This is a genomic window from uncultured Rothia sp., from assembly GCF_916715725.1.
Taxonomy (GTDB): Bacteria; Actinomycetota; Actinomycetes; order Actinomycetales; family Micrococcaceae; genus Rothia.
The window spans coordinates 1-57,671 of sequence record NZ_CAKAPD010000014.1; the positions used below are offsets into that span (position 1 = coordinate 1).

Annotated in this window: 48 protein-coding genes; 32 read left to right on the top strand and 16 right to left on the bottom strand. The window is 60.7% G+C overall.

The annotated features are described in order from the left end of the window. Positions 1 to 124: 124 nt before the first annotated feature. From QZ822_RS07760 to QZ822_RS07770, 3 genes are all read right to left on the bottom strand, one after another. On the bottom strand, positions 125 to 1,606 hold the full coding sequence (locus QZ822_RS07760) for a sugar transferase (protein ID WP_294643769.1): 1,482 nt from the start codon (positions 1,604 to 1,606) through the stop codon (positions 125 to 127). A 506-nt stretch (positions 1,607 to 2,112) separates the two neighbouring features. Next, a complete protein-coding gene (locus tag QZ822_RS07765; protein ID WP_294643770.1) occupies positions 2,113 to 2,895 on the bottom strand; it encodes a phosphatase in 783 nt (260 codons plus the stop codon). Positions 2,896 to 2,923: 28 nt separating this feature from the next. After that, positions 2,924 to 4,186 carry a glycosyltransferase gene (locus QZ822_RS07770; protein ID WP_294643772.1) on the bottom strand — a complete coding sequence of 421 codons (1,263 nt, stop codon included), beginning with the start codon at positions 4,184 to 4,186 and terminating at the stop codon, positions 2,924 to 2,926. A gap of 138 nt (positions 4,187 to 4,324) precedes the next feature. Here QZ822_RS07770 and alr point away from each other — a divergent pair, with 138 nt between their 5' ends. The 5 genes from alr to tsaD all read left to right on the top strand — a co-directional run bounded on the left by alr (position 4,325) and on the right by tsaD (position 8,830). Beyond that, complete coding sequence (gene alr / locus QZ822_RS07775; protein ID WP_294643774.1) at positions 4,325 to 5,638, top strand: alanine racemase; 1,314 nt, start codon at positions 4,325 to 4,327, stop codon at positions 5,636 to 5,638. Continuing rightward, complete coding sequence (tsaE, locus tag QZ822_RS07780) at positions 5,638 to 6,243, top strand: tRNA (adenosine(37)-N6)-threonylcarbamoyltransferase complex ATPase subunit type 1 TsaE (RefSeq protein ID WP_294643776.1); 606 nt, start codon at positions 5,638 to 5,640, stop codon at positions 6,241 to 6,243. The genes alr and tsaE overlap by 1 nt, the downstream gene beginning before the upstream one ends. A gap of 23 nt (positions 6,244 to 6,266) precedes the next feature. Continuing rightward, the gene (tsaB, locus tag QZ822_RS07785; RefSeq protein WP_294643779.1) at positions 6,267 to 7,097 is read left to right on the top strand and encodes a tRNA (adenosine(37)-N6)-threonylcarbamoyltransferase complex dimerization subunit type 1 TsaB; all 831 of its coding nucleotides are present in this window, start codon (positions 6,267 to 6,269) and stop codon (positions 7,095 to 7,097) included. Beyond that, positions 7,098 to 7,607 (top strand): ribosomal protein S18-alanine N-acetyltransferase, encoded by a 510-nt coding sequence (gene rimI, locus QZ822_RS07790; protein WP_294643781.1) that lies wholly within the window; start codon positions 7,098 to 7,100, stop codon positions 7,605 to 7,607. Between the two features lie 122 nt (positions 7,608 to 7,729). Next, entirely contained in the window at positions 7,730 to 8,830 is a 1,101-nt protein-coding gene (gene tsaD / locus QZ822_RS07795) for a tRNA (adenosine(37)-N6)-threonylcarbamoyltransferase complex transferase subunit TsaD (RefSeq protein WP_294643783.1), read from the top strand. Between the two features lie 100 nt (positions 8,831 to 8,930). Here tsaD and QZ822_RS07800 read toward each other — a convergent pair whose 3' ends face one another. Both QZ822_RS07800 and QZ822_RS07805 read right to left on the bottom strand, forming a co-directional pair. Continuing rightward, a complete protein-coding gene (locus tag QZ822_RS07800) occupies positions 8,931 to 10,079 on the bottom strand; it encodes a glutamate--cysteine ligase (protein WP_294643785.1) in 1,149 nt (382 codons plus the stop codon). A gap of 293 nt (positions 10,080 to 10,372) precedes the next feature. Further along, on the bottom strand, positions 10,373 to 11,827 hold the full coding sequence (locus QZ822_RS07805) for a class I SAM-dependent methyltransferase (RefSeq protein WP_294643787.1): 1,455 nt from the start codon (positions 11,825 to 11,827) through the stop codon (positions 10,373 to 10,375). 256 nt (positions 11,828 to 12,083) lie between these two features. Here QZ822_RS07805 and groES point away from each other — a divergent pair, with 256 nt between their 5' ends. The 5 genes from groES (at position 12,084) to guaA (ending at position 18,975) form a co-directional block, all read left to right on the top strand. After that, on the top strand, positions 12,084 to 12,371 hold the full coding sequence (gene groES, locus QZ822_RS07810) for a co-chaperone GroES (RefSeq protein WP_005505066.1): 288 nt from the start codon (positions 12,084 to 12,086) through the stop codon (positions 12,369 to 12,371). Between the two features lie 103 nt (positions 12,372 to 12,474). Next, positions 12,475 to 14,061, top strand: a complete 1,587-nt coding sequence (gene groL / locus QZ822_RS07815; RefSeq protein WP_294643788.1) for a chaperonin GroEL — start codon at positions 12,475 to 12,477, stop codon at positions 14,059 to 14,061. Between the two features lie 308 nt (positions 14,062 to 14,369). Next, the gene (gene guaB / locus QZ822_RS07820) at positions 14,370 to 15,887 is read left to right on the top strand and encodes an IMP dehydrogenase (protein WP_070690998.1); all 1,518 of its coding nucleotides are present in this window, start codon (positions 14,370 to 14,372) and stop codon (positions 15,885 to 15,887) included. Positions 15,888 to 16,033: 146 nt separating this feature from the next. Continuing rightward, positions 16,034 to 17,164 (top strand): GuaB3 family IMP dehydrogenase-related protein, encoded by a 1,131-nt coding sequence (locus QZ822_RS07825; protein ID WP_005505070.1) that lies wholly within the window; start codon positions 16,034 to 16,036, stop codon positions 17,162 to 17,164. A gap of 218 nt (positions 17,165 to 17,382) precedes the next feature. Further along, a complete protein-coding gene (gene guaA, locus QZ822_RS07830; protein ID WP_294643791.1) occupies positions 17,383 to 18,975 on the top strand; it encodes a glutamine-hydrolyzing GMP synthase in 1,593 nt (530 codons plus the stop codon). A 245-nt stretch (positions 18,976 to 19,220) separates the two neighbouring features. Here the strand turns inward: guaA and QZ822_RS07835 are convergent, their stop codons facing one another. Continuing rightward, complete coding sequence (locus QZ822_RS07835; protein ID WP_294643794.1) at positions 19,221 to 19,706, bottom strand: hypothetical protein; 486 nt, start codon at positions 19,704 to 19,706, stop codon at positions 19,221 to 19,223. 302 nt (positions 19,707 to 20,008) lie between these two features. Here QZ822_RS07835 and QZ822_RS07840 point away from each other — a divergent pair, with 302 nt between their 5' ends. Continuing rightward, a complete protein-coding gene (locus QZ822_RS07840) occupies positions 20,009 to 20,983 on the top strand; it encodes an AEC family transporter (protein ID WP_294643795.1) in 975 nt (324 codons plus the stop codon). Between the two features lie 139 nt (positions 20,984 to 21,122). On the opposite strand, the gene QZ822_RS07845 is transcribed toward QZ822_RS07840, so the two are convergent. From QZ822_RS07845 to QZ822_RS07855, 3 genes are all read right to left on the bottom strand, one after another. After that, positions 21,123 to 22,928 (bottom strand): alpha-glucosidase, encoded by a 1,806-nt coding sequence (locus tag QZ822_RS07845; RefSeq protein WP_294643796.1) that lies wholly within the window; start codon positions 22,926 to 22,928, stop codon positions 21,123 to 21,125. Positions 22,929 to 23,054: 126 nt separating this feature from the next. Next, positions 23,055 to 24,869 (bottom strand): alpha-glucosidase, encoded by a 1,815-nt coding sequence (locus QZ822_RS07850; protein ID WP_294643798.1) that lies wholly within the window; start codon positions 24,867 to 24,869, stop codon positions 23,055 to 23,057. A gap of 78 nt (positions 24,870 to 24,947) precedes the next feature. Continuing rightward, positions 24,948 to 25,826 carry an endonuclease/exonuclease/phosphatase family protein gene (locus tag QZ822_RS07855; RefSeq protein ID WP_294643801.1) on the bottom strand — a complete coding sequence of 293 codons (879 nt, stop codon included), beginning with the start codon at positions 25,824 to 25,826 and terminating at the stop codon, positions 24,948 to 24,950. Positions 25,827 to 26,246: 420 nt separating this feature from the next. Here QZ822_RS07855 and QZ822_RS07860 point away from each other — a divergent pair, with 420 nt between their 5' ends. From QZ822_RS07860 to QZ822_RS07880, 5 genes are all read left to right on the top strand, one after another. Further along, entirely contained in the window at positions 26,247 to 27,881 is a 1,635-nt protein-coding gene (locus tag QZ822_RS07860; protein ID WP_294643843.1) for an alpha-glucoside-specific PTS transporter subunit IIBC, read from the top strand. Positions 27,882 to 28,134: 253 nt separating this feature from the next. Next, positions 28,135 to 28,935 (top strand): MurR/RpiR family transcriptional regulator, encoded by an 801-nt coding sequence (locus QZ822_RS07865; RefSeq protein WP_231840311.1) that lies wholly within the window; start codon positions 28,135 to 28,137, stop codon positions 28,933 to 28,935. Positions 28,936 to 29,022: 87 nt separating this feature from the next. After that, positions 29,023 to 29,481, top strand: coding sequence for a cell shape determination protein CcmA (locus QZ822_RS07870; protein ID WP_070642894.1), 459 nt, complete (start codon positions 29,023 to 29,025; stop codon positions 29,479 to 29,481). Positions 29,482 to 29,605: 124 nt separating this feature from the next. Next, entirely contained in the window at positions 29,606 to 33,604 is a 3,999-nt protein-coding gene (locus QZ822_RS07875) for an ATP-binding protein (RefSeq protein WP_294643803.1), read from the top strand. Continuing rightward, positions 33,597 to 33,914, top strand: coding sequence for a hypothetical protein (locus QZ822_RS07880; RefSeq protein WP_294643805.1), 318 nt, complete (start codon positions 33,597 to 33,599; stop codon positions 33,912 to 33,914). Before QZ822_RS07875 ends, QZ822_RS07880 begins: the two co-directional genes overlap by 8 nt. Positions 33,915 to 34,006: 92 nt before the next feature. Here the strand turns inward: QZ822_RS07880 and QZ822_RS07885 are convergent, their stop codons facing one another. Both QZ822_RS07885 and QZ822_RS07890 read right to left on the bottom strand, forming a co-directional pair. After that, the gene (locus QZ822_RS07885) at positions 34,007 to 34,192 is read right to left on the bottom strand and encodes an FmdB family zinc ribbon protein (protein ID WP_005505091.1); all 186 of its coding nucleotides are present in this window, start codon (positions 34,190 to 34,192) and stop codon (positions 34,007 to 34,009) included. Positions 34,193 to 34,432: 240 nt separating this feature from the next. After that, positions 34,433 to 35,092: a 5-formyltetrahydrofolate cyclo-ligase gene (locus QZ822_RS07890; protein ID WP_246823179.1), complete on the bottom strand. Its 660-nt coding sequence runs from the start codon at positions 35,090 to 35,092 to the stop codon at positions 34,433 to 34,435. A gap of 333 nt (positions 35,093 to 35,425) precedes the next feature. Between QZ822_RS07890 and galU the strand changes: the two genes are divergently transcribed. The 7 genes from galU to QZ822_RS07925 all read left to right on the top strand — a co-directional run bounded on the left by galU (position 35,426) and on the right by QZ822_RS07925 (position 43,594). Continuing rightward, positions 35,426 to 36,334 carry a UTP--glucose-1-phosphate uridylyltransferase GalU gene (galU, locus tag QZ822_RS07895; protein WP_070642885.1) on the top strand — a complete coding sequence of 303 codons (909 nt, stop codon included), beginning with the start codon at positions 35,426 to 35,428 and terminating at the stop codon, positions 36,332 to 36,334. 321 nt (positions 36,335 to 36,655) lie between these two features. Beyond that, a complete protein-coding gene (locus QZ822_RS07900) occupies positions 36,656 to 38,380 on the top strand; it encodes a hypothetical protein (RefSeq protein ID WP_294643809.1) in 1,725 nt (574 codons plus the stop codon). Positions 38,381 to 38,797: 417 nt separating this feature from the next. Then, on the top strand, positions 38,798 to 39,286 hold the full coding sequence (locus QZ822_RS07905; RefSeq protein ID WP_294643810.1) for a DedA family protein: 489 nt from the start codon (positions 38,798 to 38,800) through the stop codon (positions 39,284 to 39,286). A gap of 182 nt (positions 39,287 to 39,468) precedes the next feature. Then, positions 39,469 to 40,647 carry a LysR substrate-binding domain-containing protein gene (locus QZ822_RS07910; protein WP_294643812.1) on the top strand — a complete coding sequence of 393 codons (1,179 nt, stop codon included), beginning with the start codon at positions 39,469 to 39,471 and terminating at the stop codon, positions 40,645 to 40,647. Positions 40,648 to 40,673: 26 nt separating this feature from the next. After that, positions 40,674 to 41,183 carry an NUDIX domain-containing protein gene (locus QZ822_RS07915; RefSeq protein WP_080974854.1) on the top strand — a complete coding sequence of 170 codons (510 nt, stop codon included), beginning with the start codon at positions 40,674 to 40,676 and terminating at the stop codon, positions 41,181 to 41,183. Then, positions 41,180 to 42,364: a glycine betaine ABC transporter substrate-binding protein gene (locus tag QZ822_RS07920; RefSeq protein WP_294643815.1), complete on the top strand. Its 1,185-nt coding sequence runs from the start codon at positions 41,180 to 41,182 to the stop codon at positions 42,362 to 42,364. The genes QZ822_RS07915 and QZ822_RS07920 overlap by 4 nt, the downstream gene beginning before the upstream one ends. A 6-nt stretch (positions 42,365 to 42,370) precedes the next feature. Continuing rightward, positions 42,371 to 43,594 carry a pyridoxal phosphate-dependent aminotransferase gene (locus tag QZ822_RS07925; RefSeq protein WP_294643817.1) on the top strand — a complete coding sequence of 408 codons (1,224 nt, stop codon included), beginning with the start codon at positions 42,371 to 42,373 and terminating at the stop codon, positions 43,592 to 43,594. A gap of 154 nt (positions 43,595 to 43,748) precedes the next feature. Here QZ822_RS07925 and QZ822_RS07930 read toward each other — a convergent pair whose 3' ends face one another. Continuing rightward, positions 43,749 to 44,006 carry an exodeoxyribonuclease VII small subunit gene (locus QZ822_RS07930; RefSeq protein WP_294643818.1) on the bottom strand — a complete coding sequence of 86 codons (258 nt, stop codon included), beginning with the start codon at positions 44,004 to 44,006 and terminating at the stop codon, positions 43,749 to 43,751. A 48-nt stretch (positions 44,007 to 44,054) separates the two neighbouring features. Further along, positions 44,055 to 45,356, bottom strand: a complete 1,302-nt coding sequence (xseA, locus tag QZ822_RS07935) for an exodeoxyribonuclease VII large subunit (RefSeq protein ID WP_294643820.1) — start codon at positions 45,354 to 45,356, stop codon at positions 44,055 to 44,057. Positions 45,357 to 45,511: 155 nt separating this feature from the next. Here xseA and QZ822_RS07940 point away from each other — a divergent pair, with 155 nt between their 5' ends. From QZ822_RS07940 to QZ822_RS07975, 8 genes are all read left to right on the top strand, one after another. Then, on the top strand, positions 45,512 to 46,720 hold the full coding sequence (locus QZ822_RS07940; RefSeq protein ID WP_294643822.1) for a dehydrogenase: 1,209 nt from the start codon (positions 45,512 to 45,514) through the stop codon (positions 46,718 to 46,720). A 27-nt stretch (positions 46,721 to 46,747) separates the two neighbouring features. After that, positions 46,748 to 47,833 (top strand): 4-hydroxy-3-methylbut-2-enyl diphosphate reductase, encoded by a 1,086-nt coding sequence (locus QZ822_RS07945; protein ID WP_294643823.1) that lies wholly within the window; start codon positions 46,748 to 46,750, stop codon positions 47,831 to 47,833. A gap of 451 nt (positions 47,834 to 48,284) precedes the next feature. Further along, positions 48,285 to 49,238 carry an ABC transporter ATP-binding protein gene (locus QZ822_RS07950; protein WP_294643824.1) on the top strand — a complete coding sequence of 318 codons (954 nt, stop codon included), beginning with the start codon at positions 48,285 to 48,287 and terminating at the stop codon, positions 49,236 to 49,238. Between the two features lie 71 nt (positions 49,239 to 49,309). After that, a complete protein-coding gene (locus tag QZ822_RS07955) occupies positions 49,310 to 50,068 on the top strand; it encodes an ABC transporter permease (protein ID WP_294643825.1) in 759 nt (252 codons plus the stop codon). A gap of 140 nt (positions 50,069 to 50,208) precedes the next feature. Further along, complete coding sequence (locus QZ822_RS07960) at positions 50,209 to 51,492, top strand: histidine kinase (RefSeq protein WP_294643827.1); 1,284 nt, start codon at positions 50,209 to 50,211, stop codon at positions 51,490 to 51,492. 125 nt (positions 51,493 to 51,617) lie between these two features. Beyond that, the gene (locus QZ822_RS07965) at positions 51,618 to 52,250 is read left to right on the top strand and encodes a response regulator (protein WP_294643828.1); all 633 of its coding nucleotides are present in this window, start codon (positions 51,618 to 51,620) and stop codon (positions 52,248 to 52,250) included. A gap of 216 nt (positions 52,251 to 52,466) precedes the next feature. Beyond that, complete coding sequence (ychF, locus tag QZ822_RS07970; protein WP_049354184.1) at positions 52,467 to 53,552, top strand: redox-regulated ATPase YchF; 1,086 nt, start codon at positions 52,467 to 52,469, stop codon at positions 53,550 to 53,552. 148 nt (positions 53,553 to 53,700) lie between these two features. Continuing rightward, the gene (locus tag QZ822_RS07975; RefSeq protein WP_294643830.1) at positions 53,701 to 55,509 is read left to right on the top strand and encodes an ATP-dependent endonuclease; all 1,809 of its coding nucleotides are present in this window, start codon (positions 53,701 to 53,703) and stop codon (positions 55,507 to 55,509) included. A gap of 178 nt (positions 55,510 to 55,687) precedes the next feature. On the opposite strand, the gene QZ822_RS07980 is transcribed toward QZ822_RS07975, so the two are convergent. Further along, entirely contained in the window at positions 55,688 to 55,900 is a 213-nt protein-coding gene (locus QZ822_RS07980) for a molybdopterin-binding protein (RefSeq protein ID WP_005505155.1), read from the bottom strand. 328 nt (positions 55,901 to 56,228) lie between these two features. Here QZ822_RS07980 and QZ822_RS07985 point away from each other — a divergent pair, with 328 nt between their 5' ends. Continuing rightward, complete coding sequence (locus QZ822_RS07985; protein ID WP_294643832.1) at positions 56,229 to 56,597, top strand: zinc ribbon domain-containing protein YjdM; 369 nt, start codon at positions 56,229 to 56,231, stop codon at positions 56,595 to 56,597. A 161-nt stretch (positions 56,598 to 56,758) separates the two neighbouring features. Here QZ822_RS07985 and QZ822_RS07990 read toward each other — a convergent pair whose 3' ends face one another. Continuing rightward, the gene (locus QZ822_RS07990; protein ID WP_294630554.1) at positions 56,759 to 57,016 is read right to left on the bottom strand and encodes a GlsB/YeaQ/YmgE family stress response membrane protein; all 258 of its coding nucleotides are present in this window, start codon (positions 57,014 to 57,016) and stop codon (positions 56,759 to 56,761) included. 166 nt (positions 57,017 to 57,182) lie between these two features. Next, positions 57,183 to 57,575 (bottom strand): membrane protein, encoded by a 393-nt coding sequence (locus QZ822_RS07995; protein ID WP_049358632.1) that lies wholly within the window; start codon positions 57,573 to 57,575, stop codon positions 57,183 to 57,185. Positions 57,576 to 57,671 lie beyond the last annotated feature (96 nt).

Sequence of the window (57,671 nt, forward strand, 5' to 3'; positions counted from 1 at the left end):
TCGGAAATGGATTCACGCCCCTTCAACGCGTTTACATCAATGCACGATACCGAGCTGCCTGTGCCGGGACAGCATCACTAAAAACCGGCATACGCATCGGCGGGAGAAACTCCCACCATCCTTCTTAGTACGCGCCTTCCTTAGCGAAAACCGCACGGACAGTACGCAGAAGAATAATGAAGTCACCGGTAAGCGACCAGTTCTCAACATAGTAGAGATCCAGACGAACCGACTCCTCCCAAGAGAGGTCACTACGACCCGAAACCTGCCACAGGCCGGTAATACCCGGCTTCACCAGAAGGCGGCGGTACGCAATATCTTCGTACTGCTCAACTTCCTCAACCAGCGGAGGACGCGGACCCACCAGCGACATATCGCCAATGAACACGTTCCACAGCTGAGGCAGCTCATCAATCGAGTACTTACGGATGAACTTACCGATGGGGGTAATACGCGGGTCGTCCTTCATCTTGAAGAGCACGCCGTTACCCTCGTTCTGCTCCATGAGGCGCTTCTTAACCTCTTCAGCATCAGTACGCATCGAACGGAACTTCACCATCTTGAAAAGCTCACCGTTCAGACCCACACGGTTCTGAAGGAAGAAGACCGGGCCGCCATCACGCTTAACCAGCAGAGCAACCACCAGGAACAGCGGAGAGAGCAGAATCAAACCCAGACCCGAGGACACAACGTCCACGGCGCGCTTGAAGAACGCCGACAGACCGGTAATACGCGGAGTCGACACGTGCACCAGCGGCAGACCGTTCAGCGGCTGCATGTGCATACGCGGACCAGCAATATCGGTCGTAGCCGGAGCCATAATCAGCGAAATATGCGCATCCGCCAGCTTCCAACCCAGCAGACGAACCTGGTCCGGGCTCAAATGGTGGCCATTCGTAACAGCGACCATGTGAATATCGTTCTCGCGGATAGCTTCCATAATGTCAGCCGGAGAAGTGCTGTAACCAAGCACCGGAATCGGCGCACCAGCAACAGTAGTACCGGGAGTGAAACCGGGCAGGTAGAACGCAGCGGGGGACAGACCGGATGCAACCACATCCTTCAAGTTCTTATACAGGTGCTGACCGGTCGTCACATCAGAAATAATCATGACGCGAGTCAGCGCGCGACCGCGAGTACGCGAACGCACCAGACCCTGACGAATAACCCAACGCTCCATCAGCAGGAAGAACAGACCCAGCGGGTAAGCAATTAGCAGGTACATGCGAGTGACGTCAACCTTGAGGAAGAACGCCACAATAATCAGCAGACAGAAGAAATAAGTACTGCCGCGAGTAATGAGGCGGTACTCCTCAGTACCGAAACCCATAATGCGCAGGCTACGGGAGCCATTCACCTGGAGAATAAACCACCAGCCAATGGTCAGGCCAATACCCAAGAAGATATAGTCCATCGCGGGTACGCGGCCATCGAGAACATTAATAGGCCAAACGTTCACATAGGGCAGGTCAGCATTTTCCCACCCGAAACGAATCAGATGCGCAGCGACAACCGCAACAGCAATGGCGAAAAAATCGCCAAAGTAAAGGGCGCGCTGAACCTTGGGATGCCAGCTTCGCCTGATAACGAAGTCTGAACCCCACATTTTTTTAAGACGATCTTGTACTTTCAACGGTGTAATCTTCCCCGGAAATTTGTCCTGTATTGCGGACTGAGAGCGGCGAATAGGCACATTTACCCCTAATTATCGGTGTAAGGGAGACGTGTCCTAGTCTTTGTCCTGATGAATGAGTGAACCCTTAATCTTGCTGAGTGAATAATGGCAGAGACTACGGCAAAGGCGCTGGTAAGACGCCTAGTGGAGCGTTATATGAGCCCGCTGAGCGCATAAACGTGTTCCGTAAACTATTCTACGGGGTCGGGGGTCTTCCGTCTCGAAGAATGAAGAGGCAAAGTCGCTCCGGTGTGATGAAATCAATCACAGAAAAAGAAGAGAATAAGAGCCTCCGGGAAGAATGCCTAGTGGAGCTAAGAAACTCCCAAAACTACCGGTATGTTTCACGCATCTGCAGAAAAACAATAACCGGCATATAAAAAGACAAACCCCGGAGGCTCAATAACAAGCCCTACGCACACGGCGTAAAAGGGACATTAAGGGCGCTCAAGCCCCGCACGATCCAAAATGAAATCAATCATCGGTTCATAGCGACGCGGCGGAACGTTATCATCCATCGGCACACACACCGGCAAATCTCCCTGCTCAGCCGCAACAAACAGACCCGGATCATTACAATCCGCAATGCCAATCGTCAGCAGCTTACGAGTAGACGCCGCATAACCACCCATACCGTGATCCGAAACCACCAGATCCGGGGTCACGCCGCGCGCCTCCAGCTGATCCAAAGCGATGCGCATCGGGCCGGGGAAATGCGTATGCTGCAGGTTGCCGTACTGCTCAAACATCACGACATCCATAATCTGGCGGACGTCACCGTCGAGGAAACGCTCGCCCTCCTCAATCTGAAGAACCTCGGCACCCGCAGCCTTCGCTGCCGCAGCCATCACCGCGTAAATGGGGAACAGGCCCGCCGGGTGACCGGTCGCAAACAGAATGCGGGAACCGGCGCGTACCGTCTCACCAAAGATACGGGCGTACTCCTCCAGGGCGCTGATGCACTGCTTGGCACCAATAGTGTCCTGACCGTGAGTATGCGAACGATCCGGGTTCAGACCCGCGCGGCGAACCATCACCTCAAACACCGAATCGTAATCCCACTCGCGGGTCCACTGCACACCAAACTCAAGGTGCTCATTACCATCCAGGAAACCCTGAATATGGTCCAGGTTATTCTCTCGGGCGGTCGCCACCTCGCCGGTAATACGCACAGAATCCAGGTACGCGGCGAACTCATCGCGGCTCATGGAGAAAGACATTAAAACTCCTCATGACGTGAAAAATACATTACTGCGAGATACCTTCACGTACCTCGGCATAAGCTTCTAGGGTCTTACGCGCCGTCTGGTCCCAACCCATCGTGCGGGCACGCGCCGCGGCGTTTGCGCCCAACGAATGGCGCAGATACGGCGCGCGGACCAGGCGTTCAATAGCCGCCGCCCAACGCTCCGGAGTACGAGGCGCTACCAGCAGGCCCGTACGGTGGTTCTCCACCGCATAGCGCAGACCGTCAGCATCCGTAGCGAGTACTGCTGTGCCGCACGCCTGCGCCTCCAACGCCACCAGGCCGAAGGTCTCAGACGACGATGGGGACGCCACAATATCGGCGGCACGGAAAATATTCGCCAGCTCAGACGCAGGAACCGGGGCCTTCAAATGCACCCGATCTGCCACACCCAGTTCAGCGGCGCGCTCCAGGAGGCGGCGCTCATAATCCGAATCGGAACGACCAATAATATCCACGTCCACCTGCAGATCGGAGGGGAGTAGCGCGAGCGCCTCCACCAGCAGATGTGGGCCCTTCAACGGCTGAGGCCTACCGGCAAACACAATGCGGCAACGAGTCTCCGAGGTGTCATTGAGCGGATGCACGCCAGGAATCGTATGGAAAATCGAGGTGTCAACACCCGGGGGGATAATGGCAAGCTTCTGCGCGTCCGTACCGTAGTACTCGCCCATCTGCTGCGCCTCCAGGGGAGTATTCACAATCACCCGGCTCGCGGAGCTACTCATGAGGCGCTCGGCGCGGTATCGTTCCTCAGGCTCGGGTGCTTCACCTTCGCCGCGGCGCGCATCCTTAGCGGCAGCCGTCGTATGCGGAGTGAAAAGAACGGGGACCGGGAAGCCAACGCCCTGAGCCGACCACAGTTGGGACGCGCGAGCCGCAGCCTGGCCAGACAGCCAATAGTGGGCGTGGATAATATCCGGGGTGTACAGTGCCTGCTCCACGCACGCCCGCGCAAAATCATCGGTGACCGCAGCCAGCTCATTCTTAGAAAGACCACGGGCGGAAGGAAGATCAAGGCTGTGGCGCACAAGGCGCTCGCCGGGCTGAGGTGGCTGACGGAACGGCGAGTCAGCCGGAAGCGCCTCACCGCGGTCCAGGGTGAAAACCTCAACCCGTAGCTCGGGATCCAGCTCCAGCATGGCATGCACCGACCGGGCAATATAGACGTTCATGCCGCCTGCATCTCCGCTACCGGGCTGCGCAAAAGGGTCGGTGTGCATGGAATACACGTGAACCGTCCGAACCGGCGGCAGAGTGCTCATCGATGCTTTCCTCTCTAAAGGGGTACCTGACCTAGTGTAGCGCGACAGGACTTTCGCACAGCGGGAGGTCTAGAATTTAGTAGAAGAGAGGCTGCTCAAGTACAGCCTGTAGTACCCGCCCGTCAGAAACGAAGGACCATGACTCACCCTCAGCAGCCTGCCGAACCGCTCTACTGCCCGCCCTGCACTCCCGGCCAGGTGGAACGTAGCGCCACGATTGATCTTGACGCGCTGGAACATAACGTGCGCCGCCTCAAGGAGCTCATTGGTGACCGCATGCTCATTGCCGTGATTAAGGCGGATGCGTACGGTCACGGCGCATACCCGGTGGCACGTTCGGCTATTGCCGCCGGTGCCGACCTGCTGGGCGTGGTGCACGTGAACGAGGCGCTGGAACTGCGCGCTGACGGTATTGATGCGCCGCTCATGGCGTGGCTGCACACCCCCTCCACCGACTTTGATGCGGCACTGCAGGAGAAGATTCGTCTGGGCGTTTCCGGCTGGGACCTGGAGGCGGTAGCCGCCGCCGCTGAACGCACCGGCGAGCGCGCTATCGTGCATCTGAAGGCTGATACCGGTCTGGGTCGTAACGGCGCCACCGCGGCGGATTGGCCCGCGCTGGTGGCTCGCGCCGCCTCCCTGGAGGATGCCGGTCTGATTACGGTTGAGGGTATTTTCAGCCACCTGGCGGTTGCTGATGAGCCGACCCGCGCCGAGACTGCACAGCAGCTCAATACCCTGGATACGTTTGTGGCCCAGGCACGCGAGGCTGGCCTGGACCCGAAGATTGTGCACCTGGCGAACTCGCCGGCGACCCTGACCGCCTCCCTGGAAGGTTGGGATACGGAGGAGCGTCTGCTCGGTGACGGTGTGCGTTGCGGCCTCGCTCTGTACGGTCTCTCTCCGCTGCCGGGTGTTACGTCTGAAGACTTGGGTTTGAAGCCCGTCATGACGGTGAGTAGCTACATTGCCGCCGTGAAGGAAGTTCCCGCAGGTCAGGGTGTTTCCTACGGTCTGCGCTACCACACCGAAAAGCCGACCACCCTGGCTCTGGTGCCTCTCGGCTACGCTGACGGCGTGCCGCGCATCGCGGAGAACGCGCCGGTGCGCATCTACCCCGGTGCGCAGAATGCGGAGAGCGGCGCCGTACCCAATAACGCGGAGGGTACGACCTACCGTGTGGTTGGCCGCGTCGCCATGGACCAGATGGTCGTTGACCTGGGCGAACCCGGCCTGAGCGACCCCGCCCTGGGCTACCTGGGCGCCCCCGCCATCCTTTTTGGTGCCGGCGAAAACCCGCCCGTAGAGGAGTGGGCGGAAGCCGCGCAGACCATTAACTATGAAATCGTGACCCGCATTTCTCCTCGCGTGGAGCGCCTCTACACCGGCGGCTCCTGGGTTGAAGCTGAACTGAACGAGCTGTGGGGCACCGGCGAGGAACAGGAGGGCTAATGAGCGCTGAGTACATTTCTGCCGCCCTCGACCTGGACGTGACCGGCCCCGACCATACCCGCCGCCTGGCGCTCGCCCTGGCACAGCACCTGAACGCCGGGGATGTACTGCTCCTCTCGGGTGAGCTCGGCGCGGGTAAGACCACGTTCACCCGCTCCCTGGGTGAAGGCCTGGGCGTGCGTGAGGGCGTTATCTCACCGACCTTCGTGCTCTCACGCGTGCACCCGAACCTGCCGGACGGTCCCCGACCCGGCGGCCCCGACCTGGTGCACGTGGACGCCTACCGCCTCTCCAGCGCCGAAGAGCTCGACGATTTGGACCTGGAGTTCTCCCTGTCGCGCTCGGTGACCGTCATCGAGTGGGGCCGCGATAAGGCTGAGCACCTGAGCGATTCCCGTCTGGAACTGGACTTCACCCGACTGACCGGCGCGGATGCACGCTTCGCCTACTCTGGTGCCGAAGAATTCAGCTGGGACGACGACGAAGATGACGAAAGCGACGAGGATGCGGACACCCCCGAGCCTCGCCTGCTGCGGGTGCGAGCCTTCGGCCCCCGCTGGGAGCACGCTTTCGACGCCCTGAAAGAGGCCCTGCAGAGCGCCTAGAGCCCGCGCGTTAGAATGATAGGGTGCTAGTACTTGCCCTTGATTCATCCGCCACCGCATCTGTGGCGCTCGCCCGTGTGCACGGCTCCGAAGCCGGCGCGTCCTTCGAAATCCTCGCCCGCTACGAGAGTGAAGATACCCGCTCCCACGCCGAGGTGATGGGCCCCTACGCGCAGGCTGCCCTGCAGGACGCCGGCGTGCGCGGCGAAGATTTGGATGCGATTCTGACCGGTACCGGCCCGGGACCTTTTACGGGTCTTCGCGCCGGTATCGTTACTGCGCGCGCCCTGGGTTTTGCCTGGTCGGTGCCGGTGTACGGCATGATGAGCCTGACCGCACTGGCTGAGCATGCTGTGGCTGGTGCGGCTGCCGTTGAAAGTGCCGAGGGCACTGCAGTGGAAGAGAACGCAGAACGAGCATTCGCTTCTGCTGACCTTGCCGAAGGCGCCGAGCTGCTCGTACTCTCCGACGCGCGCCGCCGCGAAGTCTACTCCGCACGCTACCGCGTGGAGGCTGCAGGCTACACCCTGGTGGACGGCCCGAACGTATGCCCCGCCTCCGAAATTCTGCCCGGTAGGAGCCCCTCCTACGCCTACGGTTACGGTGCCGGCCTGTACGCCGAAACTCTCGAAGAGCATGGCTGGACCATCGTCGACTCCGCCCGCGAGGTTCACCCACACGCCGAGTACCTGGTCGCCGCCGCGGCACGCCTGGGCGTAGAGAACCTGAGCGAGGACACCTCCGCCCAGTACCTGCGTGACTCGGACGCAAAGGTCCCCGCCGCAATGCTCGCCCGCCAGCAGAAGCAGGCTGCACAGGCAGCTACACAGGCTACCGCGCAGAAGGAGAGCTAAATGAGCGCTACCGACAATATCGTGCGAGACGACCTGAATCTGGGCGCCCGCCTGCGCGTTGCCGAACTCGCGGACGTGCAGGCAATGCACCGCATGGAGACCACCCTGTTCCCCGCCGACGCCTGGCACATCGACATGTTCCTTGAGGAGCTGACCCACCCGACCCGCACCTACTACATGCTTGAGGTGCCGGGGGAGAACCCGGAAAGCGACGAGGGTAGCTGGCGCGCCATCGGCTACTGCGGAACCATGGTCGTAGCCGACACCGCCGATGTTCAGACCATCGGCGTGCTTCCCGAGTACGAGGGCCACGGCTTCGGCCGAGCCATGCTCGAGCAGATGCACGAGCGTGCCCGCGAGCTGGGTGCCGAGCGCATCCTGCTGGAGGTGCGTGCCGACAACCCGCGCGCCCAGCGCCTCTACGAACGCAACGGCTACCGTGCGATTCACGTACGCCGCGGCTACTACGATGACGGAACCGACGCCATCATTATGGAATGCACGTTCTAAATAGCCTGTTGAGCTAAACGGTGCATCACTCCCAGTAATACTTGGCACCTTTCCGCCACATCACCTTTACACCACAGCATCAAGAAGCACTACGCGCAGACAGCGCAACAGAAAGACGAACTATGAGCACTCGCGAACCCCTCGTTCTGGGCATCGAATCCTCCTGCGATGAGACCGGTATCGGCATTGTGCGCGGTGCACAGCTGCTCAGCAACACCATCTCCTCCTCCATGGAAGAGCACGTACGCTTTGGCGGCGTGATCCCCGAAATCGCCTCCCGCGCCCACCTGGACGCCATGATTCCCGCCCTCAAGGCGGCACTCGCCGAAGCGGATATCACCCTCGACGAGGTAGACGCTATCGCCGTCACCGCCGGCCCCGGCCTGGCTGGTGCGCTCATGGTGGGCGTCTCCGCGGCGAAGGCGCTCGCTATTGCCACCGGCAAGCCCCTCTACGGCATTAACCACTTGGTCGCCCACGTTGGCGTTGGCCTGCTCGAGGACAACGGCACCGAGGACGGCTCCGACCTGCTGGCGAACGCTGGCTCCGGCGGCCTGGGTGCGCTGCTGGTTTCTGGTGGTCACACCGAAATCCTGCAGGTGCGCGACATTACCTCCGATGTGCGCCTGCTCGGCGCGACCCTCGACGACGCCGCAGGTGAGGCCTACGACAAGGTCGCCCGACTGCTCGGCTTGGATTACCCGGGCGGACCCGCCATCGACCGCGCCGCCGCGCAAGGTAACCGCAACGCCTTCGTGTTCCCGCGCGGCCTGTCGAACCGCAAGTTCATGGGCACCGCCGAGAACCCCGGAGAGCATCGCTACGACTTCTCCTTCTCGGGCCTGAAGACCGCAGTGGCGCGCGTGATTGAGAGCTTCGAAGCCGCCGGTGAAGAGATCCCTGTTGCTGATATTGCCGCCTCCTTCCAAGAAGCGGTCGTGGACGTCATCACCAAGAAGGCGATGCTCGCCTGCCGCGAGCAGGGCATGAAGACCCTGCTACTCGGCGGTGGCGTGGCGGCAAACTCGCGTCTGCGCGAGCTGCTGGCCGCCCGATGTGCCTCCGAGGGTGTGCGCCTAATCATTCCGAAGTTCACCCTGTGCACCGACAACGGCGCGATGGTTGCCGCCCTGGGCGCCCGCCTGGCCGCCGCGGGCCGCGAGCCCTCGGGCGTGGACTTCACGACGGACTCCTCGCTGCCGGTGACCACCGTCTGCTTCTAAACTGCCTGCTTCTAAAAAAGCTCGTAGAAATGCCTCGGCACAGTCTCATGATGACTGCGCCGAGGCATTTTACGTACCTAAGTTTTCTTCCCGCGAGGGGTTATCGCAGCGCTCGCGCACGAGACTGCGCGGCAACGTCTAGTGCCACCTCACGCATCGAGCCGGTGCGCTCGAACACTGCACGCTGGCGGTCGGCTCCCGTACCTTCCGCAAGGATGCGGCGCACCTGTGCCAGCTCCACCTCGCAGTCCAGATCGCGGGCCACCGGCTCCAGCTCGGGCAGCAGCAGTTCAAAGTCCTCGCGCAAGGTGCGCTGCTCCGGCGCGTTGGAAACCACGATCTTTGCGTCCAGGCCGTAGCGGGCAACGCGCCACTTATTCTCCTGCGCGTGCCAGGGGGCCAGCACCTCGGGCTTGTCGCCGGCCTCAATGCGGCGGGAGAAGTACTCCACCAGGCACTGGGTGAACGCCACAACCGCGGCAACATCCGGCAGGGAGGCCAGGCCGTCGCAATAGCGCATCTCGATGGTGCCGTAGCGCGGAACCGGGCGCACATCCCAGCGGTCCTCACTCGGGTCGTTAATCACGTCGGTCGCCACCAGTGAATCCAGGTACTCGCTGTACTGCTCCCAGGTGTCGAAGTGGAAGGGCAGGCCGTTGGTCGGCAGCTGCTGGTAGAGCTGGGTGCGGTGCGAGGCGTAACCGGTGTCGATGCCCTCCCAGTATGGGGAGGAGCAGGAGAGCGCCAGCAGGTGCGGCCCGTAGTTGGTGAGCGCGTCAACGAGCGGCAGAACCTTATCGCGAGAATCCACACCCACGTGCACGTGCACGCCGTAGATAACCATGTGGCGGCCCCAATACTGGGCGCGCTCCACGACGCGCCGATAGCGTTCTTTGGCCACGACGGGCTGCTCGGACCAGCGGGAGAACGGGTGCGTGCCCGCCGGGTAGAACTCGATACCCAGCCCGTCGGTAATCTCGCGAATGGTGTCGGTCAACTCCTGCAGCTGGCGGCACGCCTCAGCGACGGTGCGGCAGATGCCGGTCACCACCTCGACGGTGTTCTCCAGGAATTCCCCGGTCACGTGTGCCCGGTCGGAGGCGGGCTCCAGCAGTTCGGGGCGGCGCTCGCGCAGGATGCCGAGCACCTCGGCGGCGCGCTGGGTCAGTTCGCCGCTTTCACGGTCGATGAGTGCAATCTCCCATTCCACGCCGAGGGTGGACTGAGGGGAGGAAGCAAAGTCGATCATAGGACCTTTCCTGCGTCTGGAAATAGTGTCGTGCACAGTGCCGACTACGGAAGTTTGCTATCGGTGAGATCTGCCGGGCAGGGGACTAGCTGGTGAGAGCCTACTCCGCGGGGGAGTACCTCTACTGGGCAGCATGTCTTTATCAGGCCCCGTATCTTTATTAGGCACCGTATCTAGTGTACGGTCTGCCGGTGCTCAACGCCCTGTCGAGCGCAGAATCCGGAACCGGTACCGTAACGAATCGTCACGAACGGTAACCGAGTACGGTACTGGGCAGTCGGGGTTGGACGAGGCTAGAGCGGACGCACGTGCCAGCCGACGCGGCGGGAATCTCTGCCCGCGCCGATGCGCGTGAAGACCAGCGTTGCCGGGCGGTACGAGGACTCCTGCGCGCCACCAGAAGAATTAGCGTTCTTTTTCTGTTTCTTCTTGGCAGGCTTAGAGCCCGCCGAACCCAGTAGACGCGCACGCAGCTGCTCGGGAACAATATCCACGCCGCGCTTCTTAACCGTCAGCGCGGTAAAACCCTGCTCGCGCACCCATCGCTTCAACTGCTTCTCCTGCAGGGGAATCTCCTCCAGCACCTCGTAGCAGGTGACCAGCGGATGCTCCACCGGCTCGGTTGAGCATAGATAGGCCAGGTGCTCGTCCAGTAGCTGCGCGCCAATACTCTGCGCAAACTCCGCGACCAGGTGCGAGCGCACAATCGCGGGGGCGGGCTCCAGCAGGTACTCACCCGGCTGCGGCAGGGATACCGGAACCTCCACGCTCCGCTCGGCCTCGGCCGCCGTGAGGGCGCTGCGGAAGCTCACCGCCTCGTAGGGCGGCAATAGGTCGGCAACCTTGCCGGTCGCCTCGGTCGCGGGCGATGCCGTATCGGCCGACAGCTCGCGCACCGAGGTTGCGGTGCGGGCCACGCCCTCCTGGGCCAGCGTATTAAACCAGAGGACGAGCTCGGCGAGGGAACCCTCCGACTGGATCCACTCCGCTTCAACGCGCGGGGCGGGGTTCGCCTCCGAGGCGATGTCCTCGGGGGAGGGGATACCCTCGTGCGGAAAACCGGGCCCCAGCTTCACACCCATCGGCATGCCGGTGCGCGCCAGATTCAGCACGAACGAGAATGGGGGCGAAAACGCCTCCGGGTCGAAGAGGCGCTCCGTCTGCGCCTTCCTGGCCCCTCGCAGCTCACGGCGGGCCGGGTCCAACCACAGAATGGCGGGGGAGGCGCCCGCGCCATCGGTGAGGGGAGCCTCCGAGCCCGCACCGCTGGCGGGGTCGTAGGCGGTGACATCGCCCGAGTACACACGTGCCCGCGGGCAGAACGCCAGGTTTGCCGCGGCGAACGAGGCGGTCAGCGGATCGAGCTCCACCGCCACGACGGAACCGCGAGCCGCGGCGTAGACGGCAGAATCCGACGCGATACCGCACCCTAGGTCGGCCACGAGACCCGGAACCCGCGCGAGGCGGTCGGTGCGGTAGTGTGCAATCACCGGGCGGGTTGCCTGCTCCGCCGCCTCCTGAGTGAGCATGAGGGATCGGGCGCGCTCGCCGAACTTGGCACGCGCACGGGTGCGAGCCTGCGCCAGGGAGATGATGGCAGAGGAGTCCTCGGGGCTGAACCCGCGTGAACGCAGGGAGGTGACGGCGCCGAGGGTGTCGGAGCCCAGCGGGTAGAGCTCATCGGCTGCCGCGAGCGCTTCGGAGCTGAACGGTAGCTCAGTGGCGGGAGTAAAAGGGGAGGTAGGCATGCTCCTCATTTTACGGGGTGGCATGCCACAGGCGTGTCCCGGGTATGCCTGTCGGAACCCCGCAGAAGCCCCCGCGTCGCCCCGCTTTTTGCTCAGCGTTCGCCTTGCGGTGAAACGCCCCGGCAGAGCGCCGCTTTTCTTGACCGAAAGCGCAGGTGAAATTAGAGTTGAGGTAGCACTCGAGACAGTACCTTGGGCGCGCCACTGCGCCGCTGTCTCGCATCAAACGTCAATCCACAATCCGGAGGAACCGATTATGGCCATCAAGCCGCTGGAAGACCGCGTCGTTATCAAGATCGAACAGGCTGAGCAGACCACCGCATCCGGTCTGGTCATCCCCGAAACTGCGAAGGAAAAGCCGCAGGAAGCACGCGTTGTCGCCGTTGGTCCGGGCCGCGTGGATGAGAAGGGCAACCGCATCCCCGTAGACATCAAGGAAGGCGACGTTGTCGTGTTCTCCCGCTACGGTGGCACCGAGGTCAAGTACCAGGGCGAAGAGTACCTGATTCTCTCCGCACGCGACGTTCTGGCAATCGTCGACTAATTACTTCGAATACTCATGCGCCGTACCGTTCATCCGGTGCGGCGCATGAGCTATCATCTGCCCCTCATTTTTCTTTCTGTGACGCACTAGGAGTAGCGAACACATGGCTAAGCAGCTTGAATTCAACGATGCCGCCCGCAAGTCCCTGCAGGCTGGCGTCGATAAGCTGGCAAACGCGGTCAAGGTAACCCTCGGACCGCGCGGGCGCAACGTTGTGCTCGACAAGCAGTGGGGTGCACCCGTCATCACCAACGACGGCGTGTCCATCGCCCGCGAAATTGAACTGGACGACCCGTACGAGAACCTGGGCGCCCAGCTGGCGAAGGAAGTCGCCACCAAGACCAACGACGTAGCCGGTGACGGTACCACCACCGCAACCGTGCTCGCACAGGCACTGGTCAACGAGGGCCTGCGCAACGTCACCAGCGGCGCAGCACCCGCCGACGTCAAGCGCGGCATTGAGGCTGCTGTGGAGGCTGTCTCCGCACGCCTGCTCGAGAACGCACGCCCCGTGCAGGGCCCCGAGGTGGCGCACGTTGCCGCTATCTCCGCGCAGTCCGAGCAGATTGGTGAGCTGCTGGCTCGCGCTTTCGAGAAGGTCGGCCAGGACGGCGTCATCACCATCGAAGACGGCTCCTCCACCGAGATTGAGCTGGACATCACCGAAGGTATGCAGTTCGACAAGGGCTACCTCTCGCCCTCCTTCGTGACCGACGCTGAGCGTGGCGAAGCAGTGCTGGAGAACACCCTGGTGCTGCTCTACCAGGGCAAGATTTCCACCATCGCAGAGATCATGCCCGTGCTCGAGAAGATCGTTCAGGCGAAGAAGCCGCTGACCATCATCGCAGAAGACGTTGACGGCGAGGCGCTCTCCGCCCTGGTCGTGAACAAGCTGCGCGGCACCATCAACGTGGTTGCTCTGAAGGCTCCCGGTTTCGGTGACCGCCGCAAGGCAATCATGCAGGACCTGGCAATCCTGACCGGCGGTACCGTCGTGACTGGCGAGCTCGGCATTGACCTGCCGCAGGTCACCCTGGAGCACCTGGGCTCGGCACGCCGCGTGACCGTCACCAAGTCCCACACCACTATCGTGGACGGCGGCGGCGACCCCGAGGCAATCGAGGACCGCGTGCAGCAGCTTCGCCGCGAAATTGAGCGCGTGGATTCCGAATGGGACCGCGAGAAGCTCAAGGAGCGCCTGGCTAAGCTTGCCGGCGGCGTGGGCGTCATCAAGGTCGGCGCCGCAACCGAGGTTGAGGCCAAGGAGCGCAAGCACCGCATCGAGGATGCTGTGTCCTCCACCCGTGCAGCTCTGGAAGAGGGTATTGTCTCCGGCGGCGGTTCCGCACTGGTTCACGCGCTGAAGGCACTGGACGGCCTGGACCTGGGCAACCACGACGCAAACGTGGGTGTGCAGATTGTTCGCCGCGCCCTGGTCCAGCCGCTGCGCTGGATCGCTGAGAACGCTGGCGAGGACGGCTACGTCATCGTCTCCAAGGTCTCCGAACTGCCCGTGGGGCACGGCTTCAACGCCAAGACCGGCGAGTACGTGGACCTCATCGAAGCCGGCGTGATCGACCCGGTGAAGGTGACCCGTTCGGCTCTGCAGAACGCTTCCTCCATCGCGGCTCTGGTGCTGACCACCGAGACCCTGGTGGTTGAGAAGCCCGAAGAAACTGAAGAAGACTAAATAGTGTGTGTGCCCGGTGCCGCCCCTCCACCATGGAGGCGGTACCGGGCACTCGCTGTCGGTAGGCTCGGATGCGCTCGCGTTCGTGGGGACGTTAGAACCTGCCGACAGCCTCCCGCTGAGGGGCGCTTACTATGAGTGCTTCTCAGCAAAGAAACCTTTAGCGGTTTACTATAGAAGGTAAGCTGTTCCCGTTTGCGCTCAAACCACCTTGTGGGGTGCGAGCAGACGGGTCGTACCGCATCTTGACATACGCAACGTATAGGCTGAGCTTCTCACCGATGAAGCCAGCATCCGAAAGGTAGACAATGACCATTCCCACCGCTCTGTCCGAGGATCCCTTCGGCTTCACCGGCCTGACCTACGATGACGTGTTGCTGTTGCCCGGCAACACCGACGTCATCCCCTCCGATGCGGACACCTCCACCCGCCTGTCCAAGCGCATCACCCTGAACACCCCCATTATTTCCGCGGCAATGGACACCGTGACCGACTCCGCTATGGCAATCGCTATGGCACGTCTGGGCGGTATGGGCGTTATCCACCGCAACCTCTCCATCGAGGACCAGGCTGCACACGTGGACCGCGTGAAGCGCTCCGAGTCCGGCATGATTATCAACCCCGTCACCATCGGTGCTGACGCAACCATCGCCGAATACGACGAGGTCTGCGGCTACTACAAGGTCTCCGGTCTGCCCGTCGTCAGCGAAGAGGGCGTGCTGGAAGGTATCATCACCAACCGCGATATCCGCTACATCTCCCGCTCCGACTACGAGGGCATTCGCGTCCGCGACATCATGACCCCCATGCCGCTGGTCACCGCGCACCCCGGCGTCACCAAGGACGAAGCATTCGCGCTGCTGTCCCACAACAAGATTGAGCGTCTGCCCCTGGTCGACGACGCAGGTAAGCTCGCCGGTCTGATTACCCTGAAGGACTTCGTCAAGACCGAGCAGTACCCCCGCGCCACCAAGGACGAGGACGGCCGTCTGCGTGCCGGCGCTGCTATCGGCTTCTTCGGTGACGGCTACGAGCGTGCAATGACCCTGGTCGAGGCAGGCGTCGACGCACTGTTCGTGGACACCGCAAACGGCCACTCCCAGGGCGTGCTCGACATGATTGCCCGCCTGAAGAAGGACCCCGCCGCAGCACACGTGGACGTCATCGGTGGCCAAGCTGCAACCCGCCTGGGCGCACAGGCAATCATTGACGCTGGCGCTGACGGCGTGAAGGTCGGCGTTGGTCCCGGCTCCATCTGCACCACCCGCATTATCGCCGGTGTTGGTGTTCCCCAGGTGACCGCTATCAACGAGTCCGCTAAGGCAGCAATCCCGGCAGGCGTGCCGCTGATTGCTGACGGCGGTATGCAGCACTCCGGCGAGATTGGTAAGGCACTGGTTGCTGGCGCTGACTCCGTGATGCTCGGCTCCCTGCTGGCCGGTACCACCGAGTCTCCCGGTGAGCTGATCTTCATGAACGGTAAGCAGTACAAGGCATACCGCGGCATGGGTTCGCTCGGCGCAATGCAGACCCGCGGCCGTCACAAGTCCTTCTCCAAGGACCGTTACTTCCAGGCTGACGTCTCCAGCGAAGAGAAGCTGATTCCCGAGGGTATTGAGGGTCAGGTTCCCTTCCGCGGCCCGCTCTCCGCAGTGATTCACCAGCTCGAAGGCGGCCTGCGCCAGACCATGTTCTACGTCGGTTCCCGCACCATCGAGGAGCTCAAGTACAAGGGTCAGTTCGTGCGCATCACCCCCGCAGGTCTGAAGGAATCGCACCCGCACGACATCATGATGACCGTTGAGGCACCGAACTACCGCCGCTAAAACGCATCACTAACGATGATTCGCCGCATGGCGTGCACACCATGCGCCGTTGAGCCCGCCCCATACCCGCTCGGGTATCGGGGCGGGCATCGGCGCGAATAACGCCCAGCGGCACCCCTCAAACCGAATTCGAAAGGATTCACCCCATGTCTGAAATTCAGATTGGCCTCTCCAAGAACGCCCGCCCCACCTACTCCCTGGACGACGTGGCGCTGGTGCCCACCCGCCGTACCCGCGACCGCCGCGACGTCGACACCTCCTGGCAGATTGATGCCTTCAAGTTTGACACCCCCATCATTGGTGCGCCCATGGACTCGGTCATGTCCCCGGCGACCGCCATCGCACTGGGCAAGCTGGGCGGCCTGGGCGTGCTGAACCTCGAGGGCCTGTGGACCCGCTACGAGGATCCGCAGCCGCTGCTCGACGAGATTGTTGAGCTGCCCGAGGCGGACCCCGCCTCCGCAACTACCCGCATGCAGCAGATTTACTCCGAGCCGATTAAGCCGGAGCTGATTACTGCACGCCTGGAAGAGATCCGTGACTCCGGCGTGGTTGTTGCCGGCTCCCTGAGCCCGCAGAACACCCAGGAGCACTACGAGACCGTGGTGAAGGCTGGTGTTGAGCTGTTCGTTATCCGCGGTGCATCTGTCTCTGCTGAGCACATTTCGACCTCTCACGAGCCGCTGAACCTGAAGAAGTTCATCTACGAGCTGGACGTTCCCGTCATTGTCGGTGGCGTGGCTGGCTACTCGCAGGCTAAGCACCTGATGCGTACCGGTGCCGCCGGTGTGCTGGTGGGCTTCGGCGGCGGCTCCGCACAGACCACCCGCCAGGGCCTGGGCATCTCCGCACCGATGGCAACCGCTATCGCCGACGTCGCAGCGGCACGTTCGGACTACCTGGACGAGTCCGGCGGCCGCTACGTACACGTGATCGCTGACGGCTCCCTGGGCCGCTCCGGCGACATGGTGAAGGCGCTCGCACTGGGCGCTGACGCTGTCATGCTGGGCGCTCCGCTGGCTCGCGCATCCGAGGCTCCCGGCCAGGGTTGGTACTGGGGCAACGAGGCGCACTCGCTGGACTTCCCGCGCGGCGTACGCACCCCGCTGGGTGTTGTCGGCTCCCTGGAGGAAGTCCTGTACGGTCCTTCGCACCACGTGAACGGCACCAGCAACATTGTCGGTGCGCTCAAGCGCGCAATGGCTAACTGCGGTTACCTGGACCTGAAGAAGTTCCAGAAGGCGGACCTGACCGTGGTTCCCGCATACCGCGGCTAATGTAGCTTCATGAATCACCGCTTGGCGGTTGGCAGGTTTTGGTCTGCCGGTCGCCGGGCGGTGCTTTCTATACGCGCGCTCTACCCTGTTAGGGCATGTGGCGGCACCCCAGAATGGGGGAGTGTCTACGTGCCGTCGGCGGCGTACAGCGATAGCGTAAAATAGATATATCCCCGCGCAAGTGCGCGGATTAGTACCAACACGTTGAGGTAATTTTCGTGACCAACTCTGTGAACCTGGACCAGCTCGAAGAGCGTCCCGTCCTGGTGGTAGATTACGGTGCACAGTACGCGCAGCTCATCGCTCGCCGCGTGCGTGAAGCCGGCATCTACTCCGAAATCGTCCCCCACTCCATGAGCACCGAGAAGATGCTCGCCAAGAACCCGGCAGCCATCGTGCTCTCCGGTGGCCCCTCCTCGGTCTACGCCGATGGCGCACCCAAGGGTGACAAGGCCCTCTTCGAAGCCGGCGTGCCAATCTTCGGTATTTGCTACGGCTTCCAGGTGATGGCCCAGACCCTCGGTGGCACCGTCGCCCAGACCGGTCTGCGCGAATACGGCGCAACTGACGCTGTGGTCTGCGCTGAGAACTCCTCCTTCCTGACCGGCACCCCCACCACCCAGAACGTGTGGATGTCTCACGGTGACTCCGTGACCGAAGCCCCCGAAGGCTTCGAGGTGCTGGCAAAGACCCCCGGCGCATCCGTGGCAGCATTCGTGGACGAGTCCCGCAAGCTCGGCGGCGTGCAGTGGCACCCCGAGGTGAAGCACTCCGACTACGGCCAGGTCGCCCTGGAGAACTTCCTCTACAATGTGGCAGGCCTGAAGCCCACCTGGTCCACCAACAACATCATCGAGGAGCAGGTCGCTAAGATCCGCGAGCAGGTCGGTAACGACCGCGTTATTTGCGCGCTCTCCGGCGGCGTTGACTCCTCCGTGGCGGCAGCACTCGTGCACAAGGCTGTTGGCGACCAGCTCACCTGTTTCTTCATCGACCACGGTCTGCTCCGTGAGGGCGAGCGTGAACAGGTCGAGCAGGACTACGCAGCGTCCATGGGCATCAAGGTCATCACCATCGACGAGTCGGAGCGTTTCCTCTCCGCACTCGAGGGCATCACCGAGCCTGAGGCGAAGCGTAAGGCTATCGGCCGCGAGTTCATCCGCTCCTTCGAAGAGGCACAGCGCAAGCTGATTGCCGAAGCTGGTGAAGAGGGCGCAGACATCAAGTTCCTGGTTCAGGGCACCCTGTACCCGGACGTTGTCGAGTCCGGCGGCGGCGACGGCACCGCAAACATTAAGAGCCACCACAACGTGGGCGGCCTTCCCGACGACCTGACCTTCGAACTGGTTGAGCCGTTGCGCACCCTGTTCAAGGACGAGGTCCGCGCTATCGGTCGTGAGCTCGGCGTTCCCGAGAAGATCGTGGCACGTCAGCCGTTCCCCGGCCCCGGCCTGGGTATCCGCATTGTCGGCGAGGTTAACCGCGAGAACCTGGAGACCCTGCGTGCCGCTGACGCTATCGTGCGTGAAGAGCTGACCGCAGCCGGTCAGGACGAGCACATCTGGCAGTGCCCCGTGGTTCTGCTGGCTGGCGTTCGCTCCGTGGGCGTTCAGGGTGACGGCCGTACCTACGGCCACCCGATTGTTCTGCGCCCGGTCTCTTCGGAAGACGCAATGACCGCTGACTGGTCGCGCCTGCCGTACGACCTGCTGGCTAAGATCTCGAACCGTATTACCAACGAGGTCAAGGACGTTAACCGAGTGGTGCTGGACGTTACCTCCAAGCCCCCGGGAACTATTGAGTGGGAGTAATAATCCCTGTGGGAGTAATCCCTACTTTGGGCTGCGTAGCTTTGTAGCTGAGAGCCCGTGAAGAAGCCGCCCGGTGCATCCTGTTGTGGATGCGCCGGGCGGCTTCTTGCGTAAGAACATGTAGAAAATTTCTGGGCGGATATTTTTGAATTTATAAAAAATCGTCTATTTATTTAAACTGCGAGTCTAAATAAAAACGCACTCCAAATAAATACCCTAAAAAACTACACCAAGAAATAAACCTATTAGTGCGGGTGATGCGGGTGACGAATCGAATCACGCCAATGAGCGCTCGACCCCAACCCAAAATGCAGAGCAAAAAACGTGCCAAAACAGCAGAACCCAAACGCGCACGCCATATACACGCCGTAGGTCAGCATCATAAACTCGGAATCGTGACTCACGCCCGAAGCGACATTCAACGCCAACGAGACGCCCAGAATCACAAGCCATGCAGCGCTCGCGGCCGCAATCAGCCATGAGATAGCACTCAGCACCGGGTGCGGGACCCTAAACGTACGCTCAGGACCGCTCACAGGCGCTACAGGCGCATTATCAACGGCGACAGGTTCAGCTACCACGGTCGAAACATTCGAGGCTGAGGGAGCCGCAGAAGAGCGCCACGGAATATGCACACCGGCGTGCTGCCCCTGCGCCTTCGCGGGGTTCTTTGCAGAGCGGTGGGGGACGCCTCCAGATTCGGGAGGAGAAGAAAGATACGGTTGCTGCATTGCGGGCTCCTGAGCGTATAACCTCGCATGAGAAGAAACAACAGCGCGTCTAATGATGCGAGAAAATGAGTGTCGGCGATAGATTGAAAGAATACGGTGAGGACATATTCTTTCTATATTTCAAGACTAGAAGCGAACCGCATAAAAAACGAGGGTTTAGCGGAATATGATGCAATATGACGCGAAAAAACCGAAAACCACAGAGAAAAAATAGTCAACCTCAACCTGAAGGTTCAGGGTAGGGTTATTAGACACACCCCATCGCGGCGAAAAACAGCAGAGCTACAGCGAAAGGAACGAGCATGGGAATTATCCTCCCACTCATCTACCTAGGCATAGGTCTGGGGCTCGCGCTACTGCTACCCGAACGCTGGAGCACCCGCCTCAAAGAAGGCGCCTCAACCCTGCTGACCCGCTGGATTATCCCCGCCGTCATCATCTACACCGTCGCCACCAGCCGCCCCGAACTGTTCTTTGTCTCCGCCTCCACCATGGTGCTGATGCTCCTCGGCGTGCTCTGTGCCGGGCGCATCACCGGCGACCCCGTGCAGAAGCTCGCCTTCGTCTACCTGAACGCGGGACTCTTCGGCATCCCCGTGGTTGCCGGATTCTGGGGTGAAGAAGCCGTGCGCGTGTACATTGGCGCGTACATCGGCAACTCCATCATGGGCAATATCCTGGGCACCTCGCTACTACGCAGTGGATTCAAGACAGATGCCGAGGCAGGGGAGGGCAATGCACCGGGTACACGAGCCACTAGGAGCCGTGGCGGAACCCTCCGCACGGTGCTGCGGGGTCTGCGTACCAGCCCGCCCGTTATCGCCGTGGCAGTGGGTCTGCTCTGCCTACCCGCCGGCCCCTTCCTGAGCCAGCACGGGGCGGGCTTCTACCGGGTACTGACCTGGGTTTTCAGCTTTATCGGAATGATCGTTCTGGGCATGTGGCTCGGTGCCGCCAAACTGCACCGCACCGATTTGACCCGAGCTACCGGATGGGCTCTCCTCCGCGCTGTACTCGTGAGCGTCTACAGCGTCGGCGTGCTCGCGTTCGCCCGCTGGGCACACGATGCGGCGGGCGTGCACTTCGACCAGCTGCTGGCGCATCCGCAGGTGCTATTCATCCTTGCGGTCCTGCCGCCAGCCGCGAACATCGTCATCCTGGAAACCCACTACCGGCACGAAGGAACCGCAGCCCCCGTGATTGCCGCCGGGGCGGTCGTCAGCGTGGGAATGATTGCGCTCGCCGTGCCAATCCTGCAACTCGTATTCGCCAGCTAAACAGAGCCAAGAAAGCACGCCGGGACCACCAAGAAGACAACAAAAAAGACAGCAGAAGGAGGGCGGGGCATAAGCCCAACCCTCCTTCAGCTGTCTAATACCTTATCGGCACGCGGTAGCACTCAACGAGCTACAGCGCTTAGCGTACGATGTGGTACACCTTCGCCTCGTAGGGGCGCAGGGCCGAACCCGCATCGTCCTTGTAGTTCGAGCTCACCAGCTCAACACGAGCGCCCGCCTCACGAGCCTCATTCAGAACCGCGAAGTCACGCTCCTGCTCCTCGGCAGTGAAGTTCGAAACAACAAGCAAAGACTCGTTCGCGGGGCTGCCATCCGCACCACCGGTACGGGTGTACGCGTACACAGCCTCATCCTCGTTGTGCGGAAGCTGAACCGAATCCACCGGAGCGAAGGCTGCGTAAACCATCAGGTCCTTCAGCTTGCCGCGGCGCAGAGCCACCAGCTGCTGGTAGTGGTAGAAAATCGAATCCTCATCAGCCAGAACAGCCTCAGCGTTAATCGCCGGGTAGTTCGGGTTCACAGCAATCCACGGGGTCACACCCTCGGGGCTGAAACCACCGTTAGCGGAGGCATCCCACTGAACCGGGGTACGAGCGTTATCGCGGCCCTTAATGTAAATCGCCTGCATCGCCTCTTCGTGGCTCAGACGCTTGTGGTCAACGTGCATGTCCTCGTAGAAGCGGATCGAGTCACCATCGCGGTAATCCTCAATCGAATCGAACTTCACGTTGGTCATGCCCAGCTCTTCACCCTGGTAAATGTACGGGGTGCCCTGCATGAAGTGCAGAGTGGTCGCCAACTGCTTAGCGGACAGGGTGCGGAACTCATCCGAATCGTTACCGAAGCGGGAGACAACGCGCGGCTGGTCGTGGTTGTTCCAGTACAGCGAACCCCAGGCGTTACCCTCCAGGGTGGTCTGCCAGTCGTTCAGGATGCGCTTGAGCTCGGTCAGCTTGTACGGTGCGTAGGACCACTTACCGCCCAGGGAGCCGTTCGGGTCGTTGTCCACGCCCATGTGATCGAAGTGGAAGATCATGTTCAGCTCACCGGTGTGGTAGCCAGCCCACAGCTTAGCGTCCTCGGGGCTGGTTGCGCTGGTCTCGCCCACGGTCATCACGTCGTAGCGGCTGAAGGTCTCGCGGGTGAGTTCCTTCATCCACGGGTGCACCATGGTGCCGTTGGAGATGACGAACGGAATCGAGGAGGTGTGCTTCTCAAAGTCGGTGGAGGGGTCATCCGGGAAGCCCTCGGGCTTGGAGATGATGTTGATAGCGTCCAGGCGGAAGCCGTCAACGCCCTTGTCCAGCCACCAGCGAACCATGGAGTACAGGTCCTCGCGAACCTTCTCGTTCTCCCAGTTCAGGTCGGGCTGTTCCTTGAAGAAGATGTGCAGGTAGAACTGGCCGGTCGCCTCGTCCCACTCCCACGCCGGGCCACCGAACTCGGACGCCCAGTTGTTCGGAGGAATCGGGTTGCCGTCCTCGTCGAAGCCCTTCGGGTCCTTCCAGATGTAGTAGTCGCGGTAGGGGTTGTCCTTGGAGGAGCGGGACTCCTTGAACCAGGGGTGCTGGTCGGAGGTGTGGTTTGCGACCAGGTCCATGAGGATCTTGATGCCGTGCTTGTGGGCGGTCTCAAGCATCTCGTCGAAGTCTTCCATGGTGCCGAAGTCACTCATGATGGCGAAGTAGTCAGAGATGTCGTAGCCGTTGTCCACGTTCGGCGAGTCGAACACGGGGGAGAGCCAGATGACGTTGATGCCCAGCTTAGCCAGGTAGGGCAGCTTCTCGGTGATACCCTTCAGGTCACCGATGCCGTCGCCGTTTGCGTCGTTGAAAGAGCGGGGGTACACCTGGTACACCACGGCTTCCTTCCACCACTGGCGGCCCTCGTAGGAGGGAACCTCGTATGCCTCGGAGTTGCTCATAATTGCCTTTCTGTACCGGCGGGTTACGCCGAAGAGGAAAAAGGTGTCTGTGATTGAAGTATAGGGCGAGGGGGACCGGAATGTCTGTGCCGAATCCCCCTCGCGCATTACATTTTTGGGGCGTGCCTACTTAGCGTTGCCGAAGAGGTAAACCTTCGCCTCGTAGGGGCGCAGCAGGGTGCCCTCGTCGGTGAACTCGCGGTTCTCATCGCGGTAGTTCGAGCTAATCAGCTTCGGGGTGTTCTCGATAGCCTTCAGCTCAGTCGGGGAGAGAGCCTGCGAGTTGGTCAACACCACCGAATCCAGGTTGCCGCCCGCGTAGTTCAGCTGAACGGTGTCATCGGTAAAGTTCGCGACGACCAGCAGAGCGCGCTCGCCGGTTGCGGCGGCATCCTCATCGGAGTTCACGCGTAGGTAGGCGTAGACCTGCTCGTCCTCTTCATCCAGGAGGCGGTACTCGCCGGTCAGGACGATCGGGTGCTCGCGGCGCAGGCTAATCAGATCGCGGTAGTGGTAGAACACGGAATCCGGGTCTGCGAGCTCTGCTTCTGCGTTGATTTCGGTGTAGCGCGGGTTCAGCTTCAGCCACGGGGTGCCGGAGGTGAAGCCTGCGTTCTCGCCAGCGGTCCACTGCATGGGGGTGCGTGCGTTGTCGCGGCCGGAGGCGCTGATGTAGCGCAGCATGTCCTCGGCGGAGACGCGGCCCGACTCTTCAACGTACTTGCGCCAGGAGTCGTGAATTTCCAGGTCGTTGTAGTCCTTGACGTCGTCGAAGAAGACGTTGGTCATGCCCAGCTCTTCACCCTGGTAGATGTAGGGGGTGCCCTGCATCAGGTGCAGTACGGTGCCCAGCATCTTGGCGCTGACGGTGCGGTACTCGGGGGAGTCGTTACCGAAGCGGGAGACGGTGCGCGGCTGGTCGTGGTTGTTCCAGTACAGGGAGTTCCAGCCGCGGCCGTGCAGGCCTTCCTGCCAGTGGGTAAGGACCTTCTTGAGGTCGACCAGGTTGAAGCGGCGGTCGGACCACTTGCCGGTCACGCCACCCTCGGAGGCGTCCACATCCATGTGCTCGAACTGGAACACCATCTGCAGCTCGTTGCGGTCGAAGCCGGTGTAGAGAGCGGCGTCGTCCACGGTCACGCAGGGGGTTTCGCCCACAGTCATGACCGGGTACTTGCTGAGGACCTCGCGGTTCATCTCCTGCAGGAACTCATGCACGCGCGGGCCGTTAGCGGCGACAGCCAGGGAGTTGTCGAGGCCGCCAGCCAGAACTGCGGGGTCCTCGGGGAAGGAGAGGTCCTTGGAAATCAGGTTGATGACGTCCATGCGGAAGCCGTCCACGCCCTTGTCCAGCCAGAAGCGCATGATGTCGTAGACCTCTTCGCGGACCTTCGGGTTCTCCCAGTTCAGGTCGGGCTGCTTGATGGAGAAGTAGTGCAGGTAGAACTGGCCGGTCGCCTCGTCCCACTCCCATACGGAGGGGCTAAAGCAGGAAATCCAGTTGTTCGGCGGGATCGGCTTGCCGTCCTCGTCGAAGCCCTTGGGGTCGCGCCAGATGTAGTAGTCGCGGTAGGGGTTGTCCTTGGAAGAGCGTGCCTGCTTGAACCATTCGTGCTCGTCGGAAGTGTGGTTGACGACCAGGTCCATCATGAGCTTGATGCCGTGCTTGTGCGCGGTTTCGAGCAGCTCATCGAAGTCTTCCATGGTGCCGAACTCGGTCATGATGGCACGGTAGTCGGAGATGTCGTAGCCGTTGTCGTCGTTCGGGGACGCGTAGATGGGGGAGAGCCACAGCACCTGAATACCCAGGTCGGCGAGGTACGGAATCTTCTCGGTGATACCGGGCAGGTCGCCGATGCCGTCGCCGTTGGAGTCATTGAAGGAACGGGGGTAGATCTGGTAGACAACGGGTTCCTGCCACCACTGGGTCTGGGTCGTCATTGTTCTTCCTTCCCTTGGTATGGATGAGTGTTGTGCGGTTCGCCCTGCTGCGGTGCGGGTGGTTAAGCCTTGGGTTGTTTAGGGCAGCTGGTTGAGGGGCGTGAGGATGCTCTCCGGTGCCCAGCTTTCAGGGTCAATCTCTAGCAGCAGGCCGCTGTGGTCGGAGATTGCCTCGGGGGAGTTGTCGCGGAAGACCACCGCGTGCGAGTTGACCGTGAGCAAGCGATCGGCGAAAACGAAGTCGATGCGCTTGGCATCCGTGCTACCTTCCCAGCCGGCAATTTCGCGGTGGACGGTGTTCTCGCCGTCGGTGTGCTCCGCTAGGGAGCGGGTATCAATCATGCCGCTGGAGGTGACCAGCGCGTAGCCTTCATCGCTCAGGTGTGCTGCGGAGTTGAAGTCGCCGCCGAGCAGTACCGGGGCGGTGCGGGCGCACTCGGCAAGCTCCTGCGAGAGGTGTTCGTATTCCTGCGCGAAGAGGGGTTCGCCGTCGAAGTCCCACCAGGACATGTGGGTGGTGGCGCACCAGAAAGGACCGGAGGGGGTCTCAATGAGTGCTGCCTGGGCGGCGCGGCGCTGTACCTGGTGGTAGCCGTAGCCGGGGGACATATTGATGGGCTTGATGCCGCGAATCGGCAGGCGCGAGAGGATAGCTACGCATTCGTCGTAACGGTCCCAGCCGATGTGGGTTTCGGTGAGGGTCCACTCGTAAGTGGCACCCATTTCGTTGAGCGCCTGCACGAGCAGCAGGGCGTAGTTATCTTCGCGGACCGGAATGCCCGCGCCGCCGCGGTAGTTGAGGGGCTCCTTCACCACGGGGGTGGAGGTGAGCTGGTTGACTTCCTGCAACGCAACGACGTCCACCTGCTGTTCAATGATGAACTTGGCGAGGGTACGGATCTTGGCAATCTGGTGGATTTCGCACCAGCTGTGCGTATTGAGGGTGAGGAAGCGCATGTATTAAGTCCGGGGTATGTGTGAGGTTGAAGAATGATATGCGCACCGCGTATTGAGGTGGTGAGTGTTTATGCACTCTGACCTATGGGTGCACTGTTTATGCTATCGATTCTGTGCGCTAGGTAATAGGGAAAAAGTCTCATCTGCAGCAAGTATTTTTAACCAGTGCCGGGATATGTTTCAGGTTCTGAAAAACTCTTTCAAAACTCACAGTTTTGGTACCTGCGGGTAGGTATGACCTGGCATTATTAGTTCTGTCTAAAACACATTCGGCATTTAGCGCACGCAGAATATGTGGCACCCGTCTCATATACTTTCGTTTGAGGGTATAAAGATACGGTGTTGCCACCGCAGACCGGCAACGATCGCCGGCACCTGCGTCCGCTCACTCGACAACCCGAAAGGGCGTATAGCCTCATGATGGAAAAAGTACAGAGGTTCGGCTCTGCCATGCTGGCACCCGTTCTTCTCTTCGCATTCGCTGGCCTCGCGGTCGGTATTGCGATCATTGCACAGAACGGCGACCTGATCCCCCTCGCAGCTGATAAGGAAAGCGCGTGGAACCACTTCTGGTCTGTTTGGGAGTCCGGCGCATGGACCGTCTTCAACCAGATGGAACTGCTCTTCGTGATCGGTCTGCCCATTGCACTGGCAAAGACCGCTAACGCACGTGCAGTGATGGAAGCTGCAATGGTCTACCTGACCTTCAACTACTTCGTCGGCACCATGCTCAAGGTATGGGGCAAGGGCGGCACCGGTTTCTTCGACCTGGACTACACCACCGACATCTCTAAGAGCGCGGCAGGTACCGGTCTGAAGATGATTGCCGGTATCAAGACCATGGACACCGGTATCTTCGGTGCCATCATCATCTCCGCAATCGTGGTGTGGGCACACAACCGCTGGTTCGACAAGAAGCTGCCCGACTTCCTCGGTATCTTCCAGGGTTCCCAGTACGTCTACGGCGTCTGCTTCTTCCTGATGATGCCCGTGGCATTCCTGTTCTCCTGGCTGTGGCCCTACGCTCAGCACGGCATCTCCTCCCTGCAGGGCTTCTTCATCGCATCCGGCGCACTCGGCGTGTGGGTTTACACCTTCCTCGAGCGCTTCCTGATTCCGACCGGTCTGCACCACTTCATCTACTCCCCGTTCGTCTTCGGTAATGTTGTTACCCCGAACGGTATTGCTAAGGACTGGCCGACCCACCTGACCGAGTTCGCAAAGAGCGACAAGCCCCTGAAGGAACTGTTCCCCGGCGGCGGCTTCGCACTGCACGGTAACTCCAAGGTCTTTGCACCCATCGGTATCGCAGCGGCGTTCTACACCACTGCTCGTCCCGAGAAGCGCAAGGAAGTTCTCGCTCTGATGATTCCCGTCTGCCTCACCGCGATCCTGATCGGTATCACCGAGCCCCTCGAGTTCACCTTCCTGTTCCTTGCACCCCCGCTGTTCCTGGTCCACGCAATCCTGGCAGCATCCATGGCAGCAATCATGTACCAGCTGGGTCTGGTTGGTTACATGGGTGGCGGTCTGCTCGACTTCCTGTTCCAGAACTGGATCCCCCTGTGGGCAAACCACTCCGGCACCTACCTCATGCAGATCGGTGTGGGCCTGTGCTTCACCGTCCTGTACTTCCTGATCTTCCGCTTCATGATTCTGAAGTTCGACTTCAAGACCCCCGGTCGTGAAGAAGACGGCGGCGAGACCAAGCTCTACAGCAAGGCAGAGTACAAGGCAGCTAAGGCTGCTGAGAAGAACGGCGGCGCAGCTGCTGAGTCCGCTGACGGCGACCTCTACGCACCCCGTGCAGCTGGCTTCCTCGAACTGCTCGGTGGCGCAGAGAACATCACCACCGTGAACAACTGCGCAACCCGCCTGCGTGTCTCCGTCGCTGATGAGTCCCTCGTCAGCCCCTCGGATGCAGACTTCAAGAATGCAGGCGCTCTGGGTCTGGTCCGCAAGGGCAAGGCATTCCAGGTCATCGTCGGCATGGACGTTCCCCAGGTTCGCGAGCGTTTCGAGACCATGGTGAACGAAGCTAAGACCCTCTCCTAAGAGGAATCAGCTTTCAACCGTCTGACGGTATGACGCCTCATAAGGGATAGACTTCGCCGGCGGTATCGGATAACACCGATGCCGCCGGCGAAGCTGTATCCAGGTTCGCACCCGGACTCAAATCTGCACGAGGCACCCACCTAACGTGAGATACGACCACCCCACCCACCCTGGCCGATGACCCTAGAGCGTGTACTATTTATATATTGCTCACCATCGGATTCAGGAGCTTTGAGTGGATTTACAAGACGTCGTGAATGCGAACCAGCACCGATTCAGTGAAACTGAACGGGAAATTTTGGCATTCATGCTAGAAAATGAAGAGTTCGTTGCGGAGTCAACGATCAACTCTTTGGCACATAAAACGTATACTTCGACCAGCTCAATTATCCGCCTGACGAAGAAGCTGAACTTCTCCGGATTTGCTGAGTTGAAGTACTTCATCAAGTCCTCTCTGAACCGCAGCGAACCCTTCAACCCGCGGTTCATTGAGAGCGGCCGCGAAGATATTCAGCGCACCTACGACTACCTCGAGCACATGGAACTGAGCGGACTGCTCAAGCGCATCCATGAGGCTCGCACTGTGTACTGCTTCGGTACCGGCTACGCTCAGCGCAACGCCGTGCAGGAATTTACCAAGTCCATGCAGGTTTGCGGTAAGTTCTGCCAGGTCATCCCGGCACGTAATGAGTTCGAAAGCGCCATGAACAATATGACCCAGGATGATGTGGTCATCATTGTGTCCTTCTCCGGTCAGACCGAGAACATGCGCGAACACATTAAGATGCTGGCGCTGCGACGCATCCCCATGATTGCGGTGACCGCCATTGGTGTGAACTACATGTCCTCGCACGCCGAGTACTCCCTGCACTACCAGACCACCCCCACCCAGATCAGCACCCAGCGCAAGCCCTACTACTCCTTTGTGGCGCTGTCGGTGCTGCTGGACTACATCGTGCGCCGCTACATTGAACACGTTGAGAATGAGCGCCGCGAATCCCTGCAGGATCAGGTGGACGACGCCCTCAACGCTGGGGACGAAACCGACGCCTGACAAGGCATTACTGTGCCCACCTGCTCCTTCACTCACTCCTCCTGAATCCGACCGAATCCGCCTGAGACCATCTGAAAGAGACACCCAGTGACCGCAATTTTCGCGCTCATCGAAAACACCGAGAAGATGCGTAAGTACCTGTTCTGGTACCTCATGATTATCCCCGCGCTGCTACTGCTGTGGATTGCACTGGGCGCAGCGAACTCCCAGATGGACTTCCAAGCAGCCCTGAAGATTCCCTTCTTCACCGTGGCGTTCCTGAATGCCTGCCTCAGCCTGCTGCTGGGCGGCACCCTCAAGTTCGCAGGCGCGGAGAATGAACGCACCGAACGAGCCTACGCCCTGTACCTGACCATTCTGCTGGTCATCATCGGTAACCTGCCCGGCGCGATTCTGAGCTTCTTCCTCTTCCGCTCCCTGCGCTTCGGCAACCTGGAAGGCGAGCTGGCGCCCAAGTACCGTTGGGCGCTTCTGCCTGCCCTGGTCTTCTACGTATTGGTGACCGTAGTGCTGCTCGTCGCCAACATCGCAATGTGGTCGAAATAAGCACCCGGCGTATTAAGGCACACAGGAGCATTGAGCATACGGGCGTGCGCTGACACCCGCCCCGCTTGAAGCACAGCATGAGGCACACCGGGCAGAGGACCCCGGAAGAACCACCATCTTCGGTGTGTACGCGCAAACGTACACCGCACTGACCCACAAGGACACTCACGACGTGAACCAGATTCCCGAGCCTACCGACGCGCAGCACGCACCCGGCACCCCGGCTGATACCGCTCAGCCCGCCGCCGCCGCGACCTCAGCAGAGGAAACCCCCGAAGTAGCCGACGAAATCAACATCGCCGAGCTGCCCGCACACCTGAACCCCGCCCACGAGGACTTCGACCCCTCGGCGGGGCTTGAGCGCTGGGCGGAACAGATGGACGTCTACACCGGCCCCGACGCGATGCTCGACTTTAATCAGGTCGACTACGTGCACATCGACCTGTCCGAGGCGAACCCCTCCGGTCTGGCACAGCTGCTCGCCGGACGTAAGACCCGCCTCTCCACGATTCTGCGCGACAAGTCGCAGCTGGAGGCGGGCATGCGCTCCGCACGCACCCTGCGCACCAAGATTTACGAGCTTGCCACCGACCACGGCCTGGACTCCGGCTACTTCGTGGCGGGTACCGCCTCCTGGCTGTCGCACGACACCCGCGAGGATACCGCCGCCTACGAGAAGCGCTTCATCGCGCCGATCCTCATGGCGCCGCTGAGCATCACCCCGCACCCTAAGGACGACGACTTCGAGCTGCGCCTCGCCGGTTCTGCGCGCCTGAACCCTGCGATGGTCCGCCAGATCAAGCAGGAGTACGGCATCGACCTGGGCACCATGGACGTGGCGCAACTGGCGAACTCCATGTCCCGTCTGGACCCCGAGCCGGTCATTGAGCGTATGCGCGCCTCCGCCGGCCGTATTCCGGGCATGACCATCGAGTCGAAGTACTTCATCTCGACCTTCGCTGACCTGAAGGAAAGCCTGGGCGAGCTGCCGCACACCGCCATCACCCCGCTGGTTCGTGACCTGGCGGCGTTGAAGGTGCCCGGCGTGAAGCCGCGTGAGCTCAACGCACACAACCTGCAGCAGCCTCTGGATCAGCGCGACCCGGCAGAGGAAATGCTCCTGCTGGACGCTGATGCCAACGCCCAGGAGATTATCGACACCGCGGTGAGCGGTTTCTCCTTCACTATCACTGCGGCACCCGGCACCGAGCCGCTGCGCACCGCCGTGAACATTGCTTCTGCACTGATGGGGCGCGGTAAGTCCGTGCTCGTCGTGGGCGAGAAGCGCTCCACCCTTGCCGAGTTCTCTGCACTGCTCAAGCGCACCGGCATCGATGGTCTGCGCTACGACCTGCTTGCCGAGCACGATTCTGAGGCTCAGCGCGCCGAATTCATTCGCGCGATTGTGCGCAACGAGAGCGCCGAAGAGCCGAACTCTGAGGACCTGAACGAAGAGCTCGTGGCGACTCGCGCCGCGCTGCTCGACCATACTCGTGCCCTGCTGAGCAAGGACGCGAACTGGCAGATTTCCGTCTACTCGGCGCTGCAGCGTCTGGCTGAGCTGACCGCCTCCGAGGACGGCCCGGCAACCCGCGTGCGTTTTGACCGCCCCATGCTTGATTCGCTCATGGAGCGTGAGCAGGTGCGTGCCGAGCTGGTACGCCTGGGCGAGATTGACGGTTTTGCGTCGGCTTCGCGTACCTCCCCGTGGTACCGTGCCCGCCTGGTCAATGACGAGGAAGCCGCCGAGGCGTACGCCCTGGTCATTACCCTCAAGTCCTCCCTGCTGAACCTGCGTGAAGCGATGAACCAGACCAGCGCCATGCTGGGCCTGCGCCGCGGCCGCACCATCTCTGAGTGGGAGTCGCAGCTGGCGATTCTGATGCGCATCCGCGAGACGCTCAAGCGTTTCCGTGCGGACGTGTATGACCGCCCGGTGACCGACCTGATCGCTGCGACCGCTTCGGGCGCGTGGCGCCGTGAGAACGGCATCGAGATGAGCAGTATGCAGCGTTCCCGCCTGCGCCGCGCGGCTAAGGAGTACATCCTGCCCGGCGTGAATATCGGTGACCTGCACGAGCAGCTGAAGATTGTTCAGGCGGAGCGTGCCGAGTGGATTCGCCACATTGAGGCGCCCCGCACCCCGCAGATTCCGGAGAACCTGGATCAGCTGGCTGCAGCCCTGAACTCCCTGGTGTCTGAGCTGGCGGGTCTGGGTATTGTTCTGACGGACACCATCGAGGGCACCGACTTCGTGCGCACCGACCTGGATGCTCTGGATGCGCGCCTGGACGCCCTCATGGCGGACCGTGTGCTGCTCATGACCCTGCCTGAGCGTGACGCTCTGACCCAAAAGCTGCGTGAGCGCGGCCTGTCGGAGTTGCTTGATGACCTGTATGCGCGTCAGGTTCCGACCGAGGTTGTTTCCGCTGAGCTGGAGCTTGCCTGGTGGCAGTCTGCCCTGGAGTTCTTGCTGCAGCATCACGAGGGTAAGCTGCTGGACGGCGACCGTCTGCGCGATACGGAGTCCCGTTTCCGCCGTGCCGACTACGCCCACATGACCAGCGCCCCGGCGCGTCTGCTGGCGAAGGTTGCGCGCGTGTGGACCGAGCGTATTGAATCCGAGCACGACCAGGCGGCGTACCTGAAGAGCCAGCTGCGCGGCTACGAGTTCGTGCTCGAGGAGCTGCTGACTCACGCCCCGGTCATGGCGCGTACCCTGCTTCCGCTGTGGACCGCGAGCCCCTTCGCCCTGGCGCGCAAGGTTCCCGCATCCATGCGTTTTGATACGGTGCTGCTGCTGGATTCTGAGTCGACCCCGCTGGCGGCGAACCTGCCGGCGATTACCCGCGCCGACCAGGTGATTGCCCTGGGCGACCCGCACTCGGGTTACCCCTCGCCGTTCATCGTGTCCGCGCCGACTTTCGGTGCGCCCGAGCCGGCCGACGAGCAGCTGGACAGCACCTTCGACGTGCTCGCTACCGTACTGCCCAACCGCACCCTGGCGATGCTGCACCGCAGCATGGACCCGGTGATTCTGGACTACCTGAACCGTGAGTTCTACGGTTCGCAGCTGCATGCGGCTCCGGTGAGCCGTGCCTCCGCCCAGCCTGCTGGCTCTCTGACCGTTGAGTACATTGATACTCGCGGCAAGGTCAGCGATAACGCGAACCTGGATTCGCCCGGCGTTGAGGTGGAACGCGTCACGAACCTGGTGCTCGAGCACGCGTACCGCACCCCGGACCGTTCGCTGGCGGTTGTGACGGCTAGCCCGAAGCACGCTCAGCGTGTGGCTGAGTCGGTGCGTCACGCCCTGAGCCTGTACCCGCAGCTGGCGCCGTTCTTTGCCGCCGGTGAGGAGTCGTTCCGTGTGGTCGATTTGACCCGCGCTGAGACCCTCGAGCGCGATACCGTGATTTTCTCCCTGGGCGTAGGTCGTGCCCGCCTGGGCCAGGCGTCCTACGATTTGGGTCAGCTGTCTGCCGAACACGGTCGTCAGGGCTTTGTGGTGGCGTTGACTCGTGCCCGCCGTGCCCTGCGCATTGTCTCGTGCATTGACCCGTCGGAGCTGGATCCGCAGAAGCTGCATCATGGCGCGGTGGATTTCTACCACCTGCTGCGTGAGCATGCGGAACGTCAGGCGCGTGAAGAGGTGGAGGCGAAGGCACAGCGCGTACCCGAGACCCTGCCGCGTAACGCGTTCTTGGCGGCTGACGATGCGGACACCCCGGATCTGGGCGACTGGCTGCTGAACGATTTGGTGGCGCGCCTGCAGGCTCACGGTGTGCGCGTGACCCGCGGCGAGGGCGATATCGCTCTGATCGCGCACGCCCCGGAGAAGCTGGCTGCCGAGCCGGTGCCCGCGCTGGGTGTAGCTCCCGTGGTCTCTTCGAACCCGAGCGTTCCGGCGGCTATGCCGCTGGTGGCGTGCTCCGATGGCGAGCCGAACTATGCGCGCGCTTCGGTGCGTGAGCGTACCCGCCTGCTGCCGGAGCGTCTGAGCCGCACGGGCTGGAACTACATCACCCTGGGCACCCTGGAGGTGTTCGCCGATCCGGACGCTGTGGTGGCGCGCGTGCTGCACTACCTGGACATGGATGAGGGCGCTGAGGTTCGTGGCTAGTTATTCGTCAACGCCGAAGCCTCGCCGAGGGCACCGCCGCGTGAGCGGCGGCGGCTCGGTGAGCGGGGCTGAGCCTCTGCTGGTGGGCGTAACGACGCCTCCGGTTGCGGCTTCGGGTACCTCGTCTGCTGCGGGTGCGTCTGGGCAGACGGTTGACGCGCACAAGGCAGGTACCCAGAAAACGGGTACCCAGAAGGCTGGTACCAAGAAGGCGACGGCTTCTGCGCAGCCTCTAACCCCGGAGGAGCGTGAGCGTCTGGAATGGATGCGTCAGCAGCGTCCTCCGCACTGGGGTAACAATATCGTGTAGCGTCTTCCCTCGGGGGAGTGCTTCTTAAAACGCCGAGGGGCGGGGCAACCTGTGTTGCCCCGCCCCTCGTTTTGGCTGGTGTGGAACCCCGTTTAGGAGTTGCCCTTGTCGGTGCTGTAGAAGCCGGAACCCTTGAAGGTCACGCCGACGGTGTTGTAGCGCTTGCGCAGGGTTTCTTCGCCGCACTGCGGGCAGACGCGCAGCGCATCGTCGCTAAAGGACTGGCGCTGTTCAAAGACGTGGTTGCAATTCTTGCACTGGTAAACGTAGACCGGCATTTTGTCCTTCTGTATCCGTTTTCGCTGGGATGGTTTATTAACGTGGTTTGAGTGTACCGCTTTTGAAACGTTGGGAGCTATTTGCGTTTTCTTCTCAAAAAGCTATTTCTGGTTTCTTTTTGCCTTTTTCCTGAGTGATTTTGTGGGTGTGTCCCGCATATCTTTGTGCTTTTTCAGAAAGATGCGGGGTGTCAATCAGGAGTGAAACGGGCACGAGAGAATCGGGTACTTTTAGACCTGCTAACGGGTGCGGTAGATACCCTGCTCGGTGAGGATGACCGGCAGAATAGCATCCCACTGGTCGTAGGGGACAGCCTCGTAGATTTCGTCGCTGAAGACGATACCGATGCTCTGCTCCTCCAGCTGTTGTGCGCTGAGCAGGGGAATAATGCGGTCGTAGTAGCCGCCTCCCTGACCGAGGCGGTGCCCGCCGGCATCAAAGGCGAGTGCGGGGATGAGGCGCAGGTCGGCGTCGACGAAGGCGCGTTCGTCCTGTTCTTCGCCTTCGGGTTCCGGGATGCCCATGGGGCTGAGCGGATGCTCGACGGCAGGATCCCAGTGCACCCAGGCGAGTTTGCGACCGGGGCGTACGACGGGTACGAGGATGCGGTGTCCGTCCTTGTGCAGGCGGGTTAGTGCTTCGATGATGGGCGGCTCGGACTTGGTGGGCAGGTACGCCGCAATGGTGCCGGGGGAGTGGAGCCGCTGCGCGACCGCCTCGAGGATGTGGGCGGTGAAGAGCTCCTGCATCTGCTGCTGACCGCGTTCGCCGCGGTGGCTGCGCGCGGTGAGGCGGCGCGGGCGGATCTGGGAGCGGAGAATGTCTTTGTCCAGGGAGATGTCGTCTGGGCTGGCGCCGGCGTCGGAGTTGCTGGCGGCGGGTGCGGTGTTGAGGTGCATGGTGTGTCCCATCGTCGTTGCGGGTTGCGGGTGAAGGGGGAGCGTCCCGTAGAGGGAAGGGAGATGTGTTATTCCCGGGCTGAGAGGTATCCGCGAGTAAGGACGAAAACATCCTTGTAGGCTACGAAAATACCCGATTCTGCCGGGTCTGTAGATTCCACTTTTTAGTATAAGGATTGCAGAAAGTAGCATTGGGTTCCGAGGAACGTATTTTCTCTGTGTGCCGAAGAATGTACTTGCGCGGATATGCAGTTAGTCACGTTGAAGATTTTTTCATGTCATAGTCGCGATAAATCGCCTTAAGTACTTTACAACTTAGGGTATTCTTGTGGCATGGCTACTGAAATTAAGTCTGTTACTAAGGCAGTTATTCCTGCTGCTGGTCTGGGCACCCGATTCCTGCCCGCAACGAAGGCAACCCCCAAGGAAATGCTCCCCGTCGTTGATCGCCCCGCGATTCAGTACGTGGTGGAGGAAGCAATCCGTGCCGGTCTGAACGACGTTCTGATGATTACCGGCCGTAACAAGCGTGCTCTCGAGGATCACTTCGACCGCGTTCCCGTTCTGGAGCAGCAGCTCGCTGAGCAGGGTAAGGACGCCCTGCTAGCATCTGTTGTTGAGACCAATGAGCTCGGTGGCGACCTGCACTACGTGCGTCAGGGTGACCCCAAGGGCCTGGGGCACGCTGTTCTGCGCGCAAAGCGCCACGTTGGTGACGAGGCATTCGCTGTTCTGCTCGGCGATGACCTGATTGACGAGAAGGAAGACCTGCTCTCCCGCATGGTGGAGGTTCAGGAGCGCACCGGCGGCTCCGTCGTTGCCCTGATGGAGGTTCCTCGCGAGGCTATTTCCGCTTACGGCGCAGCTGCTATTGAGGCTGTTGAGGGCGAAGACGGTTTCGTGAAGATCACCGGCCTGGTTGAGAAGCCTGCTGCTGATGAGGCTCCCTCGAACTACGCTGTGATTGGCCGTTACGTTCTGAGCTCGAAGGTCTTCGAGGTTCTGGAGAACACCGCTCCGGGCCGCGGTGGCGAGATTCAGCTGACCGACGCTCTGCAGACCCTGGCTCAGGGCGAGGGTGAAGGCGAAGGCGTCTACGGTGTGGTCTTCTCCGGCCGCCGTTTCGACACCGGTGACAAGCTGTCTTACCTGAAGGCAAACGTTATTCTTGCTGCTGAGCGTCCCGAGTTCGGTGACGACCTGCGCGCATGGCTGAAGGACTTTGTTGCAGAGAACTGCTAATTACTCTGCATCCGCTCTCTGATGAGGGCAACCGATAAATACCAACCACGCTGAGGAAGGCGTTCTTTCCGGTGGGGCGTTTTAGCCCCCATGGGAGGGCGCCTTCCTTTGCGTCGTTCGTGTCCGTTATGCGTGTGGCGTGCTGCTGGGTGAGGGTCCAGAGTGTGTCTTGTGCAGGGACGCGACGACGTCGTAGTGCGCATATTCCTTCTGGGGTATATGCGCATATCCAGCCCGATTCTTGCCGCTTATGGAAAGCATCGGGAATATAAGGGTATGATTAAAGTCTAGGGATAAAGGGACGATAGAGGGCGACCTGATATGACGCTGTTGAACACCTCGGGTGTGTTGGTAATTCTGACCGTGATTTTGCTGCTGTGGTTTGTGCCCAGGAGCCTGCGTCGCGCGCCCGCTGGTCCCTCCGTGGAGCCCGAGCGTCCCCTGATCAGTGCCGAGCGTACCGCGGAGGATATTCTCGCTTCCGCTGGCGTGCTGCTGAATGAGTCGGAGGCGTACCAGTCTTCCGATCACGCGGTGGCGCCGGGTACTTCCTTGCCCTCTTCCGCTCTTCCCCAGGCTTCTTCCCGTTCCTCCCACGCTGTAGAGGATGCCGTTCAGCCTGCCCCGGATACGGCTTCTATTTCGCAGATTCGCGATTCTTCCCCGACTGCTCCCTACACCGATGAGATTCCGGTGGTGGAGGAGTCGAAGCCCTCGCCGCTGTCCTACTTTGATACCTCGAGCCCGAGCGGTATCGCCCTGCTGGTTGCAGCTGGTCTGGGCGTGCTTGCCCTGGTGACCGGTCTTCTGGCGCTCTTTGGCGTTCTGGCGTGGGGTTGGGCTGTTCTCTTCCTGATTCTTGCTGGCGGCGCATGGGCTGTAAGCCGTTTTGGTCTGCTGGAGTCTGTCTCTAACCAGGTCAAGGCGAGCCGCGATGAGCGCCGCGCCAAGGCAGAAGCAGAAGATGCCGAGGGTACTGACGCTGAGGCGTACGAAGAGTCTGGCGACGAAGAAGCTTACGATGACGCTTCCGAGTCGGTAGAGGACTCGGCTGCCGAGGGCTCAGATTCTGAAGCTACTGAAGAGCCTGAGGCTCGCCCCGCAACCCGTGAGGCAGCTGCCTGTAAGCCGGTGCGCGGTGTGAACCGCGAGGCGGCACGCCCGAGCCGCGCGCACATTGCGGTGGACTCCTCTGAAGAGGCACACCAGGCAGAAGCAGCTCAGGCAGAAGCGCCTGCAACATCTGAGTCTTCTCACGCTGCCCGTCCCGTACCTGCTCGTTTTGCCGCCGCTCGTTCGGCGGAGGCGTCCGCGGGTCACCGTCAGGAGCGCCGCCAGCAGCGTCCAAGCCGCTTCCAGCCGATTCGCCGCGGAAGCGTGCTCTTTGACCAGGAGAGCGGTTCTGCTGCTTCCTCCACTGCACCACGTACTGCGGCGCAGCCTCAGCAGGTAGCGCAGGCTCCGGTTGCTCCGGTTACTCCGAGCCAGCCCGTACAGTCCCAGCCTGTTCAGCCCCAGCGCACTCAGTCCGTGCCCTCTGCTCAGCCCGTACAGTCCCAGCCTGTTCAGCCCCAGCCTGTTCAGTCCCAGCGCGCTCAGCGTGTGCCGTCTGCTCAGCCCGCACAGCCTGCTCAGCCGGTAGCACCTCAGTCTACCCAGGCGCCTGCCGCTCAGCAGCAGACTCCCGCGCAGCAGTCGGCTATTCAGCCGGCCCAGCCGGTGGCTCGCCAGGCGCTACGTGATGGTTCGCCCGTCCGCCAGGCACCTGCTGCACCTGCTGCTCAGGCTCCCGCTCAGCCGATTCCCGAAGAGATTCCTCTGCCGGACGTCCTGGATGATTCCGAGTTCGATGCACTGGATATCGCCTCGTTGAACAATCCGGCGCTCTCGACCGGCGCTACTGTGACCGGTGGTGTCCGTTCCACGAACCGTCACCCCGGTGCTGGCTCCTCCTTTGAGGCAGTGAGCAACACCTGGAACCCGGTTCAGCTGCCCAAGCCGCTGAGCGCTCTGCACCGTCAGGACAAGAACCAGGGTAAGAAGTAGACCTTGTTCTAGATATGCATAAAACCCCGACAGTTCGTACTGTCGGGGTTTTGTTTTGCTGGGAATGTGCCTCGGGAAAGGAACGATAAAAAGAAAAGGAACCCCGTCCATGGGGTTCCTTTTCCAGCATCACACACAGGAAGAAAGTCTTCTAGACCGATTAGGAAGGCCTTCCCACAAGGCCTGCCCTATTCGGTAATAAAAATATATCCTAATTCATTCACGGGTGACAAACTGAAAATAGCGACACCCTGTCAATAAACTAAGGTTGACCTAAGTAAAATCCGCGCCATTGCAGGCGAAACGGGGCGATACCCCTCCCAGAAAAAAGTTTAAAAAAATTTTTGAGCCCCTCCGGTACCTGAACAAGAAGCCTCGAAACGGGTCAATATTGCTGGTCCGTGAGAGAATATCCGGGTGAAAGAATGGTTTAACACACTTCCGTTTGAGGTTGCCCTACTCTTCATGTGGGTGGTCGGCATTGTCCGCACCAGCATCGTCTACGCCCTCGGAGCGCTTGCCGCTGAGGGTGGCTCCCGCCTCGCCCGCATCCGCAAGGCTATGGACAGCCCGCTCTACCGCAAGGCCCGCGCCTTCATCAACCGGTGGGGCGTTATCGCCGTGCCCCTCTGCTTTTTGACCGTGGGCCTGCAGACCGCCGTCATCATCACGACCGGCTTCACGAAAATGCCGCTGCGCCGCTGGGTGCCCGCCATGCTCGCCGGAACCTTCATGTGGGCGTGCATCTACACCAGCTTCGGTTTTGCGCTGCTTGCCGCGCTCGGCCTGGAACCGTGGATGTTCCCCGTCGCCCTCGCCGTTGTGGTTACGGTACTGGTGGTCGCCGCCCAGATCCGCGAACGCCGTATTAACCGCGAACCCGTTGAGGACGTTGCCGAGCACTAACCCTCTTAGCCTCAACCTCTCTTAACCTCAGCCTCTCTTAACCTCAGCCTCTCTCCGCGAACGGGGGAGGGGACCTCTCTTTCACCGCAGGGCACAGCGCCCCAGCAGCACCGCCCCTACCGTCACGGGATGGGTGTTTACCGACCTTAATGCCCGCTCCTAATCTGTGCTAGCGTGGAGGGATGACTTCTACCGCATCCTCCACCGCAGGTACTCCCGAAGAGCAGCCCCTCAACGAGCCTGCTCTCACCGAACCCAACGCCGAGTTGAGCGCGCCCGAAAACACTACCGGCGAGGTAGAGAACGAAGCGCCCGCCGAGGCACCCACCCGCGTGTACCTGCACCCCGAGCAGCTGGCAATGATTCAGACTCCGGAGGCTCTGCCCGTACCCGTGCTGCAGCGTTCTATGCTGCGCATCAGCTACGTGCCCGCGATTATGCCCGGCAAATGGTTTAACCGCTGGCACGAGCGTTACGGTGACCGCGTGCAGTTGGCGGAGGTACCCGTGCGTGAGGCGCGCGGCCTGGACTCCCTGCACCAGGATTTGTGCCTGATTGATCCTGCCCTTGAATCGGCGGCAGAAGGAGAAAACGCTGCCGAGGCGCCCGCCGAGGCTGTCGAGCACGCCCCGGTACCCGTCGTTGAGGTGCCCGAGAACCCCTTCGCGCACATGAGCATTGTGCGCCCGGACCGCGAACCGGCAAGCGCCGACGGCGATAAGTACCACAGCATCCGCCTCTACGAGGAGCTGCCCGTAGTCATTCTGCCGGTGGACCACGTGCTCACCGTGCTTGATGAGGTGCCCGTGGAGGAGCTTGCCGAAGAGTTCCTGCTGCAGCCCGCCTCCGATATTCCTGCCTATGAAGAAGTCTCCCGCGCATGGCGTGAGAGTGCCGGCCGCATCGTGCCCGAAGGTCTGACCGATAAAGAAACCATCGAGCTGGTTGCCGCCGGTGTGGGCCTGTACATTGTGCCCATGTCCATCGCGCGTTTCTACCACCGCAAGGACCTCACCTACCGCCCCGTCGCGGGTCTGGACACCTACCCGGTGCACCTGGTGTGGCCGCGCGCCCCCAAGGGTGAGCCGCGCAGCGAAGAGCTCGAGGCGCTCCTGCAGGACTTCATCGGTATTGTGCGCGGACGCACCGCAACCAGCGACCGCGGTAGCGAAACCCGACAGGCACGCGCCGAACGCGTCGCAGCCGAAAAAGCAAAGGCAAAAGCGAAGGCTCGAGCCGCCAACGCACGCCGTGAAGCACGCGATAAGAAGCGTGCCAACGCCAAGAAAAACGGCAACGCACGCCAGCACGCTCGACAGTCCGCCAAAGCCGCCAGCGCACGCCGCGGTAAGAAACGCTAAAGAACGATAGACGGTAAAATCGAACCATGGCATTAGCAATGGAAACCCGACCCGCAGCCTACGCAGTCATCATCGAGCAGGGCAAGCTGCTCATGACTCGTTGGGTGCCCGAAGACCGCGCGCTCAGCCCCCTCTGGTCCCTGCCCGGTGGCGGCATGGAACCCGGCGAGCAGGCTGACGAAACCGCGCTGAGGGAAACCCTCGAAGAGACCGGCTACAGCGTCGCCATTGAAGACATCCTGGGCGTGCACGCCGGGCATTTTCCCGTGCGTTCCACCCAGAAGGACCCACAGGCGCTGCCTTTCTGCGCTCTGCGGGTGGTTTTCCGTGCCCACATTGTGACCGGCGAGCTGCGCCACGAGGTGAACGGCTCCTCCGACACGGCACGCTGGGTGCCCATCGCAGAGCTGGATACCATCCGCTATGGCACTCTCATCGATGAGGTTGCCTCCATGATGGGTTACTCCAACGCCGCCAGCTGGGCGCGCGAATACCGCGAATTTCTTGCCGACGAAAACGCACGGAAGCTCTCATGAACCGACTAATCCTGACCCGCCGTGCGGCGCTCACCTCCCTGGCGCTCATGCCGATTCTCACCGCCTGCGGTAGCAACGACACGCCCCTGCACGTGGACCCCTCCGCGTCCAGCTACGGCACCTTGCGCATCGGCTACGGTGCCCTGCGAGAAATGCGCGCCGTAGCGTATGTGTACGCGCGCGCCCTGCGCCAGGTCGGCTACACCGTAGAACTGGTTGACACCGGCAACAGTCGCGCGACCGCCCTGCGCGGGCTCATGGTGCCTTCGGCTAACTCAGCCACCCCCACCGCAACCCTGCCCGACGACGAGGAAACCGGCACCGCCGCCACCGCGGAAGCACTGGACTTGGTGATTGACTACAGCGGCGACCTGCTGCTCTACCTGACCGACGACGGTAAAATCAGCCCCGCCGCCGCGCAGAATGAACGTATCGCCGCCTCCGTGAGCGCCTCCGCGGCCGCCGCCGGCGTGACCCTGCCGCCCGCGCCCACCGTCACCCCCACCGCGTCGGAGAGCGCCGCCTCCGCGCAGGCAGAAGACGGCACCGCAAGCCCCACCGCAAGCTCCACCCGCTCCGCAGACCCCATCAACCTGCGCGCCATGAGCACCACCGACATGACCAACGCCATCTCGCGCATCCTGCCCGAAGAGCTCATGCTCCTCAACGGCGCTAACGCAACCAACAAGGATGTACTGGTCACCACCCGCGCCGTGAGCGCCCGCCACAAGCTCAACTCCCTCGCAAACCTGCGCGATGTGCAGTCGAGCCTGGCGTTCTCCATTCCGACCGGGTACTCCAGCGGCACCTACGGCGTGGATTCCCTACGTAGCCTCTATCGCTACCGTGTGCACGACCCGAAGATTCAGGACGAGCCCGCAGAGCGCGTCAACGCCCTCACCGCAGACACCGTGCAGGTGACCCTGCTGCACAGCTGCGATTCGGCAATTGACGATAACCGCCTGGTCACCCTGGAAGACCCCTCAACGGCACTTTTGCAGCAGCAGCTGGTGCCCATTATCCGTCGTACCCTGCCAGATAGCGCCCGTACGGCGATTAACCGCGTATCATCTACATTAGACACGGGTAACCTCTCGTTCCTGTTGCGTCTGACTAGCGGTTCCAACCCCATCGCAGATGATGACGCAGCACAATTCATTTTGGATCACCCTAGAAAGTAAATCATCATGACGAAGTACCGTCAGTCCTCAAAGTTGAGCAACGTCCTGTACGACATCCGCGGCCCCATTCTGGACGAGGCCAATCGCATGGAGGCGATGGGTCACCGCATCCTCAAACTGAACATTGGTAACCCCGCACCCTTCGGCTTTGAAGCGCCTGACGCCATCATGATGGACATCATCCGTCACCTGCCCGAAACCCAGGGCTACTCCGACTCCCGCGGCCTCTACTCGGCACGTACCGCCATTGTGCAGCACTACCAGAACCGCGGCATCATGAACCTCGACACCGACTCCATCTACCTGGGTAACGGTGTGTCTGAGCTGATCCCGATGACCCTGCAGGCGCTCTGCGAGACCGGCGACGAAATCCTGGTCCCCATGCCCGACTACCCGCTGTGGACCGCATCCACCGCGCTGGTGGGCGGCAAGCCCGTGCACTACCTGTGCGACGAGGAAAACAACTGGTACCCGGACATCGAAGACATCAAGTCGAAGATTACCGAGCGCACCAAGGGCATCGTGGTCATTAACCCGAACAACCCGACCGGTGCTGTCTACCCGCGCTCGATTCTGAAGCAGATCGTGGACCTGGCACGCGAGCACGGCCTGGTCGTGTTCTCGGACGAAATCTACGAAAAGATCACCTACGACGGTGCTGAAGCCATCAACATGGCGACCCTCACCGGCGATGACGTGCTCTGCCTGACCTTCTCCGGTCTGTCCAAGGCGTACCGCGTCTGCGGTTACCGTGCTGGTTGGGTCGCTATTACCGGCCCCAAGAAGGACGCAGCAAGCTACCTGGAAGGCATTCACCTGCTCGCCTCCATGCGCCTGTGCTCCAACGTTCCGGCGCAGCACGCCATTCAGACCGCGCTCGGCGGCTACCAGTCCATTAACGAGCTGATTGTTCCCGGCGGCCGCCTGTACGAGCAGCGCACCCTGGCGCACAAGATGCTCAACGAGATTGACGGCATCAGCTGCACTAGTGCGGACGGCGCGCTCTACCTGTTCCCGAAGATTGATATTGAGCGCTTCGACATTACCGATGACGAGCAGTTCGCCCTGGACCTGCTCAAGAGCCAGAAGATTCTCTTCAGCCACGGCCGCGCGTTCAACTGGAAGGACCCGGACCACTTCCGTCTGGTGTTCCTGCCCGATACTCAGACCCTCACCAGTGCCCTGGAGCGCCTGGGTAACTTCATGGCTGACTACAAGCAGAAGCACTAGCGAGCTTTACGGCTGCCTCTGCTTTGCGAGAGACAGAAATAGCCTGCCCCGCAGTTCTGATGAGCTGCGGGGCAGGCTATTTTTCCGATTGGCAGATGCGCCGGGGCGTGAATGCGCCAGGAAGGAGGCGACGTAACGCGCCAGCAGGGGCGTGCTAGTTCGCCGCAGGCTCCTGGCCGCCCTGTGCACCGCGTGCCGCGTTCAGGCGCTCCTGCGCGCCCTGCAACCACGCCTCGCAGCGGGCGGCAAGCGCCTCGCCACGCTCCCACAGGGCGATGGAGGTTTCCAGGTCGCTGGCACCGGACTCGAGCTGGCGCACGACCTGCTCCAGCTCGGCGCGCGCCTGCTCGTAGCCAAGGGTTTCGACGGGTGCGCCCAGCTCGGCGCTGTTGAAGCTGATGTTCTCGCTCATTGAGGAACCTTTCAGGGGTAAAAAACTTGGGGTAAAACTTATCGAGGTTTAGGAGATGTTTGAGGGGTCCGTGGAGGTCACGGTCGCCTGCGCCGAACCGGTCGCCGCACGCACTGTAATCTGTTCGCCCTCACTCAGTGCCGAAGCGTCACGCACAATAGCGCCCGAGGCATCCTGAACGATGGAGTAGCCGCGGTTGAGCGTCTGCGCAGGCGAGAGCGAACGCACTCGCGCCAACGTATGCGACAGAGTCGCCGACTCACGCTCCAGACGGTGCTGCACCGAACGGTGAGCGCGCTCGCGTAGCTGGCTCAGCTCCTCCACACGCATGAGCAGGGAGGACTCCGGGTGAGTGAGCACCGGGCGGCTACGCAGCTGGGCAATGTAGTTCATCTGCATGCCCACGTAGCCGAGCACCGCGCGGTCCAGGCGGGCGCGGGCCTCGGTGATGCGGGCGGTTTCCTCCGAAATATCGGGCACAATGCGCTTACCCGCATCGGTGGGGGTGGAGGCGCGCAGGTCGGCGACCGCATCGAGGATGGGGGAGTCTGCCTCGTGACCGATTGCCGAGACCACCGGGGTGGTGGCCGCCGCGACGGCGCGGATGAGCGCCTCCTCAGAAAAGGGCAGCAGGTCTTCGAAGGATCCGCCGCCTCGGGCGATGACGATGACGTCCACTTCCGGGTGGGCGTCCAGTTCGGCGAGAGCCGCAATGACCTCAGCCGCCGCGCCCTCACCCTGAACGCGGGTATTGCGCACCTCGAAAACCACGCCGGGCCAACGCAGGGAGGCGTTGCGGATAACGTCCTTCTCCGCGTCAGAATCGCGACCGGTAATCAGACCCACACGATTCGGCAGCATGGGCAGCGGCTTCTTCCGCGCGTCAGAGAACAGCCCCTCAGCGGCGAGAGCTTCACGCAGACGCTGCAGCTGCTCGTGCAGGTTACCGGTGCCGACCGCGTACACTTCCTTGCCGATGAGGGAGAGCTTGCCGTTCTTCCACAGGCTCGGCTTGGCGCGGGTGACGATGCGAGCGCCTACGGTCACATCAGCCGCCAGGCCGCTACCGGCACGCCCGAAGAGCGCGAGGGTGAAGGAGAAGTCTTCGTTGAGGTCTTTGAGCTCCATGAAGACGTTGCCGCCGCGGCCGTTGAGGGAGGCGACCTGCGCCTCCACCCAGAGCTCGGGAACCTTGTCTACGTAGTTTTTGAGGTTCTGCGCGAGCAGGGCGAGGGGCCAGGGGTTGGTGGCGGTGGTTTCCTGAGACTTCCCGGGAAGCTGCCGCTCGTGCACGGGCGGCACCACCAGTGCGGGTGCCGGTTGCACTGCGGAGGGGTTGTAGAAGTTCATACCTTCTATTGTCCCTGATTGGTCGGTTATGCGCCTGCTTACAGGTCAGCCTGGCGACTCGGGTAGCTTGCACGCAGTGCAGGCAGAACTTAGCTTCTGGCGCATTCTGCGGGTCTGAATCGGCTTTGAACACTGTGAGCGGGTACCCTAGGCTCATGCGCTCACCCGATCAGTCAGCACATCAGAACAACGCCCTCAACACCGCCGCGGCTTCGTCAGCGGCGGGTACTGGCGCGCAAAACTACCCGGCGGACGCGACCCGAGTCGTCGATACTCGGATTACCCGCACGGACGGCTACTATACGGCGGATGAAGACACCACTCTGCTACAGCCCACGCGCACGCTCGGCCACGCTGCAGCCCCCACCAAGGCTGAACTGCATGCCGCCCCGGAGCCTCCCTTCGCGGCAGGTTTGCGGAGGTTCCTGACCGTTGTGCTGTGCGCCCTGGCCCTGGTGACCGGTCTGGGTGCAACCACGGGTGCCTGGGTGAACTCCAAGCTTATGTCAGAGCGCGGTTTCTCGCAGATTTCCTCCAACCTGGCGGAAGATTCGCAGCTCGCCTCACGCATCGCGGACGGTGCAGTCGAAGACCTCATGAACTCCGAAGCTATGACAACCTTCCTCGACGGCACCAAACAAAGCGGCTTATACTCCATTCTTGTAAAGCCGACACAAGACGGCATACGTTCCCTGCTCAACCGTTCCGCGGCTGAGCTGTCAAAAACTGAAGAATATCGAAGCCTCTGGAAGGAAATAGCCGAGGAAACTCGCCGCTACAACCTCGAACACCAGGACGGTCCCGCCGTCATTGTGCTCACCCCCTTCTACCGTGCGCTGGATGCGAAGGTCGGCTCTATCGGCTCCTTCGACCCGGACCTGACGAAGCTCGGCCCTGAAACCCTCAACATTGACCGGGTAAAGGACGGCAACAACCAGCAGGAGCAGCAGGAGTGGTATCTGCACGCCGGCATTAACCGTGCCGCCGCGCTGGGCAAGTCCACCATGCCGCTGACCATCATTGCGGTGCTGAGCCTGCTGCTGGCTACGCTGCTGGCACCCAGGCACCGCATCCTGGTGCCGGTGGTCACGGCTCTGCTCTACGCCCTGCTGGGCTGGGGCGCGGCAGCCTGGTTGGGCGGCCAAACTCCTGAATCCCTGGGAATTACCAGCCACAGCACCGCCGGGACGGCGCTGATTACCGGGGTATGGAATCAGCTCGCCCCGTCCCTGACCGGGCACCTGCAGGCGGCGGCAAGCTACGGGCTGGTCATGGCAATCCTCGCTCTGCTCCTCGGTATTCTGATTCGCCTCATCGCTCTGGGACGTAGCTCTGCGAGCGGTGCCACAGTCATCACACACTAAAAGTCCGAACAACGTAGGATAGTAACCATGTCCACTGAAACTATTGCCCTGGGCCTGCCGCCCGTACCCCGCGAGCGCCGCAGCCGCGCCGACGTTGAAGCCGCCGCACCCGTCAACGGTGAGAAGAAGGTTCTGCTCGCCACCCCGCGCGGTTACTGCGCCGGCGTTGACCGTGCCGTGATTGCTGTCGAGAAGGCGCTGGAGCACTACGGCGCGCCCGTCTACGTGCGTAAGCAGATTGTTCACAACCGCCACGTGGTGGAAACCCTCGAGAAGCAGGGCGCGATCTTCGTTGATGAAGTGGACGAAGTACCCGAAGGTTCCGTGACCGTGTTCTCGGCGCACGGCGTGTCCCCCGCAGTGGTTTCCGCTGCCGGTGAGCGCTCGCTGAACACTATCGACGCGACCTGCCCGCTGGTGAACAAGGTGCACCGCGAGGCTGTGCGCTTCGCCAAGCAGGACTACGACATCCTGCTCATCGGTCACACCGGCCACGAAGAGGTCGAAGGCACCGCAGGTGAGGCGCCCGAGCACATCCAGATCGTGAACTCGCCCGACGAGGTGGACCAGGTGACCGTCCGCAACCCGGAGAAGGTCGTCTGGATCTCTCAGACCACCCTGTCCGTGGACGAGACCCTGGAAACCGTGGCGCGTCTGCGTGAGCGCTTCCCCTCCCTGCAGGATCCGCCCTCGGATGACATCTGCTACGCAACCTCCAACCGCCAGGGCGCCATCAAGGAGATCGCTCCGCGCGCCGACCTGGTCATCGTGGTGGGTTCTGCAAACTCCTCGAACTCCGTGCGCCTGAAGGAAGTCGCCCTCGAATACGGCGCTAAGCGTGCCGAGCGTGTGGACTTCGCACACCAGGTGGACGAGTCCTGGTTCGAAGGCGTGGCGACCGTGGGCCTGACCTCCGGCGCGTCCGTGCCCGAGGTTTTGGTTCAGGAGGTGCTGACACTGCTTGCTGAGTACGGCTACAGCACCATCGAAGAGGTCGAGACCGCGAAGGAAGACATCCTCTTCTCCCTGCCGAAGGAACTGCGTTCCGCCCTGAAGAACGACGAGAACGTAGGCCGCCAGCTCGGTGGCCGCGGCGCTAAGCCGACCCGCTAATGCTTTTAGCTTATGACCCCGTGTCCTCTTCCCCATGTGGGGAGAAGACACGGGGTTTTTGCGTCTGCTGTGCGGGACGCGCGGGTGGGGTGCTTACGCAGCTCCGCGGTCACGCTACGCGGGGGAGTGCCCCCTCTGCGGCGCTGGGGTTTTTGTGCAGCTTCGCGGTCACGCTACGCGGGGGAGTGCCCCCTCTGCGGCGCTGGGGCGCCTTGAGGACGGAGCCCCCGCTACGCGTGACCGCCTCCGCTGCTGGGGTAGTGCCCCCCGCGGCGCCCCAACAACGATTGACACCGGCGCCTTGAGGACGGAGCCCCCGCTTCGCGTGACCGCCTTCGTTGCTGAAAATGCCTCGTCATACCGGCCCCTCCGCGAACTCATGACATTTGTCATGTGCAGGTCATGACACTCTGTACCGCAGCGGCGCGAAAACCGGCGGTGTAATAGAAACATGAACACCGCAGCACTTCAGAACAGCAAGCCCAACACCGCAGAAACCGTTATTTCCGCCCACGCCCTCAGCCAGGTTTTCTCCACCCGCGCGGCAGGCGCCGTGGTCGCCGTCGACTCGATTGACCTGACCGTCAAGCGCGGCGAAATCATCGCCCTGCTCGGCCCCAACGGCGCGGGCAAGACCACCCTCATCGACATGATTCTTGGTCTGACCCAGCCCAGCGGCGGCGAGCTGAGCGTCTTCGGTCGTAACGCCTCCGAGGCGGCACGCGCCGGTCTACTCGGCGCGGTGCAGCAGACCGGTGGCCTGCTCAAGGACCTCACCATCCGCGCCACGGTCGAGATGATTGCGGCGCTGTACCCCAAGCCCATCAACGTGGACGAGGTACTCGCCAGCGCAGACCTGACCGAGATTGCGAAGCGTAAGGTCGGCAAATGCTCGGGCGGTCAGCAGCAGCGCCTGCGTTACGCCCTGGCGACCATGCACTCGCCGGAACTGCTGATCCTGGACGAGCCGACTGCCGGCATGGACGTGAACGCGCGCCGCACCTTCTGGGAGCGCATGGAAGCCATCGCCGAACGAGGAACGACCATTCTTTTTGCGACGCACTACCTGGAAGAAGCACAGAACTTCGCCCAGCGCATCGTGCTCATGGAATCCGGCTCCATCATCGCTGACGGCTCCTCCGACGAGATTCGCGCCCTGACCGGCCACCGCCACCTCAGCTTCCTCGCCCCCGCACCCATTACTGACCTGGATGTGCCGGTCGAGGTCACCGAAGAGTCCGGCGGGTACCGCCACCGCATCTCCGTGCTGGAGATTGAGCAGGTACTGCGCACTCTGCTGAATAACTACAGCATCACCGACCTGGAGGTTATCAAGCCCTCCCTGGACGAGTCCTTCACCCTGCTGACCGAGCAGGCCGCCGCCTCCAAAGCAACCGAAGCCTAAACACTAGACCGCCTCAACACCACGCAGCCTCAACACCGCACACTGCCGCTACACACCTCAAGGAAAACATCATGCTCCGCTACGCACTCTACGACATCCGCGCTTCTATCCTCTCGACCGACCGATTCTTCTTCGGCGTGGCACTGCCCATCGTCTTCTTCTTGCTCTTCGGCGCGATGCAGGACTACTCCTCCCAGCCGATGGGCGACGGCAACGTAGCAGCGTACGTCATGATTGGTATGGCGCTCTACGGTGCCGTGCAGAACACCGTGGCGATTAGCGGCAGCACCGTCGCCGAGCTCTCCAGCGGCTGGAACCGCCAGCTGGCGCTCACCCCGCTGACCACCGGTAAGTACCTGGGTGCGAAGTCGCTGACCGCCCTGGTGATTTCTGCGGTGCCGATGATTGCGGTGAACCTCGTGGGCATGTTTACCGGCGTTGAGATCCCCGTGAATCAGCAGCTTGCCGCTGGTGCGCTGACGGTGCTGTGCGGTCTGGTATTCGCCTTCTACGGCATCATGATGGGTCTGCTGATTCGTAATGAGAATGCCGTGTCCATTGCGAACGGTCTGCTGGTGATCATGAGCTTCTTCGGTACCGTGTTCTCCCCGCTGAGCACCGACCTGCTGAAGTACGCACGCTTCACCCCGCTGTACGGTGCCGCTGAGATTGCCCGCTACCCCTTCAGCGCAGGTCAGACCATTATCTCGGGTGGCGCGGACTGGCTCGTGACCGAGCCGCTCTGGTACGCCGTGGTGAGCCTGGTCGTGTGGGCTGCTATCTTCCTGGGTGTTTCTGCCCTGCTGATGCGCCGCGCAACCCGCCGCTAAACGCTTCTTCCCGCCGCAGCCTTGAACCTCGAGGCTGCGGCGGAAGCCGTATCCACTCGCACCGAACCCACGCTGTACCTGTTGAAGCCGCCGCACCGGTGGTATCTGCACCCGCGGTATTCTCACGTTAGGCTAGAACCATGACCGAAACCCACACCCACCCGCACAATGCCGATCAGACCCGCGCCGTGAACGACCAGACCAGCGCAGGGAACGAGGCGGCACCCTCCGCCGCGAAGCGCACCCTGGGCAAGAATCGCTTCCGCTTCCTCTACCGTGAACGCCGCGGCAGCGTGAACTGGCTGGCGCTGGGCTTTAGCGCCCCGTGGTTGGTGTTCCTGCTCATGCCGCTGGACAGCTTCCTCACCGCCCCGGAACCGGCGCAGGTACGCTGGACCGGCGTGGCGCTGATTGCGCTATTTGCGGTGGTGAACTGCTCGGCGTACGCGGTGCCGTGGCTGGTGCCGGTCGCCTCCACGGTGCGCCGAAGCGTCATCTGGACGGCACTGATGATTCTGCCGTTGATAGGTATGGCGGTGTTGACCCCGAGTGACATACACGTAATTCTGCTGGGCTTCGGTATGTACTTTGTGGCGTTCTGGATTTTTGGCACGATTGCCCCGTACCGTCTGCGACTGACCGTCGCGGCGTCGATGGGCGCAATCTGCTGGTTGACATTCGTTACTGTGAGCGGTTTCGATTTCTCCTCTCACGGAGGCATTGCTCTCTTTATCGGCGCGCCGCTGCTGGGTCTTCTGGGCTTCTCTTACCTGATTGAGCTGGGCGAACGTGCGGACGTAGCGCGTGCCTCCCTGGCGCTCTCCGAGGAGCGTGAAGAAATCGCCCGCGATGTGCATGACGTGCTGGGCCACTCCCTGACCGTCATCACCCTCAAGGCGGAGCTGGCGCAACGCCTGCTGGAGATTGACCCCGCCCGCGCCGGTGCCGAGATGGAGGCAATCGCTCAGCTGTCCCGCGCATCCCTGGCGGAGGTCCGCTCGACCGTGACGCGCCTGCGCGTGCCCGACTTCTCGGGTGAGATTGAGGGTGCGGGTCGTGCCCTGCAGACCGCCGGTATTCGCGCCGAACTGCCGGATGCTCAGAGTGCGCTCGCGGTGGCTGGTGTGAATGCGAAGCTGTTCTCTTGGGTTCTGCGTGAGGCGGTTACGAACATGGTGCGCCACTCGGGCGCGAACGCGGCGCGGGTGCGTCTGAGCTCAACAGGCTTGGACATCCTCGATAACGGTGTGGGTGCTGGCGATGCGCGCGGTAACGGCCTGACGGGCATGGCTCAGCGTGTGGCGGCGTCCGGCGGTAGCGTGGTGATTGAGGCGGCGCCCGAGCAGTGGCTGGCGGAGAACCCCGGCGGTGGGGTGGGTACGCGCATCCGCGTGAGCATGGACGGCGATACTTCGCTGCTGTAGATTGTGAAACATGGCGCCGCGCCCTGGACGGGGGAGCTACCCGCCCCTGTATGGTGGTGGTAGGCAACCTTATGCGGTTGCTCTGCCCGCCGTTATCACCCCGTATTCACCCCAGGGAGGCTCCCATGATTCGTGTTCTGCTCGCTGACGACCAGCAGCTCATCCGTGAGGCTCTTGCCGCCCTGCTGGGTCTGGAGGTTGACCTGGAGATTGTGGGCCAGGTCGGTAGCGGTGACGAGGTGTTGGGCGCGGTCGCCCTGTTGAAGCCTGACGTGGTGCTGCTGGATGTGCAGATGCCCGGTACTTTGCTGGCTGATGGTATTGAGGCGGCTGCGGCGCTGCGTGATGCGGGTGCGGTGAGCGAGTCGGGTGAGCCGGTGCGTACGCTGATTGTGACGACTTTTGGCCGCCCGGGCTATGTGCGCCGTGCGTTGGAGGCTGGTGCGAGTGGTTTTGTTGTGAAGGATACGGGTGCTCGCCAGTTGGCGGAGGCGATTCGTCGTGTGCATGCGGGGTTGCGTGTGGTGGATCCGTCGTTGGCGGCGGATTCTTTGGTGACGGGTGCTTCTCCGTTGACGGAGCGTGAGGCGCAGGTGTTGCGTGGGGCAGCGTCGGGTGGTACGGCTCAGCAGATTGCGTCGGCGTTGTTTTTGTCGGCGGGTACGGTGCGTAATTATTTGTCGGCGGCGATGGCGAAGACGGGCGCGTCGACGCGTCAGGACGCGGTGCGTATTGCCACGGAGAACGGCTGGCTCTAGCCCCCTGCTCTCATCAACCCGGGCGGCTCCTGCCCGAACACGGTAGAATGGTACTGTCTATGCCCGCAGGCGCCCCGCCCCCGTTTCTTCTTGAGACCGACGGTGCCGCGCTTGGAAGCGGGCACCATTTTCGCCCTGTGCCCGCCCGCACCCGCCGCATCACGTACGCGGCGCATCCTGAGTGTGTGGTGGTGTACATGATTCGAAGGAAAACTTGTGGCTCTAACTATCGGCATTGTTGGCCTGCCTAACGTGGGCAAGTCCACCCTGTTCAACGCTCTGACCGGCAACACTGTGCTGGCGGCTAACTACCCGTTCGCGACTATTGACCCGAACGTGGGCGTGGTGAACCTGCCGGATGCGCGTCTGAACCGTTTGGCTGAGATTTTTGGTTCGGAGCGTATTCTGCCTGCGACTGTTTCGTTCGTTGATATTGCGGGTATTGTGAAGGGCGCTTCTGAGGGTGAGGGCCTGGGTAACAAGTTCCTCGCGAACATTCGTGAGGCGCACGCTATCGCCCAGGTGGTGCGTGCGTTTGATGACCCGGACGTCATTCACGTGGACGGCAAGGTTGACCCCGCCTCCGATATGGAGACCATCAACACTGAGCTGATTCTGGCTGACCTGCAGACTTTGGAGAACGCTATTCCGCGTCTGGAGAAGGCTGTGAAGATTAAGAAGGGTGACGCCGCTCAGCTGGAGACTTATAAGGCTGCGCAGAAGATTCTGGAGGATGGTGAAACCATCATTTCTCGTGCGAAGGATGCGAAGCTGGAGCTGGCTCATTTGAAGGAGCTGAACCTGCTGACTGCTAAGCCGTTCATTTACGTGTTCAACGCGGATGAGGGCATTTTGGCGTCTGAGGAGAAGCAGCAGGAGCTGCGTGATATGGTGGCGCCTGCTGAGGCTGTGTTCTTGGATGCGAAGCTGGAGGCTGATCTGGTGGAGCTGTCTGAGGAGGAAGCTCGCGAGATGCTGGAGATGAATGGTCAGGATGAGTCCGGCCTGGACCAGCTGGCTCGTGTGGGCTTCTCGACTCTGGGTTTGCAGACTTATCTGACTGCTGGCCCGAAGGAGGCTCGCGCTTGGACGATTTATAAGGGTGATACTGCGCCGCAGGCTGCTGGTGTGATTCACTCTGATTTTGAGCGTGGCTTCATTAAGGCTGAGGTTGTGTCGTTCAAGGACCTGGATGAGGCTGGCTCCATGGCGGAGGCGAAGGCTCGCGGTAAGGTCCGTATGGAGGGCAAGGACTACATCATGCAGGACGGCGACGTGGTGGAGTTCCGCTTCAACGTCTAAGCTTAGAATAATTAAATAAATTAATATCTGAGTAACAGTGAAGTTATAAGATCCCCTTGAGACAGTCGTATCTTTGATGAACTGATACTCAAGGGGATCTTATTGTATATATATCTTTTCGAGTAATTTACTAGTTTAGGAGGAACAAATGGTTGATAAAAAAATCGATAGAGAGAAAGAAAATTTAATAGAAAAAGATGTTGAAAACTCTGATGAGGGGCTGGGTTTAGAGGTAAATTCTGCGCGTTTTCAGATTTCTGCGATTCGTATCAAAAACTTTAAGAAAATTTTTGATACTCGTATTGAACTTGGGTCTATAACGTATCTTGTGGGTGGGAATAATTCTGGTAAGAGTAGCGTCCTGCAGGCAATTCATACGGCTGTGAGCTGCGCTCAAGTATCTCAAGAATTTAAACAGAAAGTTATTGCTGAAGCTAGTTTGCGATACTCACCTATTGCAGATTTTGCACTATTGGGTCATAATTCTCGATATACAAATAGTAAGGCCGGGAGTCGGGGTAATGTTGAGTTCGAAGGGAGCCCTTCTAATTCAACAGAATCAGTAACGTATTCAATTGAGATGTATAAAGGGAAAAATCATAATAATGTTGGAGTGGAACGGTCTGGACATTTTAATGGTTTCGGTCAAATTATTTGTGACCCGAAGAAGCTGTTTAGCGTATATGTTCCAGGACTATCTGGAGTTCCCCATCGTGAAGAAATGAGCGGCTATGCGGCAGTTTTCCGAAAAGCGGCGAGTGGCGATGCAAATCTAGTGTTCAGGAATATTATCCGACTTTTGGACGAACGGAATAAACTTGGTGAGCTTGAACGGCTTGTCAGTGAAGTTTTAAAATCGGATATTCACTTTCAAGTCGATTTTAACTCTGAGCGCGATTTGTATGTAGAAGTTAAGTTAGCAGCCGGCGAGAATCCTGTGGCTGACGATTTTCGCCCTGTTGACTTATGGGGGACTGGCTTGTTGCAAATAACCCAGATTTTTGCGTATGTTTTGCTCTTCAAACCTGCTCTTCTCCTTGTGGATGAGCCAGATAGCCATATACATCCGTCTAGGCAAAAGAATCTGGGTCTTGCTCTAGAGCGGGTATCTAAAGAATTTCACTGTAAAGTTATTATTTCAACGCATAGCCGTCACTTGGTTACGAGTGCCTCGGAGTCGGTGAAAGTCGTATGGATGAAGGACGGACGTATTGTACCTGAGTCAGAGCGTGAGCTTGTTGCAATACTTATGGATTTGGGTGCTTTGGATCAATTAGATCCCACGGCCAAAATAATTATATACACTGAAGATAAGGATACAACTATTCTTGAAAAAGCTCTTGATTCGCTACCTTCGTGGAAAGATTCTGTAAAAATAGTATCCTATAATGGTTTAAATAATTCAACTATTGCGGCAGCTTTTAAGAGCATGGCAGATTTAATGCCTCTATCACCTCATGTAATTGTCCATCGTGACAGGGATTTTATGACAAGCGAGGAATTGGAAAGATGGTCTGCCCCATTTTCGGAACGAGGGATTGTAGTTTTTTGTCCTAAACTTTGTGATACTGAGTCATATTGTGTGATTGACAGCCATGTTGCGGCTGTTACAAATAAATCATTGTCGGATGTAAAATTGATTAAAGATAAAGTTATCTCTGATAATGTGAAGGATTTGCGTAAGAGTTTTGTTGAAAAGCGACGTTATGCAAATGGGAAATATAATAGAGACGGTGGATCTCCTCGCACTGATGATCTCTGGCCTCCTGCAGATGAGCATCCAAGTGATTATCTTCTGTTCGGTAAGCTGGTTAAGCCGATGTTGGAGAAAGAGTTGGGACGCGTGGGCTATTTGAATAAGAATGTTTTCCTTAATAGTCAACCGAGTGAGGAACTTGCCAAGGAACTGGAACAAGAACTGAATAAATTAAATATCATGCAAGAAGAAATAAGATAAATCGGCTTTGTTTAAAGGTAATTTATCTTCTCTGACGTGGTCGAGTTCCGCTTCAACGTCTAAGCGGTAAAACATAAAAGCGGAGCCCCGCACTACAGCTCGTAGTGCGGGGCTCCGCCCTATTAACCCTCGTGTGCCACAATAGGCAGCCGCCGGGTATAAGTCTTATCGACCGGGATTAGTGGTCAGCACCAACCATAACGTTGGAAGCCTTGATAACTGCGTAAGCGGTCTCGCCAACCTTCAGGCCCAGCTCCTTAATGGACTCGTTGGTGATGGACGCAGAGATAACAACCTCGGGAGCGATCTCAATCTTAACGATGCCGTTAGTCGCACCCTCAGTAATCTCAACAACCTTGCCAGCGAACTGGTTACGCGCAGAAAGCTTCATGAAGCCGTGCCTTTCACTCAAAAACGTACAAATACTTAAGCACTCTACACGCCGTAGCCACCCAGAATCATCTTCCAACCAAAATATTACGCACAAACCATGCAAATTTTATTTTCGGCTTCACCCACGCCCCGAACCCACCCCCAAAGACCAGTAAAAACCAGCCCCGCACATGCAGTTCGCACCCGCCAAATGGTATAGTCAGCACGAACGCGAGAATCCTCGCACCCTCCACCGTCGCACCTCGCCCTGCTGACGCGCGCCCACACGCCGCAGCCACACACAGTAGGGGAGAAGCGGCGCATCCGCACAGACAGAAGAAGGAACCATGAGCGAAAACCTCAACGAAATCGAAGCACCCGCCTGCCCCGAATGCAGCGAAAACTACACCTACGAAATGGGCGAACTCTGGGCATGCCCCATGTGTGGCCACGAATGGGAACGCACCGCAGCAGGCGAAACCGAAGAAGAAGCAGGCGCCAAGGTTCTGGACTCCGTCGGTAACGAGCTCGTCGACGGCGACTCCGTCACCATCGTCAAGGGCCTGAAGGTCAAGGGCGGCGCAGACATCAAGGCAGGCACCAAGGTGCGCGGCATCCGCCTGCTCGAATCCCCCGTCAACGGCCACGACATTGAGGCGAAGGTCCCCGGTGCAGGCCAGATGTACCTGAAGTCCTCCGTCGTGAAGAAGGCATAACTCAAGAAGGCATAAGCCCAGAAGGTATAAACCGAGAAGACGTAAAGCGCTTCGAATGAGGCGCAGAAAAGGCGGCACCTCCCGCGCTAGCTCACGCTAGGGGAGGTGCCGCCTTTATGTATGAGGGACTCAGCGAGCCCTCGTGAGGTTGAGTGAAATCGTTACTTCCTACCGGTCATGCCCAGGTACAGGGAAATGGTCAGCATCGCCGCGAAGACCGACAGAATCCAGCGCATCCAGTCGATGCCAGCAGTCGCGGCAACGCCCAGCTGAACTGCCGCCCAGTTGCCGACAGCCGCGCCGACAGCACCGCAGATAATGGTCCACAGAATCGAAATGTTCTGGCGGCCTCGCATGAAGAATCGTGCGATTGCGCCGATAATTGCGCCGGTGATAATGGTGCCGATGATAGTGCCCATTGTTCTCTCCAAAGGTTGTACACCTGCCGCTGTGACAGGTGGCGTGTTAGTTCCAGTGTAGGCAATGCTGGTTACGGAAAGCTTAATAACGGGTATGTTAAGGTAAACGGCACCTCAATGTTTTACGTGTAAAACACTGAGGTGCCGTTCCCAACGAACGGAGCAACTACTTCGACTTACGCCAAATCTTCAGAGCGCTACAAATCATCGGCAGCTGTAGCGGCAGGCGACCGTACGCAATAGCCTTACGCTGAGTGGACTGGTTACGCGCATCCAGCGCCATCTGAATGTTCGCGGGGAACACAGCCACAAACAGCAGGGCCGCAAGCAGACCACCGGCACGGCGGGTCTTATCATTAGCCAGCAGGGCGGCGGTGCCCAGCTCAGCCGCACCCGAAGCGTGAGTGTACGCGTGCGCAGGACCCGGCAGGTACTTCGGCACAATCGAGTCGAAGGGATCCGGGATGATGAAGTGCAGCGCACCCATTACAGCGAGGGCACGAGCCATGCGAGTAGCCGAGCGCTCAGCGCTGTACTCTTTCTTCTTAAAAATACTCATGCTCCCATTATGCGCCTGTCAGAGGCGTATTCCTCGGCTCAATGGTGCGCTAACCGTCGCGTGTTTGACTGTCTAGAATGCGGACTCAGCACGCCA

Bases quoted from the DNA above. Each gene is read 5' to 3' on its own strand.
- groES (WP_005505066.1), top strand. From the start codon at position 12,084: ATGGCCATCAAGCCGCTGGAAGACCGCGTCGTTATCAAGATCGAACAG.
- alr (WP_294643774.1), top strand. From the start codon at position 4,325: ATGACTCACCCTCAGCAGCCTGCCGAACCGCTCTACTGCCCGCCCTGC.
- QZ822_RS07955 (WP_294643825.1), top strand. From the start codon at position 49,310: ATGCTCCGCTACGCACTCTACGACATCCGCGCTTCTATCCTCTCGACC.
- QZ822_RS07890 (WP_246823179.1), bottom strand. From the start codon at position 35,092: ATGCACCTCAACACCGCACCCGCCGCCAGCAACTCCGACGCCGGCGCC.
- QZ822_RS07825 (WP_005505070.1), top strand. From the start codon at position 16,034: ATGTCTGAAATTCAGATTGGCCTCTCCAAGAACGCCCGCCCCACCTAC.
- QZ822_RS07840 (WP_294643795.1), top strand. From the start codon at position 20,009: ATGGGAATTATCCTCCCACTCATCTACCTAGGCATAGGTCTGGGGCTC.
- QZ822_RS07800 (WP_294643785.1), bottom strand. From the start codon at position 10,079: ATGATCGACTTTGCTTCCTCCCCTCAGTCCACCCTCGGCGTGGAATGG.
- QZ822_RS07855 (WP_294643801.1), bottom strand. From the start codon at position 25,826: ATGCGCTTCCTCACCCTCAATACGCACAGCTGGTGCGAAATCCACCAG.
- QZ822_RS07990 (WP_294630554.1), bottom strand. From the start codon at position 57,016: ATGGGCACTATCATCGGCACCATTATCACCGGCGCAATTATCGGCGCA.
- QZ822_RS07760 (WP_294643769.1), bottom strand. From the start codon at position 1,606: ATGTGGGGTTCAGACTTCGTTATCAGGCGAAGCTGGCATCCCAAGGTT.
- QZ822_RS07945 (WP_294643823.1), top strand. From the start codon at position 46,748: ATGTCCACTGAAACTATTGCCCTGGGCCTGCCGCCCGTACCCCGCGAG.
- tsaE (WP_294643776.1), top strand. From the start codon at position 5,638: ATGAGCGCTGAGTACATTTCTGCCGCCCTCGACCTGGACGTGACCGGC.
- QZ822_RS07995 (WP_049358632.1), bottom strand. From the start codon at position 57,575: ATGAGTATTTTTAAGAAGAAAGAGTACAGCGCTGAGCGCTCGGCTACT.
- QZ822_RS07930 (WP_294643818.1), bottom strand. From the start codon at position 44,006: ATGAGCGAGAACATCAGCTTCAACAGCGCCGAGCTGGGCGCACCCGTC.
- tsaD (WP_294643783.1), top strand. From the start codon at position 7,730: ATGAGCACTCGCGAACCCCTCGTTCTGGGCATCGAATCCTCCTGCGAT.
- QZ822_RS07940 (WP_294643822.1), top strand. From the start codon at position 45,512: ATGCGCTCACCCGATCAGTCAGCACATCAGAACAACGCCCTCAACACC.
- QZ822_RS07975 (WP_294643830.1), top strand. From the start codon at position 53,701: ATGGTTGATAAAAAAATCGATAGAGAGAAAGAAAATTTAATAGAAAAA.
- galU (WP_070642885.1), top strand. From the start codon at position 35,426: ATGGCTACTGAAATTAAGTCTGTTACTAAGGCAGTTATTCCTGCTGCT.
- QZ822_RS07980 (WP_005505155.1), bottom strand. From the start codon at position 55,900: ATGAAGCTTTCTGCGCGTAACCAGTTCGCTGGCAAGGTTGTTGAGATT.
- QZ822_RS07965 (WP_294643828.1), top strand. From the start codon at position 51,618: ATGATTCGTGTTCTGCTCGCTGACGACCAGCAGCTCATCCGTGAGGCT.
- QZ822_RS07805 (WP_294643787.1), bottom strand. From the start codon at position 11,827: ATGCCTACCTCCCCTTTTACTCCCGCCACTGAGCTACCGTTCAGCTCC.
- QZ822_RS07850 (WP_294643798.1), bottom strand. From the start codon at position 24,869: ATGACGACCCAGACCCAGTGGTGGCAGGAACCCGTTGTCTACCAGATC.
- QZ822_RS07960 (WP_294643827.1), top strand. From the start codon at position 50,209: ATGACCGAAACCCACACCCACCCGCACAATGCCGATCAGACCCGCGCC.
- QZ822_RS07985 (WP_294643832.1), top strand. From the start codon at position 56,229: ATGAGCGAAAACCTCAACGAAATCGAAGCACCCGCCTGCCCCGAATGC.
- QZ822_RS07765 (WP_294643770.1), bottom strand. From the start codon at position 2,895: ATGTCTTTCTCCATGAGCCGCGATGAGTTCGCCGCGTACCTGGATTCT.
- QZ822_RS07950 (WP_294643824.1), top strand. From the start codon at position 48,285: ATGAACACCGCAGCACTTCAGAACAGCAAGCCCAACACCGCAGAAACC.
- QZ822_RS07900 (WP_294643809.1), top strand. From the start codon at position 36,656: ATGACGCTGTTGAACACCTCGGGTGTGTTGGTAATTCTGACCGTGATT.
- QZ822_RS07845 (WP_294643796.1), bottom strand. From the start codon at position 22,928: ATGAGCAACTCCGAGGCATACGAGGTTCCCTCCTACGAGGGCCGCCAG.
- QZ822_RS07885 (WP_005505091.1), bottom strand. From the start codon at position 34,192: ATGCCGGTCTACGTTTACCAGTGCAAGAATTGCAACCACGTCTTTGAA.
- QZ822_RS07770 (WP_294643772.1), bottom strand. From the start codon at position 4,186: ATGAGCACTCTGCCGCCGGTTCGGACGGTTCACGTGTATTCCATGCAC.
- xseA (WP_294643820.1), bottom strand. From the start codon at position 45,356: ATGAACTTCTACAACCCCTCCGCAGTGCAACCGGCACCCGCACTGGTG.
- QZ822_RS07920 (WP_294643815.1), top strand. From the start codon at position 41,180: ATGAACCGACTAATCCTGACCCGCCGTGCGGCGCTCACCTCCCTGGCG.
- QZ822_RS07925 (WP_294643817.1), top strand. From the start codon at position 42,371: ATGACGAAGTACCGTCAGTCCTCAAAGTTGAGCAACGTCCTGTACGAC.
- groL (WP_294643788.1), top strand. From the start codon at position 12,475: ATGGCTAAGCAGCTTGAATTCAACGATGCCGCCCGCAAGTCCCTGCAG.
- QZ822_RS07835 (WP_294643794.1), bottom strand. From the start codon at position 19,706: ATGCAGCAACCGTATCTTTCTTCTCCTCCCGAATCTGGAGGCGTCCCC.
- rimI (WP_294643781.1), top strand. From the start codon at position 7,098: ATGAGCGCTACCGACAATATCGTGCGAGACGACCTGAATCTGGGCGCC.
- QZ822_RS07910 (WP_294643812.1), top strand. From the start codon at position 39,469: ATGACTTCTACCGCATCCTCCACCGCAGGTACTCCCGAAGAGCAGCCC.
- guaB (WP_070690998.1), top strand. From the start codon at position 14,370: ATGACCATTCCCACCGCTCTGTCCGAGGATCCCTTCGGCTTCACCGGC.
- QZ822_RS07915 (WP_080974854.1), top strand. From the start codon at position 40,674: ATGGCATTAGCAATGGAAACCCGACCCGCAGCCTACGCAGTCATCATC.
- QZ822_RS07860 (WP_294643843.1), top strand. From the start codon at position 26,247: ATGGAAAAAGTACAGAGGTTCGGCTCTGCCATGCTGGCACCCGTTCTT.